This is a genomic window from Bacillus cereus group sp. BfR-BA-01408, from assembly GCF_022663305.1.
In the GTDB taxonomy this organism is placed as follows: Bacteria; Bacillota; Bacilli; order Bacillales; family Bacillaceae_G; genus Bacillus_A; species Bacillus_A pacificus.
In genome coordinates this window covers 1-48,530 of record NZ_JAKUFF010000030.1, presented here as the reverse complement: position 1 = coordinate 48,530, position 48,530 = coordinate 1, and the positions used below count along the sequence as shown (strand labels likewise).

The window sequence follows — 48,530 nt, the reverse complement described above, 5'->3', positions numbered from 1 at the left end:
ATAAGAGCAAGCTCTTAATCCATTCGCTCGACTTGCATGTATTAGGCACGCCGCCAGCGTTCATCCTGAGCCAGGATCAAACTCTCCAATAAAGTTAGTTTGTCTAGCATCATAAAATAAAAATTGACGTTTCACGTTGTTTGTTTCGTTCAGTTTTCAAAGAACTACTTCGTCGCTCAGAAGCGACTTTATTAATATAACATTTCGTTATATTTTCGTCAACAACTTTTTTCAATAAGTTGTTTTTCGTTTGTTTTGCTTGTTACCTTTCGTGGCAACGAATATAAATATACCAGTTTGATTATTAAAATGCAATAGTTTTTCTAATAAAATTTTTAACTTAGTAAAAAAGTATAAAAAAAGCACTTTTCTTCTATATAAATATAATTTCTCCCAACATCGACATCTAATGCCCCACGTTCATACTCAAATAAAAAAAGCTTTGGAGAAATCTCCAAAGCTTAGTCTTGTTTATGACGCATAGCAGGGAATAATAGTACGTCACGAATAGATGGTGCATTCGTTAATAACATAACAAGACGATCAATACCAATTCCTAGTCCACCTGTAGGAGGCATACCATACTCAAGAGCTTCAATATAATCATCATCCATCATGTGAGCTTCATCATTACCTTGTTCGCGTTCTTTTAATTGTGCTTCAAAACGTTCTTTCTGATCGATTGGATCATTTAATTCAGTGAATGCATTTGCATGTTCACGTGCAACAATAAATAATTCGAAACGATCTGTGAATCGTGGATCTTCGTCATTCTTTTTCGCAAGTGGCGAAATTTCTACCGGATGACCGTAAATAAATGTTGGTTGGATTAATTTATCTTCTACTTTTTGTTCGAAGAATTCATTAATAATATGACCAACTTCCATTGTATCCTTAATTTCTACATTATGTTCTTTTGCAAGTTCACGCGCTTCTTCTACACTCATCGGATTCCAGAAATCTGCTCCAGAATGTTCTTTAATTGCATCTACCATATGAAGACGTGTCCATTCTGGTTCTAGATTAATTTCATAGTCACCATACTGGATTGTTGTTGTACCTAGTACTTGCTTCGCGATATGAGCAACCATATTTTCTGTTAGTTTCATAATATCTTTATAATCAGCATACGCTTCATATAATTCAATCATCGTAAACTCGGGATTATGACGAGTTGATACACCCTCGTTACGGAATACACGGCCGATTTCATAAACTTTTTCTAATCCACCCACAATAAGGCGTTTTAAATGAAGTTCAATTGCGATACGCATATATAATTCCATATCTAACGCATTATGGTGCGTGATGAAAGGACGCGCAGAAGCTCCACCTGCAATTGCGTGCATCATAGGTGTTTCCACTTCAAGATAACCATTGTCATCTAAGTATCTTCTCATTTCACGAATGATTTTACTGCGAGTAACAAATGTTTCACGGCTTTCCATACTTGTAATTAAGTCTAAGTAACGTTGACGGTAGCGTTGTTCAACATCTTTTAGTCCATGATATTTATCCGGTAATGGACGAAGAGATTTCGTTAATAGCGTAAAGCCCGTTGCTTTCACCGAAAGTTCTCCAACGTTCGTTTTGAAAACTTTACCTTCAATACCTACTAAGTCACCTAAATCTGCTGTTTTAAATAATTCGTACTCTTCATCTCCAACAGCATCTTTACGAACGTAAATTTGAACTTGTCCATGTAAATCTTGAATATGCGCAAATCCAGCTTTTCCTTTACCGCGTTTTGTCATAATACGACCAGCGATAGAAACAGAGATTTCTTTCTCCTCTAATTCTTCTTTAGAGAACTCTCCATATAGGCTTAATAATTCATTTGTTGCATTTGTACGTTCAAAACGTTTACCGAACGGATCGATCCCTTGCTCACGTAAGTTATGTAGCTTTTCACGACGAACAAGCAATTGGTCGTTTAATTCTTCGTGGTTCATGTTATCCATGGTATTGATATCACTCCAGCTCTATTAATTTTTACAATATATACAGTATAGCATTTTCTACTCAACTAGAAAAACTGCCAGCAACTAACTGGCAGTTCTTCTTTCTTTCACGTAATTATAGGAAGTGTATAGAAGAATGTCAATCTTCCCTTCCTATTATTAACCAACGTGAATTGTTTGTTGTTTCGCTTCTACTTCTTCTACAAATGTACCTAATACATTCGCTAAGTCTTCACGCGTATTACAAGCATTGATACCATTACGTACAGTTGCATTACCACGAATGCCCTTTAAATACCAAGCTGCGTGCTTTCTCATCTCTCTTACAGCGACATTTTCATTCTTTAAATCGATCAGACGATCTAGATGCAACATACATACGTCAATTTTCTCACGTACTGTCGGTTCTGGCATTAATTCACCCGTCTCTAAATACTTTACCGTACGATAAATCATCCATGGATCTCCAAGGGCAGCGCGGCCAATCATAACACCATCTACACCAATTTCATCAAGCATACGCTTTGCATCTTGTGGCGTTGCGACATCACCATTTCCGATAACCGGGATATTTACAGCTTGCTTTACTTGTTTAATAATATCCCAATCCGCTTTTCCTTCATACATTTGTACTCGTGTGCGCCCATGAACCGCTACCGCTTCTCCACCAGCACGCTCAACAGCCTTCGCATTCTCGATTGCGAAAATATGATCCTCATCCCAACCAATACGCATTTTAACTGTAACTGGTTTTTCTACAGCATCTACAACTGCCGCTACCATTTCATATATTTTATTTGGGTCTAAAAGCCACTTTGCTCCTGCATCACACTTAACGATTTTTGGTACTGGGCACCCCATATTAATATCAATGATGTCTGCTGTCGTATATTGATCTACGTATTTCGCAGCATCTACAAGAGTTTCTTTCTCGCCACCAAAAATTTGTAAACTTAATGGCTTTTCTCTCTCATCAATATATAACATATCTAATGTTCTTTTATTGTTCAGTAGTATCGCCTTATCACTTACCATTTCAGCACAAACTAGGCCTGCACCGAATTCTTTTACTGTCAAACGGAATGCAGAGTTACACACTCCCGCCATCGGTGCTAATACAACCGGATTTTTCATCTCAATATTTGCGATTTTTAACACTCGATTTACTCCTTCCTTCATGGTCACTTTGGCATTAGCTCATCTATCGAGACCTTTAATGCTTTAGCAACTTCCACTACAAAGTCTTGGGAAGGCGATCGATTCCCTCGCTCAACTTCACCTAAAACAGATACAGATACCCCTAATTCTTTTGCAAAACCTTCTTGCGTATAACCTTTTAGTTTTCGAAAAGCACGAATGCGTCTTCCCCATTTTTCTGCTTCCATACCGTTACTCCCTCTCGCCTTTTCATTTCTTCTACTTGTGAACGTGAAATGTTTTGTTTTATATCTTGATTAATCTCTAACAACGGAACGATAACAAAAGCTCTTTCGAACATCCGCGGATGCGGAACAATAAGATTCTCTGCTTCAATATTTTCTTGATTATATAGTAAAATGTCAAGGTCGATAGTCCTAGGTCCCCACCTAATTTCCCTTTTTCTTCCTAGATCATTTTCTACTTTTTGCGTTACTTTCAATAATTCTTGCGGTGATAAATTGGTAGAAATTTTTATAACTAAATTCAAAAAGCAACTTTGGTCAGTATAGCCAACCGGTTCCGTCTCATATACAGACGAAACATCCTCAACTTTGATATAAGGATTTTTATTCAGAAACTGAATCGCTTCAGTTAAATACGTATAACGTTCTCCAATATTTGAACCTAATGCAATGTAAGCTATATTATTCATGGACGTTCTCTCGTAATTTCTACCGCTACAGCACGATAATGTCCCGGTATCGGCGGATCTGGTTTAATTACCTTTATCGTACATCTTGAAATACTCTCATATTGTTTCAATATATCTGTAGCAATATTTTCAGCAATGCTCTCTACAAGCTTATATGTTCTATCTTCTACAACTTTCCTACATAACTCGAAAAGCTCTCCATAATTAACAGACTGCTCTAAGTCATCACTTTCTCCTGCTTGTTTCAAATCCAATTCCACCGTTAAGTCCACTTTAAATCTCTGGCCCAATTTATTTTCCTCTGGGAATACACCATGATAACCGTAAAACTCCATATCATGAATATAAATTTTATCCAATTACTTTACCCCCTTACCAATCATCGCATCCATCATCTTAGCCATACGCGCCATTTCCTTCACATCATGAACACGAACAAACTCACAACCCTTTTCAATACCAAGACAAACGGTAGCTCCCGTCCCCTCAAGACGTTCTTCTACCGGTAAATCTAGCACATGCCCAATAAAGGACTTTCTCGAAGTACCTAAGAGAACTGGATAACCTAGTACGTTTAACTGTTCTAAATTACGCATCGCTTCTAAATTTTGTTCAGGCGTTTTAGCAAAACCAATACCTGGGTCTAAAATGATATTCTCATCTCGCACACCAGCATCTTTAGCAATTTTAATACTGTCATATAAGTCAGCAATCATATCAGCCATTAAATTACGATAATTCATATTATCGCGATTATGCATTAAGATAATAGGTACATCGTAATGAGCTGCAACTTCAGCGATTTGTGGTTCCGCCTTCGCTCCCCAAATATCATTAATAATATGAGCACCAGCTTCAATTGCTTGTTTTGCAACTTCAGCTTTATACGTGTCGATAGAAATAGGCAATTTCACCTCTTTTGAAACAGCCTGAATCATTGGAACAACTCGTTTTATTTCTTCTTCCACCGATACTTTAGCAAAGCCCGGACGAGTAGATTCGCCACCAATATCAATAATATGAGCACCTTCTTCTCGCATTTCTTTCGCATGGCGCACTGCAGCATCTACCTCGTTGTAACTCCCACCATCAGAAAACGAATCTGGTGTTACATTTAAAATCCCCATAATTAACGTTTTTTCATTTAAGTTCAATGTATATTCGCCGCAGCGCAAATCATAATCCCACTTCAAACTACACATCTCCTCTTCGTAATTCATTTCTGCTCCACAATTTCTCTCTCTGCATTTCATAAAGATTCATAAATCTTTTTGTAACCACACCTACTTTACCCGGGAAATCTCGCCCCTCTATACAATTAAGCGGAACAATTTCTTGAATCGAGTTTGTTACGAAGACTTCATCGGCTGAAAGTAATTCATCTTTTGTAAAGAGACCTTCCTTTACTTCTATACCCATCTTTTCAGCAACCTTTATAATAAACGCACGAGTGATACCATTTAAAATCCCCGTTTTTAAAGAAGGTGTATATAAAATATCACCTTTTACAAAAAAGAGATTCGAAACAATGCCCTCTGCAACATAACCTGTTTCAGTAAGGAAAATACCTTCCTTATTCACAACATTGCCTATTTCGCGTTTCCCCAAAATGTTATTTAAATAATGGTGAGACTTCAAGCGAGATGCACCCTCTGGTGTATTTCTCACTTGATTTAAGACAACCCCTTCTTTTTCCACTACATCTCCCGGGGCCGCTAAAGGTTTTATAAAAACAATAATAGACGGCTCTTCATACATTTCTGTTTGCAATCCAATTTCATCTATACCCGCCGATACATTAAAACGGACATACGCATGCTCTAATTTGTTCTTAACGAGTAAATTCTTCAAAATAAGCATTACTTCATCTTTCGTCATCGACCATTTAATTTGCAACGTATCCAGCGCATCTATTAAACGGTCATAATGATCATCCAATAAGAAAGGATGACCATTATAAATACGAAACGTCTCGAAAACTCCAAGTCCATATAAATAACCGTGGTCATACGGCGAAATTCTCGCTTCACTCGCTTCTACATACTGACCATTTACGTAAATTAACATGATGTCACACTTGGACTATATTTACGAATGAAATTCTGCAACAACTCTTTTCCGTGAGAAGTCATAATAGATTCCGGATGGAACTGTACACCTTCAATCGGTAATGTTGTATGACGGAGCGCCATAATTTCCCCTTCTTCCGTCCAAGATGTTACCTCTAAGCACTCCGGTAATGTCTCTTTCTTAACAATAAGGGAATGATAGCGCGTCGCAGTAAATGGATTAGGGATATCCGAAAAAATCGTCTTCTCATCATGATGCATAAGCGATGTTTTCCCATGCATTAATCGCTCTGCACGGACAACCTCTCCACCAAACACTTGCGCAATAGATTGATGCCCTAGACAAACCCCAAAAATCGGAATCTTTCCAGCGAAGTATCGAATAACCTCCATACTAATCCCTGCCTCATTCGGACTACATGGACCTGGCGAAATCATTAAAAAGTCTGGTTTCATATTCTCAATATCTGAAATAGTCACTTCATCGTTACGTTTAACAACAAGCTCTTGTCCAAGTTCTCCAAGAAACTGCACTAAATTAAATGTAAAAGAATCATAATTATCAATCATTAATATCATTTCTCTCACCTAACCGTTTCTTCGCTACGTTCTTTTGCACGCCATAAAGCAATCGCCTTTTTTAACGACTCTTTATATTCATTTTCCGGATTTGAATCAATTACAATTCCCGCTCCCGCTTGTACATGTGCTTTTCCATCTTTAGCAAGAAGTGTCCTAATCACAATATTCAATTCTGTATCTCCAGAATAACCAATCCAACCAATTGAACCTGTATAAATCCCTCGGCGAACAGGTTCTAGTTCTTCAATAATTTCCATCGTACGTATTTTCGGGGCACCAGTAATTGTCCCCCCAGGGAATACAGCCTTCACTAAATCAAAAGCATCTTTATCTTCTTCCACCTCACCACGCACATTAGAAACAATATGCATAACGTGTGAGTATTTCTCAATTACCATAAATTCATCTACTTCTACAGTGCCATATTTACAAACACGCCCTAAATCATTTCGCTCTAAATCTACAAGCATGACATGCTCTGCTCGTTCCTTTTCATTCTCAATTAATTCTCTTGCCAACTCTTCATCCTCTTGCTCATTCGCCCCTCTAGATCTCGTTCCAGCAATTGGTCTTGTACTTACTTCAGCTCCTTGTTTCTTAATTAGCAACTCCGGCGATCCACTAACAATTTGAAAATCCCCAAGCTCCAAGTAACCCATATATGGAGATGGATTAATTTCGCGAAGACTTGTATAAATTTCTAGTGGATGTGTTTGTAACGTTCTTTCTTGTCTTGTTGACAAGTTCACTTGGAACACATCACCAGCACCAATATATTCTTGAATACATTCAACTGCCTTCATAAAACCTTCTTCAGTAAAAGCAACTGCTTCACTTTTCTTTTCAGGGCACGCAAACGGCATAGTCACTTCTAGCGCTTCTGTCGTCCAAAGAACCTTCCATTCATTTAATCGTTCTTTTGCCTCTTCATGCTTATCTGCATAATGTGTAATAATCCATAATACTTTTTCTTCTTGATCATACACAAATACATCATCAAATAATAAAAAGAATATGTCAGGTATATTAATATCATCCTCGGCAAGAGAAGGAAGTTTTTCAATATAACGGATGCAATCATAACTAAAGTAGCCAATTGCACCACCTTGAAAAGGCGGGTATTCCGGATTATAATCCGTTTTCCATCGCTCCATATATTCCTGCATTAAATCTAATGGGTTTCCTTGCTTTATTGTTTCCTTACCACTTTCACTTATATGTAATGTTTTACCCTTCCCTCGGATTACCGCTACCGGGTTTAACCCCACAATGTTATAACGACCGCCACGCCCACTCTCTAACAAAATATGTTGCGGTTTATCCTTAGAAAGAAATTTATATTGCTTAAAGAAATCTAACTGATATGGAATAGAAAGCGCTAAAGATTTTCTTCGTTGCATATCAACACCCCGTCTTCTTTTATCCCACCCTCTTATATTAACCACTTCAAACTACATTCGTTATGTATATAGAAGAGTTATACTCGAAGGCTAGTGAAAATAAATTAATTATACTACCTCTTATTTTACATGAAGTTTTCTAGTCATTCACTCTTTTCCTATTTCCAATCCAAAAAGAAAAAGCATCCTTTTTCAAGGATGCTTTTTCAATCACATATATTAAGACTCAAATTGATAAAGTGGTGTACTTAAATAACGTTCACCGTTACTTGGGATAATAACAAGTACCTTTTTCCCTTTGCCTAACTTTTTCGCAATTTCTGTTGCTGCATAAATAACTGCTCCAGAAGAGATACCAACTAGAATACCTTCCTCTTTCGCCACTCTTCTTGCATATTCAAACGCTTGCTCCGTTTTCACTTGAACAATTTCATCATATACTTCTACATCCAATGTCTCTGGGATAAATCCAGCCCCAATTCCTTGGATTTTATGTGGACCTGGTTTCCCACCAGATAATACTGGTGAATCCGCAGGTTCTACTGCATAAATTTTAATATCTTTATACGCTTCCTTCAGCACTTCACCAGCACCAGTAATCGTTCCACCCGTACCAATACCTGCAATAAACGCATCTAATTGGTCGCCCATTTGTTCAACAATTTCTGGACCTGTTGTTAAACGGTGAATTTCTGGATTCGATTGATTTTTGAACTGTTGTGGTATAAAGTAACCATTCTCTTTTGCTAATTCAGTCGCTTTACGAATTGCTCCACCCATTCCTTCAGGACCTGGAGTCAATACTAATTCCGCACCGTAAGCACGTAATAAATTACGACGTTCAATACTCATTGTTTCTGGCATTACTAAAATTGCCTTATATCCTTTAGCAGCTGCTACCATCGCTAAACCAATTCCTGTGTTACCACTTGTCGGTTCAATGATTGTATCGCCTTCTTTTAATAATCCTTTTTTCTCAGCATCTTCAATCATAGCTAATGCGATACGATCTTTAACACTGCTCCCTGGATTCATAAATTCTAATTTTAAGTATATATCTGCGCTGTCTGATTCTACGATGCGGTTCAACTTAACGATCGGCGTTTTCCCGATTAATTCTGAAACTGATTGTGCCACTCGCATTCCTGTCACTCCTAACACCGAGTATTTTTATTGGTTTTATCTATATTTAGATTTTGTCAGAAAATTCCCTGTTTGTCAATGTATTTAGAGGGGGAATTGCCTTATTACAAATTCTCAATTAAATTTGTAATGTCTTCTTTAGAGAACTTGTATCGCTCATTACAGAAATGACAATGAACTTCTGTTTCTTCTTCTTCTTCACGAACTTGCTCTAACTCCGTTTTACCTAAACTAATTAACACACTCTCGATACGTTCGCGAGAGCATGTGCAATTAAATTGAACATCCATCGTTTCTAATACTTTTACCTTATCTTCTCCAAGGACTGCATACAGTAACTCTTCTGGAGAAAGCCCTTGTTCGATCAATGTTGATACAGGAGGAATCTTCTGTAAACGCTCTTCAATGAATGAAATTGTTTCTTCCTGTGCACCTGGCATAATTTGAAGAATAAATCCACCCGCTGCTAATATGCTATCATCTCCATTTACAAGGACACCAACACCTACAGAAGAAGGCGTCTGCTCAGAAACTGCAAAATAATACGTGAAGTCTTCTCCTAATTCTCCTGAAACAATTGGAGATTGACCAATAAACGGCTCACGCATACCAATATCTTTAATTACCGTTACAAATCCTTCAGTACCTACCGCCTGATATACACGTAATTTCCCTTGTTCTGTTCCTTCAAAGTCAACATGTGGATTCGTTACATAACCACGCACATCCCCATTTGCATGAGCATCTACTAAGATCGGACCAATCGGGCCATTACCTTCTACCTTAATCGTTAGCTTTTGGTCACCTTTTAACATTGCACCCATCATTGTACCTGCAGTTAAAGAACGACCAAGTGCTGCTGAAGCTGTTCTCCATGTATCATGACGTCTTTGCGCCTCACTTACCGTATTTGTAGTACGTACACTATACGCACGCACTTCACCATCAAACGCTAACGCTTTTACTAAATAATCTTTCATATTTATTTATTCACCTTTCTCATGCTGTAAATTTGCATTACGCTCATATAACATATACAAACCTTTTAATGTTAAGAATGGATCTACAACATCAATTACATTCGATTCTTCTGAAATTAATTTCGCTAATCCACCTGTTGCAATAACTTTTGGTTCTTGTTTAGCTTCCTCTTTCATGCGCTTAACAATACCTTCCACTTGTCCAACATAACCATAAAGAATACCAGATTGCATCGCACTTACCGTATTCTTCCCAACAACACTGCTTGGTTTTGTAATTTCAATACGAGGAAGTTTTGCCGCTCTACTATATAAAGCCTCTGCTGAAATCATAATTCCCGGTGTAATAACGCCACCCATATAATGCTTTTCTTCGTTAATATAACAATATGTAGTAGCCGTACCAAAATCGACAATAATAAGCGGACTTCCATATAAGTGAATTCCTGCTACTGCATTTACGATTCGATCCGCACCTACTTCACGTGGATTTTCATATTTAATATTTAGCCCCGTTTTTATTCCAGGGCCTACTACAAGCGGCTTAATTTTAAAATACTTTTCACACATGCGCTCTAAAGCAAACATAATTGGTGGTACGACTGAAGACACGATAATACCTTTCACATCTTCAAACGAAAGACCCTCATGCTCAAGCAACTGTTTTACAAGCATTCCATATTCATCTTCTGTCTTATGACGATCTGTTTCCATGCGCCAATGTTGACGAAGTTCCCCCTCTTCAAACACGCCCAGTACAGCATTTGTGTTCCCTACATCCAATACAAAAATCATATTCTCACCACTTATCTTATTTAATCTATATTTGTGCAGTATGTATAAAACTTATAAAAACATCATATCACACATACTTATATAATCAGCTTTTCTGTCCTCATCATTTTACAAAAAGATTACTCCCTATTTCAATTTTTAATACCAGATTTATTTAAATTCTTTTTCTACTTCATTTCGTTACACAAATAAAAAAAAGGAGTGACCACCGTCACTCCTTCATTTCTTACTTATCTTCTGATTCTTCATCATCCTTCTTCATGTTGATGTTTACTTTCACATCAGCTGAAGATGTTGGACGTTCTGGCAATCTGCCATAATCACATAAATGATTGATTTGCTCAGCATCTAACGTTTCTACTTCAAGTAACGTTTTTGCAATAAGATCTAACTTATCACGATTTTCAGTAAGAATGTCTTTTGCACGAGCATAACATTCTTTCATAATCGTTTGCATTTCCACATCGATGTCGTGTGCAATTGCATCACTGTAGTTTTGTTCTGAATGGAAGTCTCTTCCTAAGAACACTTGACCACCTTGTGAGCTACCAAATTGCATTGGTCCAAGCTTATCACTCATACCAAATTCCGTTACCATACGTCTTGCAATGCCAGTCGCACGTTGGAAGTCGTTGTGAGCACCTGTACTCACTTCACCAAATACAATCTCCTCGGCTACTCGACCACCAAGTAAACCAGTAATTTTATCAAGTAACTCTGGCTTTGTCATGAAGTAACGATCTTCTTTCGGAAGCATTACTGCATATCCACCAGCTTGACCACGAGGGACAATTGTTACTTTATGAACGACATCTGCTTCATCAAGAACAACACCAATTACAGTATGGCCTGCTTCATGGAAAGCAACGATATTACGTTCTTTTTCAGAGATAACACGACTTTTCTTAGCCGGACCTGCAATAACACGATCCGTTGCTTCATCAATGTCACTCATATCAATTTTCTTCTTATCTTGACGCGCAGCTACTAACGCAGCTTCGTTTAATAAGTTTTCAAGATCGGCACCAGAGAATCCCGGTGTACGAGTTGCAATTGCTCTTAAGTTGATATTCTCATCAAGCGGTTTATTACGAGCATGTACTTTCAGTACAGCTTCACGGCCATTTACATCTGGACGATCTACTGTAATTTGACGGTCAAAACGACCTGGACGTAATAATGCTGGGTCAAGAATATCAGGACGGTTTGTCGCAGCGATGATAATAATACCTTCGTTTGCACCAAAGCCATCCATTTCAACAAGTAATTGGTTCAACGTTTGCTCGCGCTCATCATGGCCACCACCAAGACCCGCACCACGTTGACGTCCTACTGCATCAATTTCATCAATGAAAATGATACAAGGAGCATTTTTCTTTGCATTTTCGAATAAATCACGTACACGTGATGCACCGACACCGACGAACATCTCTACGAAGTCAGAACCACTGATAGAGAAGAACGGAACGCCTGCCTCACCTGCAACAGCACGTGCTAATAAAGTTTTACCTGTACCTGGAGGTCCAACTAATAGAACACCCTTCGGAATACGGGCACCAACTTCAGCGAACTTACGAGGATCTTTCAAGAATTCAACTACCTCAACAAGCTCTTGTTTCTCTTCATCCGCCCCAGCAACATCTCTGAAACGAACCTTTTTCTTTTCGTCATTATATAACTTCGCCTTACTTTTCCCGAAGTTCATAACACGGCTACCGCCGCCCTGAGCTTGGTTTAACAAGAAGAAGAATAAAATGAAGATAATAACAAACGGAATGATAGAAGTAAAGAATGTTACCCAAGCACTTGTTTCTTCTGCTGGTTGATACTTAACTTCAGCACCTTGCGCTTTGTCATTAATTTTCTTTTGTAATTCCTCAGTATTTGGTGCGTAAGTAACAAATTGTTCTCCTTGGCTAGAGTTGTTAAATTGTCCTTTTACCTCAAACACACCATTTTTCGGTTGAAGTTGCACATTACGAACTTCACCTTTTTCTAGTTTAGTAATGAATTTATCGTAGCTAACTGATGTCGTTTTTTGTGTCGAACCATTAAAATAGCTCACGATTCCAATTACTACTAGGAATATCAGTAAATAAAAGATGGTATTACGGAAGATACGATTCATTCCTAACCTCCTCTCACGGCATAAACACTATAGTAAATCGTAACATAGAAAAACTTTCCTATACAATTGTGACGCCTGTATTTAATTAATTTGAGTAAACGCTTGGTTTTAATACTCCTACATAAGGAAGATTACGGTACTGCTCTTTATAATCTAATCCATACCCTACAACAAATTCATGCGGTACAGTAAATCCAACATAATCCGCTTTCAAATCTACCTTACGGCCTGTTGGTTTATCTAATAACGTAACAATTTTTACAGACTTCGCTTTACGATATTTAAATAGGTCTACTAAGTAGCTTAGCGTAAGACCACTATCAATAATATCTTCAACGATTAAAATATCGCGACCTTCTACAGAAGTATCAAGGTCTTTTAAAATTTTCACTTCGCCTGTTGAAACAGTTGAGTGACCGTAACTAGATACAGCCATAAAATCCATTTCAAGATATGTATCTGTTCTCTTTAATAAATCTGCCATGAATGGCATTGCACCCTTTAGTACACCAATCGCAAGAGGTACTGTATTTTTATAATCCTCTGCAATAATTGCGCCTAATTCGAGCACCTTTTCTTGTATTTGCTCTTCAGAAATTAATACTTTTTCGATATCTTGATTCATCATTTCATTATCCTCCCGGAAGACTCCTTGCTTTTGTAGTGAATAATCATATATTTATCCTTCTTTGCTGTCTCTTTCGAGATAGCAAATGCAGATCGCTTCAACAAGGGTAACCAAATAACATTCCCTCTTGCATCACAAACGACCGGCCATTCTTCTCTTTTTTCTCTTGGTACTTTCGCTTCGATAAAAATAGCTTTTATCTTTTTGGTGCCATTCATACCTTGTATTGACATGCGATCTCCATTTTCTCTAGAACGAATACGAAGTGGATATGATATATCATTATACTTAGCAACAAAAACTGTTTCATTCATGTTACTTGGTATATCTTCGCTCACCTCTGTTACAAGCTTATCCCCGTTCGATAGCGTAATTGTCCCGGGCACTGATAAATCTTGTAAAAAAGGGGAAACAATTTCTTGTTTAAATCCAAAGCTGCACTCCTCGTATGCGCGAACAATTTTTAAATCACCTGGGAAATCAAGTGAACCCGAAGGTTGTGTCCGCTTAAAAAACTCAATCACTTTGTCAATATGTATAGAGGAAAGAGAAGATGGAATCTTATATTCATAAAGATAGTTTAATATTAGTTGAATCCCTCTTCTTTGTAAAGGCATAGACATGGATTCAAAGGCAGGAATTGATAAGCTAATTTGTTTATCACTTTTTTTTGTAATTACTTTATTCATTTTCTCAAAAGCTAATTCCTGCAAATACGCCTCATCCTCTTGCATCTGCATGCTAAATTTTTGGAATTTCTCATGCACTTGTGGATTTTCTTCTTTCAAATGAGGAAGAACATATTTACGTAATCGATTCCTTGTATATACTTCCTTTTTATTACTTGGATCTATACGAGGAATTATTTTTAACTTATGACAGTAATCAACAATCTCTTCCTTCGTTACTCCAAGTAACGGCCTAATTAAATACCCATTATGAAAAGGACGCTTCACTGCAATGCCTGCATATCCTTTCGGAGTACTCCCTCGTACAAGGCGCATTAAAATTGTCTCTACTTGATCATCACCATGATGTCCAAGAGCTACATACCTCGCATCATATTTCTTCATTATTCTTTCCAAAAATGCATATCTGCATTCTCTAGCAGCAACTTGTGCATTCATCCCGTATTGCTGTTGATATTGCGACACATTAATCCTTATCGTTTCGCAAATAACTCCTAGCTCTTTACAAAGGTCTTGCACAAACTGTAGGTCCTCATGAGATTCATCACCTCGAAACATATGATCCACATGCGCCACTACAATCTCAAACTGTTTTGCTGCTCTTTTTTCTAACAAATAATATAGAAGAGCCACAGAGTCAGGACCACCAGAAACACCTACAACAATTGTTGAGCGTTCCTTTAATACATCATGCTGCTTTACAAAGTCATCTACCTTTTCAACAAATGTATCTTTCAACTTCGTAATCACCTTTCATTAAACAAGAACAGCAACGTTAGTTACCTTGTTTATAATGGTACAACTTTTACAAACATTGTGCAAAAAAAAGATATACAAAAATTACATTTTTATCTTACATCATTCGTACATATTCACAAAAATAATAATATTATCTTTTAAAGCAAAAAAACCTAGGCATCCACCTAGGTTTTTAGAAAGAAACATCATATTTCAAGTTTCACTTTATTGCGCTTGCATTCCTACAATTGGAATGGTAGCCCACTTCGGCATATTTTTCTTCACTTTCGCTACTACAATAGTCATATCATCATTTATATAACCATCGCCAGATCGAATCACCTCTTCCATAATGATATCAGCAATTTCTTGCGGGTCTTCAGTTTGTAATTCTTTAATTTTCCGCTTCATCCATAATTCATGATTCTCCACATGCTGCGCGCCCTCAAAAATCCCATCACTCATCATAATAAGAATATCACCTGTTTTTAATTGCTCACCCACTACATCAACTTCAACATCCTCAATAATTCCCATTGGTAAATTACTTGCTTCAATTTTCAAAATATTATTTGCGCGTTTAACAAAACTCGGCGTCGATCCAATCTTTAAAAACTTCGCACTCGCATCCCGCAAATCTACCATAGCTAAGTCTAATGTCGTAAACATCTCTTCTGTTGTTCTTAAAGAAAGAATAGAGTTAATAGATTTAATCGCTATCTCCTCATCAATGCCTGACTGAAGTATTTTTTGTAATAATTTCACTGTTTCTTTACTCTCCATATGAGCTCTTTGCCCATTTCCCATGCCATCACTAATTGCAAGGGCATATTTCCCAACACTTAAATCCATCATTGCATAAGAATCACCCGAAACAAACCCACCGCCTTTCGCGGCTGTGGCCAAGCCGGTATCAAGGGAATACGTTTTTGCTGAACCAAATGATATTAAACTGTGGCCGTTCGGATAAGAAGATTTTTCTTCATGTTTCACAACTATGTTTTCCTTCAGGATATCAGAAAGCATTGGTGCAACTAATTTTTCACACTCTCCATGTTCATTAGATGCAACTGGAATCAACATTTCAATATCAATACTTCCTCTATCTAAACAATAAATATCAACATGCTCTATTTCTACACCAAAATCACGAAATGCTTGCAGAATCTGCTCTTCCTGTACTTGATGATTTTCTCTTTCCCTTTGTATCTCCTTGGCAAAATCCTCCATAACTTTTGATACACCTAACAATTGCTCTGCTACTATTCTACGATTTTCTTTCATTTGTTTTCGTAATTTTTGTCCCTCATAGAAGTGATCTAATTCACCTGCTACTAAATCCGTCACTTTCTTTCCTCTCACACAATGCTTGTCCCATTCACGAACTAACTTCCGATTATGCTGCAGAGTTCCTTCTTCTGTTTCGCTCATTATTTGTTTCATATAATCATACGTTTTATCGAAATTAACTACCCAGCATTGGTCCTTTTTAAAACATGTTTGACATGTTTTTGCAGTAATTGTACTTAAAAACAAATCTGCCTCCGTCTCTTTATCTTCCTCCTCCACATATCCATATACAGAAAAGCTATTAGATAAAGCAGCAAATACATTGGCAAATTGATTGATTTTATTCGCTGTAACATCACGCATCCTTCTTAAATACTGTTGTTGATCTTGCGAATGCTCCTGTGTACCTGGCATAAATTTAGCAATACGATCCATAACAAGTTTCGGTGTTAATAAAAAGAAAGCAATCGCCACACCAGATTCAATTAAAGTTGTCACAATGTTTGTTTGCTTGTCTACATATAGCGTAATCAAGCTTGTCCCAATTAATAAACCTAAACTAACACCTAAGCGTTTCCCTTCTTTTAACAAACCACCAAGCAATCCAGAAAAAGCAAGCAGACTAAGTTGGGACAAACTAGAGACATTTGCTAAGCTTAATATTAACCCAGTGACGACCCCTACTGTAGATCCTGTAGCCGCTCCTGCGATAAACGCAAACACAAGCACTAAATACCTAGTAAAAATATGTTGAATAGAAGCGTCATATATGAACCAATCTGTTGTACCAGTTAAAACAGATGCTAGTAATATAATTAAACAAACAATTTCTTCTGTCTCTAACGCTTGTTGTTTCCCTTTTCTTTCTACTAAAAGCGGGACACTTTGTAAAAATATCATAGTTAATACGAAGCTAAGCCCTGCCTCAATCGTACTAACGAGTAAATCGTACATGGTAACAGTTTGTTGTGCAAAATATACGACAACTAAATGTGCAGTTAATGCGGAGATAAATACTTGGAATGGTACAAGTCCAACAGTTTTACGTGTAAACCGACTAAAGAAGATATTATAAATGAAGAAAGTAAAAATAGATGCAAAGGTAAAGAATAAATTATCTATCGAAACTGAAAGTGCGCCCCCCATTAGAGCCAAGAACGCGAGCGGCATTTTATCCCGCTTCATAACATAAACAGCAGCAAAAAACGGCAGTGCAAACGGTAAAATGTTTGTTAATATATATGCTCGTCCCAAAAGAAAACCAATAACAACAATAATAAATCCCCATCTAAAGAAAACTTGCTCAAACTTCATTCGCAACTTACTCGTCCACTTTACTCCTCCAAGCTGACCTTCATTCATTGCCAATGCACTTGTATTCATAGTATTCCTTCCTGCTTTAGGCATATTTTTAACACCACCTGCATAGTTTAATTACTGTCATTATAAAAGATGATTATTGGGATTTTTGTCAAAACAACAGTTTTCACTTTTATAATCGTTCGACTTTTTATTCGAAATAACTCTACATATATACACAGTATGTATTTTATTTTTAATATTTTAATCGAACATTCAGAAAATATAGGGTGATTTTGTAGAAGTGTTGTATGTCTTAATTTATTTAACAAAAAAAGATCATGCGCATTTGCATGATCTTTTTAGATGACCCGTACGGGATTCGAACCCGTGTTACCGCCGTGAAAGGGCGGTGTCTTAACCACTTGACCAACGGGCCGTTAAATTAAATATAGCGGCGGAGGGGATCGAACCCCCGACCTCACGGGTATGAACCGTACGCTCTAGCCAGCTGAGCTACACCGCCATGTCGTCTTATTTAACGGACAATTAGTATCTTACCTCAGATATAATTTAAAGTCAACACATCTTGAAAACTTTTTTAAAAATATATTTTCACATATAAAAAAGCACCCTGAGCAATCGCCCTGGGCACCTCTCTATATTCTAAGAATTAAACGTTCTTATTATCCGCGACGTGCGCCACGGCCACCACGTTTAGATTCAGTGTTACGCTTTAAAGAAGTTAAACGATCTTCACTGTCCTTTAAGAAACGTGCCATCTTTTGCTCGAATGTTTCTTTTGGAGCGCGGTCGTTACCGCCACCACGGTTATCTCTGTTGAAAGAACGATTACGTTGTGGACGTCCAGAACGTTGTTGATCACCACCGCGTTGGTATTCACCACGTGGACGATCTCCTTCTGTTTTTTCACGCTCTTTCGCTTTTTTAATAGATAGACCGATCTTACCATCTTTTTCAACGTTAATAACTTTTACTTCTACTTGGTCGCCCACTTTTAAGTGATCGTTAATATCTTTCACATAATTATCAGCAACTTCACTAATATGAACAAGACCCGTTAAGCCTTCTGGCAGCTCCACAAAAGCCCCAAAATTTGTAATACCTGTTACTTTACCCTGTAACTTGCTGCCTACCTCGATTGACATAAAAAAAATGCTCCTCCTTAGTGGTTAAAAAGTCAAATTTTACTTTATTATATATAATCCTAAAATATAGTGTCAATAAGACATACTCTACTTAGAAACAGGAAAAATTATCTCCCCTTTTCCAGAGAAGAAATAATCCCTTCTAGCAATCTTTAATACGTACTCTTCATCATTTAACTTTTGAACTTCGTCTTTTAGACTCTTTTCTTTGTTCGTTAATGAATCCAGTTCTTTTTTCATGTCCTTAACTTTTGCTTCTTTTGCTTTAATGGAACTGTTTTGTTGATAAAACGTTACACTAATACTCGCAATAATTGTAAAAGCAAAGACAAGAAAAACCGCTAAACGGCGATAAAGTCGCTTCCTGTTCTCATCCGTTTGTATTATATGCTCTTTAACAGGATTTGGACTCTGTTTTTCGATTGTTCTTTGTCTCAGTTCCCTCATTTCCGAGGTCCCCCTAACTTCTTTTTTATACGCTCCCATAATTGGAAGATATGTCCCTTCAATTTTGCTATATATTGCAGGAACCCTACATGCTTCATTATAAAAAGTTTAACACGATTAGGGAGAAGTTTCCATATGAGCGAAGCAATAAATCGAACAGGCCAGAAAAAAACTTTCCATATGAAAAGTAATATCCAAATCACCATTTTCCATAACACATGTCCAATTGAAAGCAGTATACGAAATAAGAATAATATAAATGCAATAAATAGCTGCGCTATAATAATAACAGGTTTTATCATGAGTAGCTGTATAATTTGAACAAAAAAGTGTGTTGTTTGCACAAAAATATAGATGAGAAAATTTAACAGTCTCATGTATATTGCTTTCAACATGCTTTGATATGCCGCAAAACCACATAATAATGCTAAAAATACATATATACGTAGTTCAGCTTCATTTACAAGAAGCAATACGTAAAAAACGAATAATGCTTGGACAATCCAAAATAGTATATCATGTATAAATACAATCCAACGCTTACGTTCTTGACGTTTTAAAAATCGTTGGTATGTATCTAAAGACGCTCCAATCCAAGCACCCATTCCGATCATTGAGAGCATCGTATACAACTGAATTGTTAGACTCATTTAAACAACTTACTAAAGAAGCCTTTAGTTTTCTCCCCTTGATTCTCATCAATATACAGCATCTCATGAACTTTCCCTTTAATCGATACAACACCTTTTTCTACATCTAAATTTTTCATTTGCAAATTTTGACCACGAATTGTTAAAAAGCCCATTACAGTCTCAAGTAAAAACTCTTCGCTATCAAAACTCTCTACCTGCTTTACACCGGTAATATCAATTACACGTCTGCCACGCATAATAATATCATGCTCTACAGAAACATTTTGTTGATTAGAAGACATAGGTGAGTAACCATTATTCACGTAAATCCCCCCATACATTTATACTAGCTAATAGTAATGTATGAAGGGATAATCGATTTTAGAACAAGCCTTCTTCGGCCTTTACTTTTTCTTCACGAACTAAGCTATACATATTTGCTGCATCTTCTTTTTTAGTCGTTTCTTTCAATTCATTTATTTTTACAGTTACTATTTTTTGACCAAAACGAATTGTTAATTCATCAGCTACTTTCACATCCGAACTCGCTTTTGCCACTTGACCGTTAATGGATATTCTTCCTTGATCAGCTACTTCTTTCGCCAATGTTCTTCTTTTAATTAAACGTGATACTTTTAAAAACTTATCTAGACGCATATTAAATCCCCCTATTAACGCTCTGTTTGTTTTGCCTCTTCCCAGAAAACATCTAACTGCTCTAATGATAAATCTTGCATCTCTTTATTCATTTCAGCTACCTTTGCTTCCATGTATAAAAAACGACTGACGAATTTCTCATTTGTTGAACGTAACGCTTCTTCTGGATCTATTTTATAATGACGAGCTATATTAACAAACGCAAATAGTAAATCGCCAAATTCACTTAACATCTTCGCCTCATCCATGTTTGCGACTTCTTGTTGGAACTCTTGCCATTCTTCTAAGGCTTTCTCTATCATCGGCTGTACATCCACCCAATCGAAACCAACCTTACCAGCTTTTTTCTGGATTTCATAAGCGCGTAGTAACTGCGGCAAACTTTTTGGAACTCCATTTAAAACAGATTCTTTTACAAACCCTTTTTCTTGTTTTTTAATTTCTTCCCAATTGGCAATTACTTCATCGGCATTATTTACATCCGTATTCCCAAATACATGCGGATGACGACGAACCATTTTCTCAGATAAAGTTCGAATAATATCATCTATAGAGAACCAACCTTCGTCCTCTCCGATTTGGGCATGAAGCATAACTTGTAATAATACATCACCCAGTTCTTCTACTAAGTGATCATCATCCTCTTCATCAATTGCTTCTAACACTTCATACGCTTCCTCAATTAAATACTTCTTTAAAGATTGATGTGTTTGCTTTTTATCCCACGGACAACCATTTGGACCACGAAGGTCTGCAATAATTTCTCGAAGTACATCAAACTGTTGATATAAGGACGCACGTTCCTGAACTGGTGGTACATATACACTCGTTAAGTTATTCAACTCCGTTTCATGATCTAACATGTACAACGGCACCTTTTTCACTTGCTCAAATGAAGTCCCCGCAGCTGTTACGATATACACTTCATAATCATCTGGCAGCATCTCCATTAATGTTAATTTCACATCTGATGCAACGAATGCGTCATATACTTGGCAAAAGATTAAGTGTTGACGTAATTCTAATTGTCCTCTTTCAAATGATGTGGCGTCAATTAATTGGAACCCTTCAATCGGATCAATCTTAAGACTTGCAAACATAGGATCAAGGAAACTTTGCCCACCTTCAATTCGCACTTCAACATTCGCTACTTCACTTTTTTCCAATAGTAGCTGAACCGTTCTTTCCGCTACAAGCGGATGCCCTGGAACAGCATAGATGATTTCTGTATCTTCAGCTTGTTCTAACAATGTATTCGCAATTGTTTCATATACAATTTCAAATGTATCATGTGCTTCATATACATTGTCAAAGGCAGTATATTGTATACCTTCTTTCTCCAACTCTTCTATAACGGGATGTTCCTTCGTTCTAACAAACATGTGATCTGCTTCTTTTATTTTTCGATATACACCCATCGTTAACTGATCTAATTCACCAGCACCTAATCCTAAAATAGTAATGATTCCACTCACAACCTGCCACCTCTATCCACTCTTCTTCAATGAACCTTCTTTTTTCTCTTTTTTCATAACGGTTCCTATTTCCGCTTTTGTAAATACACGTAATTTTAAAATGAAAAACATATATGCCAATCCGCCGATGGCTACACCTAACAACGCCTCAAGTGTTGCAACACCTCTATGACTTGTATCCATCACTAATCCAGACATTTGCAATACACGCATAAACATCATTAGTACAAATCCCATACCGATACCACTAATAACTACACCTAACATATTCCGTTTGTCGATAAGCGATTCGGATACAGCTCGCATAAGTAATACACTATTTAGTATAGAAATTACAATTAACGCAACTAGCGTCGCAATTGCAGCTCCCTTCACACTAAAATATGGCATTAATATATAATTTAAAGCTAACTTTAAACAACCGCCAAATATAACGAATATTGCTGGTTTTAATGTTTGTCCTAACCCTTGCAAAATAGAAGCAGTTGTAATCGACAATGAACTAAATAAAATAGATAAAGATAAAATAGATAAAACATCTGACCCATCACTATTTTCAAACAACATAATATTCGTAGGTTGGATAATACAAGTTAATCCAATGGCTGCTGCAAATCCGATAACAAATGTTATTTTCATCGCTAACCTTACCTTTTCTCGAATAAAGGTAAGATCTCCTCTTTCCTTCGCTGCTGTAATAATTGGAATAAGCGACAACGAGAAGGAAGTTGTCACGACAGTACCTAATTGCATAAGCGGGATACTTCTGTCATAAACACCTTTTAACACCTTTGCACTTTCAGCTGGCTCTCCCGCTCCAATAAGTAGAGAATAGAAAGAAATAGAATCAGCCATTTGTATAAAAATAAGCACTAAGTTACTAACACAAATCGCTAACCCCTGCCAAAACAGGATTTTTATAATCTTCTTTTTCCCTTTAATCCTCTTTACACTTTTGAAGAATATAGAACGAAAGTCATGACGCATATAAAGTATAAGTACGATAATCCCAATCAATCCACCTGCGATTGAACCGAGCATAGCACCTGCACCAACTGTATATAAATCAAATTCGTGAGCAATTAGGAATAGAGATAAAAATACAATAATAGAAACACGAATCGTTTGTTCTATCACTTGCGAAACAGCTGTTGGCATCATATTATTGAATCCCTGGAAATATCCTCTTGCTACAGATAAAAACGGCATCAATATGAATGAAAAGGAGATAACGCGTAATAGCTTATCTAAGTGTATATCGCCCATAGCTATCGCAATTGCTTCGGCACCAAAGAACAATGTAAAAAATCCTATGAAACCAATACCTAATAAAAACCAAAAAGATACACAAATAATTTCCTCTGCTTCTTGTTTTTTCCCTCGCTCTAATCGTTCCGCAACCATTTTTGAAATTATAATAGGGAACCCATAAGTAGCTAAAATTAAACAAAATCCATAAAATGGATAAATTTGTTGGTAAATATAAAAACCAACGTCACCCGCTATATTTTGATATGGAATACGGTAAAAGGCGCTTAATACCTTTGTAACAAAACTTGCGATTGTTAATATAATAGCCCCACGCCAAAAGGCTTGATACTTCTTCGATTCCATGCAAGAAAACTCCTTTTTCTATTCTCACCCCTCGTATTATATCATAAAGAAAAGGACAAGCTTCCTTACCTACACAAGTAAGAATACGTTCGTGCAACGCTAGAAATATTCAATGAAAAAAGGTAGCAAAGCGCTACCTTTTTTCAATATACATATATCTCCAAATAATTGATTTCTCAAGAAGAAATATCATAATTAGGAAAGATTGCTACTTCTAAAACCATACACCTTTACTGTTCCATTTGTTTCGCTAAGAAACTGGCAGCAGTATTGACCGCCTTGTGCTCTATTTCGCTTATAATCGCTTCTTTTGAAAAAATAATGACAGCCCCAATTGGGTCTCCATTTGCAACAATCGGCCCAACTGTATAAGAATGAACCTTTTCTGTTACACCATCAATAATGGAAATATCACTTTCGTCCGTCATAATAACAGACTTTCTTTCTTCCATCGTTTTTTCAATTAGATCGCCAACGCTTTTATTTAAGTATTCTTTTTTTGATACACCTGATACTGCGATAATAGAATCTCGATCACATACAAGCACATTATGTCCTAAGCTATCATATAAAGCATCTGCATATTCTTTTGCAAAATCACCTAGCTCGCTAATTGGAGAATATTTCTTTAAAATTACTTCTCCATCGCGATCTACAAATATTTCTAGTGGGTCCCCTTCTCGAATACGTAAAGTTCTACGAATTTCCTTCGGGATTACTACCCTACCTAAATCATCAATTCGACGTACGATTCCAGTTGCTTTCATTCTAATGCTGCCTCACTTTCTACTGATGATCAAAGTGGTGAATTTACCTGTTCATGTAAAAATCACCAACTGTTAGACATAGTATTTTACACATTAGTTCTTCTATGCACGTCGAATTGCATTTTTTTATCTAATATTAGGCATTTATGACTTCTTTTTTTACATCTGGCAAGCCTTTTAATAAATTTTCAGCAATTGTTAACCACTTCGATGTCTCTAAGCCATTTGTTTTCATGACGATTTTCAATTGTGATCCTTCCATTCCTAGACCGATCATTCGTCCAAAACTATTTCCAAGCATGAATAATTTTCCGCCATCAATGTTTTGACTCGCTTGTTCTGAGAACAGAATTGTTACTTCAAATTTATTTTGCTTAATTAATTCAATTTGTTCTTTCATTGCTAGTACTTTAATATTTGCGATTTGTAATAAGTAACCAACTTCTTGCGGGTAATCACCAAATCTATCTATCATCTCTTCCTGCAACTCTTCAATATCCTCAATTGCAGAAACACCTCTAAACTGTTTATACATCATAATTTTTTGTTTACTATCAGAAATATAAGCATCCGGTAAATATGCATCTACTTCTAAATCAATTTCAACATTAACTGTATTTTCAACTCCGTCTGTTCCTCTACGCTGTTCAATTGCATCTTTTAACATTTGAGAATATAAATCAAATCCGACAGAATCAATAAATCCATGTTGTTCGGCTCCTAACAAGTTACCAGCACCACGAATTGATAAATCTCGCATCGCAATTTTGAAACCAGATCCAAGCTCTGTGAACTCCTTAATGGCTTGCAGGCGCTTCTCCGCAACTTCCGATAACACTTTATCCCGTTTGTATGCAAAGTAAGCATATGCAACACGATTAGAACGTCCAACACGCCCACGAAGCTGATACAACTGCGATAATCCCATACGATCTGCATCAAATACAATTAATGTATTTACATTTGGAATATCTACACCCGTCTCAATAATCGTTGTACTTACAAGAACATCATGCTGTCCTTCTAAAAACGATAGCATAACAGACTCTAATTCACTCTCGTTCATTTTCCCATGTGCATAAGTTACACGCGCATCTGGAACTAACATCGAAATTTCATCTGCTTTTCGTTCGATATCCTCTACACGATTATATAGGAAGTAAACTTGACCACCTCTTGCAAGCTCCCGTTCTATCGCTTCTCGCATTAATGCTGGATTATACTCTACTACATATGTTTGAACCGGGAAACGATTTTCCGGCGGCGTCTCAATAACAGATAAATCACGCACACCAAGCATAGACATATGGAGCGTACGCGGAATCGGAGTTGCCGTTAGTGTTAATACGTCAACATTTGCTTTTAATTGTTTAATTTTTTCTTTATGCGTTACACCAAATCTTTGTTCTTCATCAATAATAAGAAGACCTAAATCTTTATAAGTAACATCTTTAGATAAAATACGGTGCGTTCCGATTACAATATCTACTGTGCCATCTTTTAAACCTTTAATTGTTTCATTTTGCTGCTTTCTCGTACGGAATCTACTTAATAATCCTATATTGATTGGATAATCTTGAAAACGCTCTCGAATTGTTTCATAGTGTTGTTGTGCAAGGATCGTTGTCGGCACTAAAATTGCAACTTGTTTTTCATCCATAATTGCTTTAAACGCCGCACGAATAGCTACTTCCGTCTTTCCATATCCTACATCACCACAAAGAAGCCTATCCATCGGACGTCCGCGTTCCATATCCTTTTTAATCTCTTCAATAGAACGTAATTGATCCTCTGTCTCTTGATACGGGAAAGAGGACTCGAATTCTTGTTGTTCTGCCGTATCCGGTGTATATGCATAACCCTTTGAAGCTTCGCGCTCAGCATATAGTTTAATTAGGTCATCCGCAATGTCTTGTACAGATTTTTCAACTTTCGTTTTGACCTTCTTCCAATCATTTCCACCCAATTTATAAACTTTCGGATCCTTACCCTCAGATCCTACATATTTTTGCACTTGGTCAATTTGTTCAATTGGAACGTATAACTTATCATTACCTTGATATTTAATATTCAAATAATCTTTATGAACACCGTTAATCTCTAATGTTTCAATACCTAAGAATTTACCTATACCATGATTTACATGAACTACATAATCCCCAACTTTTAATTCCGAATAACTTTTAATACGTTCAGCATTCGATAACTTTTGCTTACGTTGTGATTTTTTAACTTTCTTATGAAAAAGCTCTTTTTCAGTAATGACAACAAGCTTTTGCATCGGCATTTCAAATCCTGCATGTAAATCACCTACAGCAATTTGTAACCTTCCAGGCAATAATATATCTGTGCCTTCTACAATATCTGCCTCAATATCATAATCACTTAAAATATGTTGTAGTTTTTTCACACGTTCATCATCTGTACCTAACACAACAGTCGTAAAATGCCCTTCGTTCCATCTATCAATTTCAGTTTTCAACAACTGCATCTGCCCATGGAAATCTTGCATTGTTTTACATGTCACATTCACAATGTTTTGCGGATGTGTATGTGCTATATGACGTAAGAATAACGTTAAATATACAAAACTTCTTTTTTTATGATGAAGAAATTCTTCAAACGAATGAGAGAAAGATAAATCTTGAATAATTGTTCCCTCACCGAGAAGGGATATATACCATTCCGCCTCTTCCGTTTCAAGATGTGATGCTGTTTCTTGAATACGTGAAATCTCATCTAAAATAACAACACCATCTTCTGGTAAATAATCTATCAGACTAGCAGGTTCATTATAGAAAATAGATAAATATTTAAACATCTGTTCTATACTTTGCCCGTTTTTTAACATCTCAATTTCATGACTTACCGTCTCAAGCACTGTAGTCTTCAACTTATCATCAGAAAGTTTTTGCATCGTCTTAGTCAGACCTTCTTCAAGATGCTTAATTCCTGATTTCAATTCTTCCTGCGAAAATAAAAACTCTGTTGCTGGACCAAATCTAACACTTTCTTTTTTATCTTGAGAGCGCTGTTCATCCACATCAAATAATCGAATAGAATCGACTTCTGTATCGAAAAATTCAATACGAAATGGTAACTCTTCAGTTAGTGGATATATATCTAATATTCCCCCACGCAAACTAAATTCTCCAGGAGCTTCTACCATAGACTTACGCTCATAGCCGATATGATGTAAAGTATGCAAAAATGTATCTAAATCAATCTCTTGCCCTAGACTGATTTCGATTTGCCTTTGCTTCCACAACTCTTTCATTGGTAAAAATCTGCGTAGTCCTGCAACTGGTGCTACAATAATCCCGTGCTCTCCTGCAGCTAAGCGATTTAACACTTCAATACGTTGCGCCTTCAATTCTGGGCTTGCAACACCAAGTTCTGATGCTATCAATTCATTTACTGGATATAGCCATACATCTTTTTCACCAAGTAACGCCACTAAATCTTCATGTACTTTTTGTGCTTGATATAAATTATGCGTCACAATAAGTTGTGATTTTTTTGTTTTTTTATATAAGGCCGCCATTAATAACGAACGAGAAGAGGTTGCCATACCTGATACAAGTTGCTCTTTTAAACCATCTTCTAATCCATTAATGACCGATTGGATCTCTTCATTTTTATAAAATTGCTCTAATAAACCTATCATTTTCAAAACCCCTCTCAACATAAAAGAGCAAGCCACTATATTTTATGCAAATATTTCGGAAAAAGAAAACAGAAAAATGCTTTGGACATGCCAAAGCGACAACATTTTATTGCAGAAATTTTTCATATTCATAATACTCAGGATAAGATGCGAGCGTTTCTTGACACAATTCACAAATCGTTTTTATATATATATTTCCATTCTCATGAAAATGAATCATTTCTACTACTTCTTGCTCTGTTAGTTGAAATAAAACGTCGCTATATACTTTTTCTGCGGTAACGGAGCCTACATTACTCCCGCAATGTCTGCAATAATAATACCCTTCCATACTAGCCTCCTAAAAATCCAATTACTGCTAGTATGGGTAAAAATAAAACAAAATATTCCCAATCGTACCCTTAACTATTGAAAGTATTCATAATTTGAAGAAAAGGTTTATTTAACCATTCTTCACATGCATCTGCTGCTTTTTCAATAGAATGATTTACACCAGGAATCTCTTCTGATGTAAAACGTCCTAATACGTAATCTACTACCTTCATTCCATTTTTCGGACGATCGATTCCCATGCGGATACGTTGAAACTCTTGTGTTCCTAAATGTGAAATTGTTGATTTCACACCATTATGTCCACCCGCACTGCCTTTCATACGAAGGCGTAATTTACCTACAGGGATGTCTAAATCATCGTACAGAACAACGAAGTCCTCTACATCAATTTTATAGTAATCCATTAACGGACGAATACTTTCCCCAGATAAATTCATATATGTAAGTGGCTTTAATAAGATTACTTTTTCTCCATTAACAAATCCTGCACCAAATACTCCTTTAAACTTTTGTTCGTTCAAAGAAATATTCCAACGCTTTGCAAGTTCATCAATCGCCATAAATCCAATATTATGCCTTGTTAATTCATATTCTCTACCTGGGTTCCCAAGTCCTACTATCAATTTCATTCTTGTACCACTACTTTCTTTTTTCGATACGAAAAGACGTAACCAATCTTGGTTACGTCTCATTCTATCCAATTAATTGAATAATACACTTACAGATTCTTCTTCGTATACACGAATGATTGCTTCTCCGATTAGTGGAGCAACTGAAAGTTCATGTACTTTGTCGATTTTCTTCTCTTCTGGTAATACGATAGAGTTCGTTACAACTAACTCTTTAATATTTGAGTTTTGGATACGCTCAATTGCTGGACCAGATAATACTGGGTGTGTACAGCAAGCATATACTTCAGAAGCACCGTTCTCAACAAGAGCGTTTGCTGCTAATGTAATTGTACCAGCTGTATCAATGATGTCATCAATTAAAATTGCTGTTTTACCTTCAATATTACCGATAATGTTCATTACCTCAGATACGTTCGGACGAGGACGACGCTTATCAATAATAGCGATTGGTGCTTTTAGGCGATCTGCCATTTTTCTAGCACGAGTTACTCCACCGTGGTCAGGTGACACGATTACGATATCTTTAAGACCTTTTGTTTCAAAGTAATCTGAAAGAATCGGTACACCCATTAGGTGGTCGATTGGGATATCAAAGAACCCTTGAATTTGTGGAGCATGTAAATCTAGAGTGATTACACGAGTTGCACCTGCTGTTTCAAGCAAGTTTGCTACAAGTTTCGATGTAATTGGTTCACGAGAACGCGCTTTACGGTCTTGACGCGCATAACCATAGTAAGGAATAACAATATTAATTGTTTTTGCAGATGCACGCTTTAATGCATCGATCATAATAAGTAATTCCATGATATGTTCGTTTACTGGGAAGCTTGTAGATTGAATAATGAATACATCGCAACCACGGATACTTTCTTCAATGTTAATTTGAACTTCTCCATCACTAAAACGATCAACAGAACATTTTCCTAGTCCTACTCCAATGTGCTTTGCAATTTGCTCAGCAAGTTCCTTATTAGAGTTTAAAGAGAATACTTTCAAATTAGAATTTAGATATTGAGTCGACATCTAGATTAACCCTCCACATTATGATTTTTTCTTATTCAGCAATTGATCAACATAGTCTTCTTTGTTAACTTGACGTGCACGTGCTACAGACAATGCTTTTGATGGAACATTCTCTGTAATTGTAGAGCCTGCTGCCACATAAGCACCGTCTTCAACTGTTACAGGAGCAACAAGGTTTGAATTACATCCAATAAATACCCCGTTACCAATCACAGTTTTGAATTTATTCTTACCGTCATAGTTCACCGTAATTGAACCACAACCAAGATTCACGTCTTCTCCAACTTGTGCATCCCCGATATAACTTAAGTGTGAAGCTTTACTTCTATTACCAAAAACAGTTTTTTTGATTTCCACGAAGTTTCCAACGCGTACTTCATCTCCAATAACTGAATCTGGGCGAATATGTGCAAATGGGCCAACCGATACTTCTGTACCAAGCTTGCTATCATGTACAGTAGATTGACGAATTGTCGTACGATCTCCAATTTCACTATCGCGAATTACTGTATGCGGCCCAATCTCACAATCAGAACCAATTACAGTGTTCCCCTCAATAATTGTTCCTGGATGAAGAACTGTATCACTACCGATAATTGCATCAGCAGAAATATACGTGTTACTTGGATCAATAATAGTAACACCATTTACCATGTTCTTTCGGTTGATACGGTTTTTCATAATAATTTCCGCTTGCGATAGAGCGACTCTGTCGTTAACACCTAACGTTTCATCGAAGTGCTCTGTTTGATAAGCTGATACAATATGACCTTCATTTTTTAAAATTTCAATAACATCTGGCAGGTAATATTCACCTTGTACGTTATCATTTGAAACTTTAGAAAGTGAAGCGAATAAAGCTTTATTATCAAAACAATACGTACCTGTATTGATTTCTTTAATAGCTAATTCTTTCTCATTTGCATCCTTATGCTCAACAATCTTTTCAACGTGACCATTCTCATTACGAACGATACGACCATATCCAGCAGGTTCTTCTATGTAAGCTGTTAATACCGTTGCCATTGCCCCTGCTTCTTTATGTTGCTGAAGTAATGCTTCCATCGTTTCAGCAGTTATTAGCGGTGTATCACCACAAATAACTAAAGTTGTTCCTTCTTCGTTTGCAAGTACACTTGCAGCTTGATCTACAGCATGTGCTGTACCAAGTTGTTCTGCTTGTAATGCAAACTCACTTACGTTTCCTAGCTGTTCTTGTACCATTTCAGCACCATGTCCTACGACTGTTACAAGTTTCTGCAATCCTAATTGAGATACTTGATCGACAACATGTTGTACCATAGGTTTTCCACATACAGGATGAAGCACCTTGTATAGCTTAGACTTCATACGTGTGCCTTTACCTGCCGCTAGAATCACTGCAAATCTGTTTGACATATAGACCCTCCATCGCAACCTATTTATCCATTAACGATATTATCCTAAATCATCATATATTTCAAGAAACACATTTTAACTATTAAATTTTACCATAATTCTTATAAGATGTTTTACTCTTTAGTATCTTTTTTAAGAAATAAGCTATACTATTTAAAATGATTTTGAAAAAATTAGAAGTTCCCCACCTTTCTTTTTCTTAATTTAGAATTTTCCGAATAAAATATATGTATAAACACAAAAAAACAAACCCCTGTAAATGCTTACAGGAGTTTGTTGCAAAATTATAGGGCTTCTCTAAAAAGCCCTTTTCATTCGAATTTTACGAAGCACCCGCTTCTTCAAACTCAACCTCTTCTAACTCGCCTAAACGATGATACTCTGTTAAAACCGCATCTTGAATTTTAGAGCGTGTACCAGAATTAATTGGATGTGCAATGTCACGGAATTCTCCATCTGGAGTACGTTTACTTGGCATTGCTACAAATAATCCATTATTACCATCAATTACACGAATATCATGAACAACAAATTCATGGTCTAGAGTAATAGAGGCAATTGCTCTCATGCGGCCTTCTGTGTTTACGCGGCGTAATCTTACGTCAGTCACTTCCATCTTGTGTTCACCACCCTTTTCTAAATAAGCGATATATTTGTATAAATTCCACAAAATTTCTATTTTCCCTTTAATTTTTTAAAAATTTTTAAGATAAAAATTTTTAATGTAATTGAATATAGAGATTAGTAGAGGTTATCGCTTACAAAGAATTACTTAACTAGGGCAATTACTTCGATTTCAACTGAAACATCTTTCGGTAATTTTGCTACTTGTACACAAGAACGAGCTGGCTTATGAGCAGAGAAATAAGATCCATATACTTCATTAACAGCATTAAAATCATCCATATCTTTTAAGAATACTGTTGTTTTTACTACCGTATCAAATGAAGCACCTGCTTCTTCTAATACTGCTTGTAAATTTTGAAATACTTGCTCTGTTTGTACTGTTACGTCTCCTACTACAAGCTCTCCACTTGCAGTTAACGGAATTTGTCCTGAACTGTAAAACATATTATTTACAATAATCCCTTGTGAATATGGTCCAATTGCTTGTGGTGCATTTTTTGTTTGAACAACTTTCATACTTTTCACCCTTTTATTATTTATTTTTACTCTTTAAAAATAGTGCACGAAAAGCAGTTTGTCCATCTATTTTGTAACTTATAAATAGAATAAAAAAAGATAAAGCTATTTGCTTTACCTTTTTACTCAGCCTCTACAAGCCCTTCATCAAATGGTGCCAGTGAATAATTTCCCTTTTCCACTTGAATCGCTTTTTCTTTCACATCAACTTCCGATAGACGAATCAATGATACATAGTTATTAATTAGTCTTTCTTCAATATCCGTGGATTCTACTAATACACCAATACCAACAACATTAGCCTTAAACTCTTCTAACATACTCATCATACCTTGAATTGTCCCGCCAGCTTTCATGAAGTCATCAATAATTAAAACATTTGATCCTTCCGGAAGACTACGCTTTGCTAACGTCATTGTTTGAATTCGCTTAGAAGAACCTGATACATAGTTAATACTAACAGTGGGTCCTTCTGTTACCTTATTATCTTTTCTTGCAATCACTACCGGTACATCTAAGTAGTTCGCCACTGCATATGCAAGTGGAATCCCCTTCGTTGCCACTGTCATAACTGCATCAATTGGTTGCCTAGCAAAAACAGAAGCAAACAAACGACCTGCGCCATTAATATGACGAGGATTACTTAAAAGATCTGTCATATATAAGTAACCACCAGGCAAAATACGATCTGGATTTTCGAATAAGCTACAAAGCTCACCAATAATTAGATCTGCCTCTTCTTCACTTATATATGGTATATATTTCACTCCTCCTGCTGCTCCTGGTATCGTTTGCAATGTGCCGACCCCTTGTTGTTCAAACGTTTGCTTAATAATAACTAAATCTTCACTAATAGAAGACTTAGCTGATTGATACCTTTCAGCAAAAAAAGTGAGAGAAACTAGCTGACGAGGGTTTTGTAACAAGTAATAAGTCATATCGACTAATCTTGTACTTCGTCTAATTTTCATACTCTCACCTCAAATCACGAATATTCTAAACAAATCATAACGTATTATACGTCTTTATTCAAGCGTTTCTCGCTCTCCTAATAAACGTACTGCGTATACTTGTTCACAAAATCCTTTTAATCCGTTATATATACGATGCATTCGCGAATCATGGTGCACAAGACCGAATACAGTTGGACCACTACCACTCATTAATACAGCATCTGCCCCAAATCGCTTCATCTGTGCCTTAATACGTGCAACTTCAGGATGCATCGCAAACGTTACATCTTCTAAAACGTTACCGACAGTATCACAAATCCCTTTGTAGTCTCCAGCATTTATGACATCCACCATTTTATCTACATTTGGATGTGTAACTCGATTTAACTTTAAATTTCCATACACATCAGCAGTAGATACACCAATATGGGGTTTTGCTAAAATAACCCAACAAGAAGGTGGAGTTTTTATGTGCTCAATCTGCTCTCCTCTTCCAGTGGCAATTGCTGTCCCACCATATACGCAAAACGATACGTCTGACCCAATTTCTGCGCCAAGCTCTGCTAACTGATCAATTGTAAGCCCTAAATTCCATAATTTATTAAGACCACGTAATGTTGCTGCTGCATCACTACTTCCACCCGCTAATCCAGCTGCTACTGGAATCGTTTTTTCAATAGTAATAGATACACCTTTTTTTACATTAAACTTCTCTTTTAATAATTTCGCTGCTTGATAAGCCAGATTTCTTTGGTCGTCTGGGACATACCGATTATGGGATAAAATTTCAATACGGTCTTCTGCTAATTCCATTAGTTCTAAACGATCCGCTAAATCAATTGTTGTCATAATCATTTTCACTTCATGATATCCGTCTTGTCTTTTTCCCAGTACATCTAACGACAGATTAATCTTTGCTGGTGCTTTCACTAGTAGCTTCAATCTATTCACCCACTCTATGTACTCAATCTTTTATCGTTTATTTTACCATAAATTTATAGTAAGACGATGACACTTCCCTAATTATAACGAAAAGCATTCAGAATGAAACTACTTATGTAAAATGATGGCACCTTTTATAGTACAAAAAGCCGAGGAATCACTCCTCGGCTACCGTAGCATAGAAAGTATCTTACAACTACTGGTTTTGTTTCATTAATTGCTGTTCTGCAATTTCTATAGCACGTTTCACCATGTTACCAGCATCTTTCGCACGAATTCCGCCCCATCCTTCTTTCTGAACAACATCATAAAAGCCCAACTCTTTTGCAAGCTCTTCTTTAAATTGATTTGACATGACACCTCTTCGTCTACTCAATGCAGAGTCCCTCCTTATTTTGCTACGGTATCATTAGTATGCAAAATAATATAGCTTTTCATTTGTGGGAATATATGTAACGATACATGAATTATAAAATCACTTCATTATGAGGTTCACCATAAAATGTTAACTCTACTGTCTCTGTTAAAACATCCGCATAGCTATACGATACACGTTGTAACGCATCTTCTTGTTGATCCAGTTGTACAATAAAAACAGAACGGTACGTTTCTGCAAGTACACCTGATTGTTCTACAGTTTTTCTTCTCCCACTGTTCGCCTTTAACATCAGTCTCTGTCCAAGATGGTGATCTAATTCGCTTTTAATTTCATCTAAACGTTTTGACATATACTTCGTTACACCTCGCTGTAATTTAGATTGAACACTTAAAACACGATATATCTATCCCAATTATTAACCGCAACTCACAGACAATATCATTATAAAAGCATCATGCGTTCGAATAGATAGAAGAAATACTATATTGTAAAAGTATCATTATGTAGTCTGTGCGTTCTTGTCTCTTTTTATCCAAACTGATTTAAATCCTTTCCATACAAAAAAGCAAGATACATATGTACCTTGCTTATTCTTCATAATGTTGAAAAGGTAATCCAGTTCGTAAAATCCCCCTTGTTTCAATCCCGCCAAGTCCCTTTTCACCAGTAATCGTATTACGTACAACATCCCATACATTAACCCTTTCCATAAATGACGTAAAACTAATTTTACCAACCACATATACAGGGTCTAGTGCGTGAATATTAATTCTAGATGGGGAACTAGCAAAATTAGCGCCTGCTCGAATTAATGCTTCAAAGTGTGATTGACATGCCCCAGCAAAAATAACGAGTTGATCCAACGATGGATATTTTTTTCGCACTTCTCGAACAGCCTGTACAAAATGCCTTGAATGCCTATATGCTGCTAAATCTCCCTTTACTCCTTTTGATTTTGTATACGCATCGTGCCCTGTAATAACTAAAATGTCCGGACGAAAATGATCTATTAAATCTACTACCTTTTCATGCATCTCTGTTTCTTTACAATGAATACCTTGTACAGGAACACCAATTTTATTATATAAATCTAGGCACTTGCGCAAATATAACGGGTCTCCATCTATGTGCAAGACACGCCCTGGCATTTGAAAATAATTCACTTCACTTGTATATCCACCAGTTGAAGTGTGTTCATGCCTTTGTTTCATTAATACGTAATCTTGTTGAAACAAACGATACGTCCGCTCCATCGTTTCTTTCTCACGCTTCGCTCTCTTTTTATGTTCTCGTTGATCTATACTAATTAAATCTTCAAGTGGCGCATCTGCCACCAATCTAATTTCCTCTCCAAACAATATAGCTATCTCGCCTTTTATTTCTATAATACGAAAAAGAATATCCCTATTATGAGAGTATCGTTCCACTAATTCTCCAACATGTAAAGCCATTCTCCTACCTCCAAACTCATTAGGCCATCTTACCTGTTTTTAAAGTATGAATGTAAGAGGGGAAAGGTGACAAAAGGGACAGTTCAAGTTGAACTGTCCCTTTTATATTCTTATGATAACTTATGAAGAACTAATGCATTACTTAATGTTGCAAACTCCTCGATAGATAGCGTCTCGCCTCTTCGTTTCGGATCAATTCCTACTTCTGTTAAAATTCGATCCAACAGCTCTTTATCTTTCGGGAAACCATTTAAATTATTTGATAAATTATTCATTAAAGTTTTACGACGCTGTGCAAAACTTGCTCGTACTACTTCAAAGAAGAATGTCTCATCTGTTACCTCTACCACTGGTTTCGGACGCTTTAGGAGGCGGATAATTGCAGAATCAACATTTGGTTGTGGTACAAACACCGTACGCGGTACAGTCATAACTGTTTCTACCTCTGTATAATACTGAATAGCAATGGATAAAGAACCATACTCTTTCGTTCCAGGTTTAGCCGCTAAACGATCCCCAACTTCTTTTTGCATCATAACAACGAATCCACGAACCGGTAATTTCTCTTCCAGCAATTTAAATAAAATTGGCGTCGTAATATAGTATGGTAAGTTAGCTACTACCATTACATCTTGCCCTTCTTCAAATTGCTCACTAAACACCTCATGTACATCTGCCTTTAGTACATCTTTATTGATAACAGTAACGTTGCCATATGGAGCTAACGTCTCATCTAAAATCGGTAATAACCTTTGATCAATTTCAAAAGCCACTACTTTTTTAGCACGCTTCGCTAATTGTTCTGTTAATGCACCGATACCTGGTCCAATTTCAATTGCACCACTTTCTGAACCAATTTCAGCGTGATCAACGATACGATTTAATACATTCGTATCAATTAAAAAATTTTGTCCTAAACTTTTTTTGAATGAAAATCCATACTTTTCAACAATGTCTTTCGTACGATTTGGCGTTGCGATATCCTTCATTTTCTTTCCTCCTGTATGACTTGCTTATACGCTTCTGCAAATGATTCTTTTGAAACTTGAAACATTTGTAAACGTTTATGTAACTGTTTTGCGTTTGTATAACCAATCTTTAATAGCTTACCCATTCTTTCTCTGCGACTCTTTGCCATTTCTCCGCCCACTAAACCTGCATCGACTAAATCGCTCCAACTGATTTCACTTGTGTAAGCTTCCATTTCTTCATGTATATTCTCTAAAGCACGGCGAATTGATTCATTAGAAGCATGTTCAATTCCGACACCTTTTTTCCTCTTAGCAAGTGCTTCTTCCTTCGGTAAAAACGCATGTTTACATCCAGGCACCTTATCAGAAATAATTTTTCGAATACGCTCTCCAGGATAATCCGGATCTGTGAAAATAATAACGCCTCGTTTTTGCAGCGCTAATTTAACTTGTTCAATAACATGATCACCGATTGCTGAACCGTTCGTTTCAATTGTATCCGCATCAACAGCACGCTTAATCGCAACTGTATCATCTTTACCTTCTACAACGATAATCTCTTTAATTTTCATGCTTGCCTCCACACTCGTTTCGTCTCTACTTAGTAAAACAAAAAAATGACGACTTTTCCATTATTATTTTCCCCATTGTTACATTTTAAAAAGTAGAATGTCCAAAACTTTGTTCTCTCTCCTTATTGTACCACTTACTCATTCGCCCTTATCTTCTCTGTCACGCCTGCTATTTTTTCACAAAAATAAAAAAGAATGGGTTCTCCCACTCTTTTATTCAACGCCAAATAAAGCTTTTGCATTTTTCGTTGTCATTTCTGCTACTTCCTCATAAGAAATTCCTTTTAAGTTCGCAATTTCTTCTGCTACGAGTTTTACATAACTTGGTTCATTTCGTTTCCCGCGAAATGGATGCGGTGTTAAATACGGACAATCCGTCTCTATTAATAATTTCTCTAATGGAATCTCCGTAGCAACTTCTTTCGGTTTCTTAGCGTTTTTAAATGTAACTGGTCCACCTAACGAAATTAAAAAGTTCATATCAACACATCGCTCCGCTACCTCTACGCTACCGCTAAAGCAATGCATAATGCCTCCTACTTCAGCTGCATTCTCTTCTTCTAGAATATCCATAATATCTTGAGTTGCATCGCGGTTATGTATAATAATCGGCAATTTTACTTTTTTCGCTAATGCAATTTGTTTACGGAATACTTCTTTCTGTATTTCTTTTGGAGACTTATCCCAGTGATAATCTAAGCCCATCTCTCCAAGTGCAACGACCTTAGGATGAGAAGCAAGTTCTTCTAACCAAGCTAAATGCTCTTCTGTCATGTCGATTGCATCAACAGGGTGCCATCCAACCGCAGCATAAATAAAATCATAGGCTTCAGCTAATTCAATCGCCTTTTTTATCGTTACTTCATCAAAACCAACAACAACTGTATAAGTAACACCCGCTTCTTTCATTCGGGCAATCACTTCTTGCAAGTCTTCTTCAAATTGCTCTGCATTCAAATGTGAATGTGTATCAAACAACATAATACATAACTCCTTTTATATTGAAATCAAATTTATTCTACGCAAATAAGCTCTTTTATAACTTAACGATAACAATACTACAATCTTAATGCAAAAATTGAGGTGTAAAAAGAAAAAAGACGCTTCACACATGTTACACGTGAAACATCTCTTTTCTTGTCTTAATTACTTAATCTTTGTACCGTTTGGTAGATTTTGGTCGATTGATGCTAATGACAATACGCCATTCTCTTCACCTGCTAAAATCATACCTTGTGATAATTCACCGCGTAATTTTACAGGTTTTAAGTTTGTTACACAAATAACTTTTTTACCTTTTAAATCTTCCGGCGAATAGAACTTTGCAATGCCAGAAACCACTTGACGTTTTTCTGTGCCTAAGTCTAGTTGAATTTTTAACAACTTGTCTGCTTTTTTCACAGGTTCCGCAGATAGAACTTCAGCTACGCGTAATTCTACTTTAAAGAAATCATCAATTGTAATTTCTTCTGCCTTCGGTTCTTCTTCTTTTTTCTCTTCTACTTTAGGAGCAGAGGCTTTCATTTGTTCTTTAATGTACGCTACCTCTACTTCCATTTCTAAACGAGGGAAAATCGGGTTTCCTTTTTCTACTTTTGTTCCAGCTGGAATGCATCCAATTGTAGACAGGCTTTCCCAAGATGTATGTGCTTCTTCAGTAAGGCCAAGCTGAGCAAACATCTTGCTTGGTGCTACTGTTAAGAATGGCATAAGCATAATACCTGTTTGACGAAGTACTTCTGCTAAGTGAGCCATTACAGAGGCTAACTTTTCACGATCATTCTCATCTTTCGCTAATACCCACGGTTGTGTTTCGTCAATATATTTATTCGTACGGCTAATCAATTGCCAAATTGAGCTTAGAGCTACAGAGAATTCCATGTTCTCCATTGCTTCTTCCACTTTTTTCAATGTATCCTGTGCAAACGTTACTAATGTTTCATCAAATTCCGTTACATTTGCTTTAAATGCAGGAATTTCTCCGTTAAAGTACTTATCAATCATAGCTACTGTACGATTTAATAGGTTACCTAAGTCATTTGCTAAATCGAAATTAATACGCTCCACAAATCCTTCTGGTGTGAATACGCCATCAGATCCAAATGGAACTTCACGAAGTAAGTAATAACGTAATGCATCTAATCCGTAACGATCGATTAATGTAACTGGATCTACTACGTTTCCTTTTGACTTACTCATCTTTCCATCCTTCATTAGAATCCAACCGTGAGCAAAGACTTTTTTCGGAAGAGGTAAATCTAATGCCATTAAAATGATTGGCCAATAAATCGTATGGAAACGAACGATTTCTTTTCCAACTAAATGCACATCTGCTGGCCAGAACTTCTTATACATCTCTTCATTTTCTGTTCCATAACCTAATGCTGTAATGTAGTTAGATAATGCGTCAACCCATACGTAAATAACGTGTTTCGGATTACCTGGAACACGAACTCCCCAGTCAAATGAAGTACGAGAAACTGCTAAATCTTCTAAGCCTGGTTTAATAAAGTTATTAATCATTTCATTCTTACGAGACTCTGGCTGAATGAAATGTGGATTCTCTTCATAGAACTTTAATAGTCTGTCAACATATTTACCCATTCTAAAGAAATATGATTCTTCACGAACAAGTTCTACATCATGACCACTGTCTGGACTTTTCCCCCCAACTACTTTGTCACCTTCCATAATTGGATCTACTAATTGATGCTCTGTATAGAATGTCTCATCTTGTACAGAATACCAACCTTCATATTCATCAAGATAAATATCACCTTGATCTACTAGTTGCTTGAAGATTTTTTCGACAACATCTTTATGACGATCTTCCGTTGTACGAATAAAATCATCATAGGAGATATCCATCTTCTCCCAAAGTTCTTTAATTCCTGCAACGATGTTATCCACATATGCTTGTGGTGTAACATTTAATTCTTCTGCTTTCTTTTGGATCTTCTGTCCATGCTCATCAGTTCCTGTTAAATAATGAACATTATATCCTTGCATACGCTTATATCGTGCCATAGCATCCCCTGCTACTGTTGTATAAGCATGTCCAATGTGTAATTTTCCACTTGGATAATAAATTGGGGTAGTAATATAAAAGGATTTGTTTTCCTTTGTCATTGTTTTGGACCTCCCGGATAACCTCATATGTATTTATAAATAGTATATCAAAAACTTATATATAAAGTGAAACTTTAATCTGTGAGGATCTTGTTCATTCCCACGGATTATCAACCCACACCAATCGGACTTTTACGAGCAATCCGACTTCCACTTAACTTCTTTGACCCAGCCGAATTTAAAATTTAGAATCTTACTACTCGTTAATGCAGGATAAAAACAACTTCATATTTTTATATTTATCATCTATTACTCATATTTCAAGAAAATATACAGTCATTACCTATAATTTCTGGACTTTTCTGAAAATAAAGTGAAATAATAGTAGAAATTACTCAAATTCTATTATATATAAGAAGTAAGAAATCTATAAATCTTTTTAAAAAATATAGAATTAAAGAATTGACGGAAATGTAAATGATTGGTATCATATGTCCATAGGGTATTTTGTCGAAAAATGACGAATCTAAAAATAGACTCGAAACTTATAAACTATTTCTTTAGGAGGAAAAGAATTATGAAATCTACTGGTATCGTTCGTAAAGTTGATGAATTAGGTCGTGTAGTAATTCCGATTGAATTACGCCGTACTTTAGGTATTGCAGAAAAGGATGCTCTTGAAATCTATGTTGATGACGAGAAAATCATCTTAAAAAAATATAAGCCAAACATGACTTGCCAAGTAACTGGTGAAGTATCTGATGGTAACCTATCTTTAGCTGAAGGTAAAATTATCTTAAGCAAAGAAGGCGCTGAGCAAATCTTAAATGAGCTTCAAGATTATATCGAAACAGCAAAATAAGCTTCTCAATTATGAGAAGCTTATTTTTTATCGACATGATAGATTTGATATACATCGCGTTTCGACAAATCTCGATCTTTAGCAACTGTTTTTATCGCCTCTTTTGAATTCATACCTTTTTCGTTTATATAATGTTCAATATGGTCATATACCGAAATAGTTTCCCACCATTGTTCCTCTGGAGCAGGTTCTTCCGTTGAACCAGCTACTAAAATACAAAACTCACCACGAACTTCATTTTGTTTCGTCCACTCAATTGCTTCTTCAACTGTTCCACGAATAAATTCCTCGAATTTTTTTGTTAACTCTCGGCACAATACAATTTCTCTATTTCCCAATACTTCTTGCATCGAGATTAAAGTATCATCCAAACGGTGAGGTGCTTCATAAAACATCATTGTAGTTTGTATATAACGAAGCTTCTCTAACTCCATTTTTCTTTCTTTTTTATTTCTTTGTAAAAATCCATAGAAATAAAACTGTTTTGTTTCAAGGCCTGATGCAATTAATGCTGTAAGGGCTGCATTTGCCCCAGGAAGCGGGATAACATGATACTGTTCCGCTACAGCCTCTACAACAATATCGTAACCTGGATCGGAAATACACGGCATACCAGCATCACTAACAAGTGCTACTGTCTTTCCTTCGTCTAACTTATCTAATATTTTCTTCCCACTTACTTCCTTATTATGCTCATGGTAACTCATAACAGGCGTTTCAATTTCGAAGTAATTACAAAGTTTTTTCGTTTGTCTCGTATCTTCAGCAGCAATTAAATCCGCTTCTTTTAAAATTCGGATTGCACGAAATGTCATATCTTCTAAATTCCCAATAGGGGTTGGTACTAAATATAAAACGCCCTTTTCATTTTGTTGAAAACTTTTTTGTTGCCACATAAGGTTCTCCTTTTTGCATATATTCTTCTTTTTGTTTTCTATTTAATTGCTTAAAATAGTACTCTGCTTGCATAGCTGTACGCTTATCTTCATGAAACTCTACGTATTTTAAAGCAACAGGAAGTCTAGCACGCGTATACTTAGCCCCTTTTCCGCTATTATGGGTCTCAATCCGCTTCTCTATATGATTTGTATATCCAGCATAGTAACTTCCATCAGAGCACTCCACTACATAAAAACAATGCTTATTCTTCTCCATATAAAATAGAACGAATCTCCTTTGTATATTCATTATTTTCTCCATATACAAAAAGAGGTGGCAATATTTTTAAATCTGCGTTTCCGTCCTTAATTCCTTCAATTAACAATGTATTCGCTTCTTTTCCTGCCTTAGGATAAACAAATCGTACACGCTTCGGTTCAATTTTATACTTACGCATTAATGTAACAATGTCTAGTAAACGACCTGGACGATGTACAAATGCTACTTTCCCGCCTTGCTTTACTAGCTGACTACTTGCAGATACAACATCCTCTAGTGTACACATAATTTCATGACGAGCTATTGCTAAATGTTCATTCATATTTTTTTCAGAAGTTGCAGGTGTTTGGAAATAAGGCGGATTACATGTGACAACATCATATTGATGACGTCCAAGTTTCTCCGGCATATCTTTCAAATCCCCGTGTATTAAGTGAATTCTTTCTTCCAACTTATTGTATTGAACACTTCTTATTCCCATATCATATAAGCGTTCTTGAATTTCTACACCAGTAATATTCCCTTTCGTCCTTGTACTTAATAGAAGGGGCACAACGGCATTACCTGTACACAAATCAAGTAAATTACCTTTTTGAATTGGCACCCAAGCAAAGTCTGCAAGTAAAACAGCATCTAACGAGAAATTAAATACTGATGGGCTTTGTATAATCTTCAAATCTTGTGCTAATAAGTAATCTAAACGTTCATCTTCATATAAATTCATATGTTGCTCCTTTTCTTACACTTAACCTACCCTATTTCATCTTCTACTAATAAAAAACATATTCGATTCTACTCTCATGTATAAAAAATTACCTTTCCAATTATTATTGGAAAGGTAATTTCACTTTTTATTTAAAAATGACAGGCAGAATAAACAATCTCCCTCTTTACGTACACTTCCATAATGCAGATTACAAATATGAAAACCTTCTTGATATAGTCTTGCTAAATTATCGTAGCCTTCACCAATATCTGTCTTCGGCTTCACTTCTTTACGTTTTTGAGTTTTTTGTTTTTCTTTAATCTGCACTTCTTCAAAGCGGTGTCGCAAATTTTCATTTTCCATTTTTATATGTTGGTTTTCTTCCAGTAACTCTGCAAGATGTTGTTTTAATTCTCCCAACTGTTTGTATAAATGTCCAATTTGCTCTTCCATACTAGAAACCGATGCAAAAATATCTTTTTTCTCCACAAGCACCCACCTCATTAATCTGTGGTTTGACTCGAAACGACCCCTTTATTCACTAACTCATCTAACGTATATTCTACTATCCGTTCCTTGTCTACTAGTTCCACTTGAATTAATCTTTCTAAAATATTTAATCCGATAACACGGCCAGTACCATGCGGGGTTTGTATACGTTGATCTAAATCAGGAAGTTGTTCCTTTGCTGCCTCATATTCATCGTTCTCATATTTTAAGCAACACATTAAGCGACCACATAAACCAGAGATTTTTGCAGGATTTAATGATAAATTTTGATCCTTTGCCATCTTAATGGATACAGGTTCAAAATCCCCTAAAAAAGTAGAACAACAAAGCATACGACCACATGGACCAATACCACCAAGCATTTTCGCTTCATCACGAACACCAATTTGTCTTAGTTCAATTCTTGTCCTAAAAATTGCTGCTAAGTCCTTCACTAGTTCGCGAAAATCAATCCGACCATCCGCAGTAAAGTAGAAAATAATTTTATTGCGATCGAACGTATACTCTACATCTACAAGTTTCATATCAAGATTATGTTCTACTACCTTTTGCTGACAAACTTGATATGCTTCTTTTGCAGCATGTTTGTTCTCTTCAACAATGGTACGATCGTTTTCATTTGCAATGCGAATAACCTTTTTTAGCGGTAATACAACGTCGTTTTCATCAACTTGCTTTTTGGTAATAACTACTTTTCCGTATTCAATACCTCTTACCGTTTCTACAATTACAAACTCATTTTCAGAGATATCGAACTGATTCGGATCAAAGTAATACACCTTTCCGGCCTTCTTAAAGCGAACACCTACTACATCATACAAAACGGTCATCCCTCCTGCAACCGCAACACTAACTGTTCGAACACAAGCTGCGCATTTACATTAGCGTTGATTCTATTTTTTGCCTCTAATATATTAAAGAGAGCTGATACAATGCGCTTCTGAGCGTAGGAGAAAGATTCAAACATCTCTTTCTGCTCATGAAAAACAAGACGATCTTCTTCTCCAAGTTGAACATATAATAAATCCTTATAAATAAGGAGTAACATATCTAAACCTTGCTGTAATTGTTCTTTCTCTCCAAAGTGTTTTCCCCATTTTTCTTGTACAAAAAAAATAGAGGCTTTATCTTTTTCGAGCGCTTCACATAATTTTATCACTAAAGCTCGTGCTTGTGCAAACCATTCATCACTACATAAAGCTAAAGCTTCATCAAAACTATTTGTGAGTTGTGCAGCAAGTGTCGATAAAGATGTCGTAACACCTTCATCCTGTAATCTTCTAATTAAAGATTCCGTAGGTAACGGTCTAAATGTAACAACTTGACAACGAGATAAAATCGTATTTAAAATTTGATGACTTTGTTCAGTAAGTAAAATAGCTGTTGTATCACTACTTGGTTCTTCTAAAAATTTTAACAGTGTATTCGCCGCATTTGCTGTCATACGGTCTGCGTGCTCAATAACATATACTTTTTTATTTGCTTCTAATCCTGTTTTTGAAAACTCTTCTTGTAAATCATGAATTTGCTGCTTCTTAATAGATAATCCGTCTGGTTTTACAATATGTAAGTTTGGGTGGTTACCTGAATCAATTCGCTTACAATTTGTACATACATGACAAGGCTCTACCCCATTCCGCTGAGAACAGAGGAAACTCTTTGCCATTTGAATTGCTGTCGCAAACTTTCCTGTCCCTTTCCCTCCCTCTAACAAGTAAGCGTGGGATATACGCTCTTTTGCGATGCTATTCATCAACATTTTTACACCGATGGGTTGTATAGCAGAAAGCTGCTCCCACGTCTTCGTCATAATGCATACCTCACTTATTTCATTCTTTCCTTCTATTATAACAATTTATCTTCTATAACTTGAATAACTTCTTCTATAAGTTTTTCCATTGGTTGATCAGCATTTACTAATACAATACGATCCGAGAAACGTTCTACAACTTGTAAATACCCTTCACGCACACGTTTATGGAAAGTGATATCTTCCATATCTAACCGATTCACTTCACGTCCTGCATCTTTTGCAATTCGAGCTAAACCAACCTCTGGTTCAATGTCTAGGTAAATTGTTAAACTAGGCATGCAATCTTCTGTTGCGAAACGATTGATTTCAAATACTTTATCCATACCTAACCCTCTTGCATAGCCTTGATACGCTAAAGAGCTATCTATAAAACGATCACATAATACAAGGTAATCCTCATTAAGTGCCGGCATAACTTTTTCCACTAAATGTTGTCTACGTGCAGCGGCATATAGAAGTGCCTCTGTACGTGCTTCCATCATCGTATATTCTTGCTTATGTAAAATCGTTCTAATATCCTCAGAAATTGCAATACCACCTGGTTCTCTCGTCGCCATTACCTTTTGTTCCTTTTGTTCAAAGTATGGCAATAAACCTTGAATTAACGTTGTTTTACCCGAACCTTCTGGCCCCTCAATTGTTACAAATAATCCCTTCATCCTAAAACCTACTTTCTATATCATACACTTTCATATATTTCGTGCTACCTTGAAAACGGGCGCCTGCTCTCTCTAAATGCATAATTTGCTCTTTATGTTCTGAAGTAATTCTTTCCCCATACATAATCAATGGAATACCAGGTGGATATGGAATTACCATTTCCGCCGCTATCATCCCAACTGCTTCTTCTACAGATACTACTTTTGTTTCATATCCTTCCAGTTGTTTATATGTATACGGTAAAGGAGAAATTTCTCCTTTATAAGTATAACGAATAGATTCTGTCTTGTCTTTCACCTCATAAGATTGCAATGCCGCCCGGATCATCTCTATAGCCTTCATATACTTCTTATTTACTTGCAAAGGCAAAATAAATAAGACATTATATGGATCTGCCATTTCGGTATATATACCAACCTTTTCTAATACAGATTGTAATTCGTATCCTGATAACTGACAACGTGTCTGTACGGTAACTTTTAGCTCGTCTTGTAATGGATATTGTAAAATAGCTATTTGTGGGATAGAAGACAATTCTTCTTTAAACCCCCGTAAAAACTCGACAATTTCATCATGTCCCTTTTCTTTTATACGCGCTATCGTAAAGCGTGCAATATCAAGAGAAGCCATAATTGGATACGATGGACTACTAGATTGTAGCATACTTAAATAAGTAGAAACTCTTTCTTCTTTCACTAAGCGGCTATTTATATGTAAATAGGATCCCATCGTCATCGCAGGTAATGTTTTATGTGCGGAATGAACTACAATATCTGCACCATATGCTAAAGCTGACTTTGGAAATGCCCCGCCTAAACAAAAATGAGCTCCATGCGCTTCATCTACTAACACAGGAATTTTATGTGCATGTGCATAAGCAATGCTTGCCTCTAAATCCATCCCCATACCATAATAATTAGGATGTGTTAAAATAAGTGCTTTCGCATTTGGATATTTTTCAATTGCTTCCTTAATAATCTCATCATGAATTCCCACGGGTACGTTATAAGCTTCATCAATCCATGGATCTAAAAAAATTGGATTTGCTCCTGCTAATTTTAAACCATTAATAATTGATTTATGACAATTTCTTTGTACAAGAACAATATCATGTTCCCTACAGCAAGACAAAATCATTGCTAAGTTCCCGACTGTTGAACCATTAATTAAAAAATAACTTTTTTCCACTTCATATACATCAGCTAATAATTGTTGTGCCTCATCTATACATTCAAACGGACTATGTAAATCATCTAACCCTGATAACTCAGTTACATCGATAGATAGTATATCTTTAAACTCCTCTACTGCCCCTTGAGGGAAGTTTAAACCATTTTTATGACCTGGAACATGAAAAGATAACGGCCTTCTTTCTTTAAACTCTATTAATGCTTCATATAAAGGTATGCGATTTTGATTCATCTATATCTCTTCCTTATTATTTCATTCTTTATCTATTATACAGAACAAAAAAAATAATAGGCATATGCCTATTTAAAAATATGATACTTCTAATTTCCGAAGCTGTTTTAAATAATATATATACTTCGGATCATTTGTTTCTGTATTCACCATGTCCTTTTCACATTCATAACATATTAAATTATTATAAACATATATCCCTTCTTTTCTTTCTGTCTCACAAACAATACAAACTTCGTTTTGTGATTTCATATCTTTCCCTCCCTATTTAATTTAAATGGACATATTTTATACTTCTATTCCTTAACAATTTACAGAAAAATATACATCGATTTCTTATATAATATGATTCATCCTTGGGCAACGTGTTTGTATTACCATTACTTCTTTTTGCATACTGTTTGAAAACACAAAAAAACACAAGTCAAAAGACTTGTGTTTTTAGTTGCTTGGCGACGTCCTACTCTCACAGGGACAAGGTCCCAACTACCATCGGCGCTAGAGAGCTTAACTTCCGTGTTCGGTATGGGAACGGGTGTGACCTCTCTGCC

Annotated in this window: 50 protein-coding genes, 2 tRNA genes and 2 rRNA genes; 1 reads left to right on the top strand and 53 read right to left on the bottom strand. The window is 36.3% G+C overall.

Features of this window, described 5'->3' with window-relative positions:
• The 43 genes from MR083_RS14485 to metG all read right to left on the bottom strand — a co-directional run.
• Window positions 1-92: ribosomal RNA gene (locus tag MR083_RS14485) — 16S ribosomal RNA — on the bottom strand; the annotation flags it as partial.
• A 369-nt stretch (window positions 93-461) separates the two neighbouring features.
• Window positions 462-1,961, bottom strand: a complete 1,500-nt coding sequence (gene lysS, locus MR083_RS14480; protein ID WP_000369678.1) for a lysine--tRNA ligase — start codon at window positions 1,959-1,961, stop codon at window positions 462-464.
• A gap of 159 nt (window positions 1,962-2,120) precedes the next feature.
• On the bottom strand, window positions 2,121-3,119 hold the full coding sequence (gene dusB, locus MR083_RS14475) for a tRNA dihydrouridine synthase DusB (protein WP_242269490.1): 999 nt from the start codon (window positions 3,117-3,119) through the stop codon (window positions 2,121-2,123).
• A 23-nt stretch (window positions 3,120-3,142) separates the two neighbouring features.
• Entirely contained in the window at window positions 3,143-3,346 is a 204-nt protein-coding gene (locus tag MR083_RS14470) for a helix-turn-helix domain-containing protein (RefSeq protein ID WP_000387027.1), read from the bottom strand.
• Entirely contained in the window at window positions 3,298-3,813 is a 516-nt protein-coding gene (gene folK / locus MR083_RS14465; protein WP_001059445.1) for a 2-amino-4-hydroxy-6-hydroxymethyldihydropteridine diphosphokinase, read from the bottom strand. The genes MR083_RS14470 and folK overlap by 49 nt, the downstream gene beginning before the upstream one ends.
• Window positions 3,810-4,172 carry a dihydroneopterin aldolase gene (folB, locus tag MR083_RS14460; RefSeq protein WP_000358060.1) on the bottom strand — a complete coding sequence of 121 codons (363 nt, stop codon included), beginning with the start codon at window positions 4,170-4,172 and terminating at the stop codon, window positions 3,810-3,812. The genes folK and folB overlap by 4 nt, the downstream gene beginning before the upstream one ends.
• Window positions 4,173-5,033, bottom strand: coding sequence for a dihydropteroate synthase (gene folP / locus MR083_RS14455; RefSeq protein ID WP_242269489.1), 861 nt, complete (start codon window positions 5,031-5,033; stop codon window positions 4,173-4,175).
• On the bottom strand, window positions 5,008-5,880 hold the full coding sequence (gene pabC / locus MR083_RS14450; protein ID WP_000909880.1) for an aminodeoxychorismate lyase: 873 nt from the start codon (window positions 5,878-5,880) through the stop codon (window positions 5,008-5,010). Before pabC ends, folP begins: the two co-directional genes overlap by 26 nt.
• Window positions 5,874-6,461: an aminodeoxychorismate/anthranilate synthase component II gene (pabA, locus tag MR083_RS14445; RefSeq protein ID WP_000602301.1), complete on the bottom strand. Its 588-nt coding sequence runs from the start codon at window positions 6,459-6,461 to the stop codon at window positions 5,874-5,876. The genes pabC and pabA overlap by 7 nt, the downstream gene beginning before the upstream one ends.
• Before the next feature lie 5 nt (window positions 6,462-6,466).
• Complete coding sequence (gene pabB / locus MR083_RS14440; protein ID WP_242269488.1) at window positions 6,467-7,864, bottom strand: aminodeoxychorismate synthase component I; 1,398 nt, start codon at window positions 7,862-7,864, stop codon at window positions 6,467-6,469.
• Between the two features lie 219 nt (window positions 7,865-8,083).
• On the bottom strand, window positions 8,084-9,007 hold the full coding sequence (gene cysK / locus MR083_RS14435) for a cysteine synthase A (RefSeq protein ID WP_001261701.1): 924 nt from the start codon (window positions 9,005-9,007) through the stop codon (window positions 8,084-8,086).
• Window positions 9,008-9,111: 104 nt separating this feature from the next.
• Window positions 9,112-9,987 carry a redox-regulated molecular chaperone HslO gene (gene hslO, locus MR083_RS14430; RefSeq protein WP_000656366.1) on the bottom strand — a complete coding sequence of 292 codons (876 nt, stop codon included), beginning with the start codon at window positions 9,985-9,987 and terminating at the stop codon, window positions 9,112-9,114.
• Between the two features lie 6 nt (window positions 9,988-9,993).
• A complete protein-coding gene (locus tag MR083_RS14425; protein ID WP_000578367.1) occupies window positions 9,994-10,782 on the bottom strand; it encodes a type III pantothenate kinase in 789 nt (262 codons plus the stop codon).
• A 226-nt stretch (window positions 10,783-11,008) separates the two neighbouring features.
• Entirely contained in the window at window positions 11,009-12,910 is a 1,902-nt protein-coding gene (ftsH, locus tag MR083_RS14420; RefSeq protein WP_001079658.1) for an ATP-dependent zinc metalloprotease FtsH, read from the bottom strand.
• Window positions 12,911-12,995: 85 nt separating this feature from the next.
• The gene (gene hpt / locus MR083_RS14415; protein WP_000981838.1) at window positions 12,996-13,538 is read right to left on the bottom strand and encodes a hypoxanthine phosphoribosyltransferase; all 543 of its coding nucleotides are present in this window, start codon (window positions 13,536-13,538) and stop codon (window positions 12,996-12,998) included.
• Window positions 13,535-14,965, bottom strand: coding sequence for a tRNA lysidine(34) synthetase TilS (tilS, locus tag MR083_RS14410; protein WP_000655454.1), 1,431 nt, complete (start codon window positions 14,963-14,965; stop codon window positions 13,535-13,537). Before tilS ends, hpt begins: the two co-directional genes overlap by 4 nt.
• 225 nt (window positions 14,966-15,190) lie before the next feature.
• Window positions 15,191-17,662: a stage II sporulation protein E gene (spoIIE, locus tag MR083_RS14405; RefSeq protein ID WP_001123528.1), complete on the bottom strand. Its 2,472-nt coding sequence runs from the start codon at window positions 17,660-17,662 to the stop codon at window positions 15,191-15,193.
• A 259-nt stretch (window positions 17,663-17,921) separates the two neighbouring features.
• Window positions 17,922-17,993: transfer RNA gene (locus MR083_RS14400), tRNA-Glu, on the bottom strand.
• 13 nt (window positions 17,994-18,006) lie between these two features.
• Window positions 18,007-18,080: transfer RNA gene (locus MR083_RS14395), tRNA-Met, on the bottom strand.
• Between the two features lie 160 nt (window positions 18,081-18,240).
• Entirely contained in the window at window positions 18,241-18,723 is a 483-nt protein-coding gene (locus tag MR083_RS14390) for a S1 domain-containing RNA-binding protein (RefSeq protein WP_000021452.1), read from the bottom strand.
• An 87-nt stretch (window positions 18,724-18,810) separates the two neighbouring features.
• Window positions 18,811-19,170, bottom strand: coding sequence for a cell division protein DivIC (gene divIC / locus MR083_RS14385; RefSeq protein ID WP_001208736.1), 360 nt, complete (start codon window positions 19,168-19,170; stop codon window positions 18,811-18,813).
• Window positions 19,167-19,820: a spore cortex biosynthesis protein YabQ gene (yabQ, locus tag MR083_RS14380; protein ID WP_000059762.1), complete on the bottom strand. Its 654-nt coding sequence runs from the start codon at window positions 19,818-19,820 to the stop codon at window positions 19,167-19,169. The genes divIC and yabQ overlap by 4 nt, the downstream gene beginning before the upstream one ends.
• A complete protein-coding gene (gene yabP / locus MR083_RS14375; protein WP_001059101.1) occupies window positions 19,817-20,125 on the bottom strand; it encodes a sporulation protein YabP in 309 nt (102 codons plus the stop codon). The genes yabQ and yabP overlap by 4 nt, the downstream gene beginning before the upstream one ends.
• Before the next feature lie 58 nt (window positions 20,126-20,183).
• A complete protein-coding gene (locus MR083_RS14370; protein ID WP_001234876.1) occupies window positions 20,184-20,459 on the bottom strand; it encodes an RNA-binding S4 domain-containing protein in 276 nt (91 codons plus the stop codon).
• 14 nt (window positions 20,460-20,473) lie between these two features.
• Window positions 20,474-21,934, bottom strand: coding sequence for a bifunctional methyltransferase/pyrophosphohydrolase YabN (gene yabN / locus MR083_RS14365; RefSeq protein WP_000014256.1), 1,461 nt, complete (start codon window positions 21,932-21,934; stop codon window positions 20,474-20,476).
• Window positions 21,935-21,946: 12 nt separating this feature from the next.
• Window positions 21,947-23,548 (bottom strand): putative polysaccharide biosynthesis protein, encoded by a 1,602-nt coding sequence (locus tag MR083_RS14360; RefSeq protein WP_000444153.1) that lies wholly within the window; start codon window positions 23,546-23,548, stop codon window positions 21,947-21,949.
• 230 nt (window positions 23,549-23,778) lie between these two features.
• Entirely contained in the window at window positions 23,779-24,315 is a 537-nt protein-coding gene (spoVT, locus tag MR083_RS14355) for a stage V sporulation protein T (protein ID WP_000648302.1), read from the bottom strand.
• A 136-nt stretch (window positions 24,316-24,451) separates the two neighbouring features.
• The gene (mfd, locus tag MR083_RS14350; RefSeq protein ID WP_000579716.1) at window positions 24,452-27,982 is read right to left on the bottom strand and encodes a transcription-repair coupling factor; all 3,531 of its coding nucleotides are present in this window, start codon (window positions 27,980-27,982) and stop codon (window positions 24,452-24,454) included.
• Window positions 27,983-28,088: 106 nt separating this feature from the next.
• Complete coding sequence (locus tag MR083_RS14345; protein WP_000399440.1) at window positions 28,089-28,313, bottom strand: anti-sigma-F factor Fin; 225 nt, start codon at window positions 28,311-28,313, stop codon at window positions 28,089-28,091.
• Window positions 28,314-28,383: 70 nt separating this feature from the next.
• Window positions 28,384-28,944: an aminoacyl-tRNA hydrolase gene (pth, locus tag MR083_RS14340; protein ID WP_073569349.1), complete on the bottom strand. Its 561-nt coding sequence runs from the start codon at window positions 28,942-28,944 to the stop codon at window positions 28,384-28,386.
• Window positions 28,945-29,016: 72 nt separating this feature from the next.
• Window positions 29,017-29,970, bottom strand: coding sequence for a ribose-phosphate diphosphokinase (locus tag MR083_RS14335; protein WP_000107420.1), 954 nt, complete (start codon window positions 29,968-29,970; stop codon window positions 29,017-29,019).
• 18 nt (window positions 29,971-29,988) lie between these two features.
• Entirely contained in the window at window positions 29,989-31,368 is a 1,380-nt protein-coding gene (gene glmU, locus MR083_RS14330; protein WP_000071036.1) for a bifunctional UDP-N-acetylglucosamine diphosphorylase/glucosamine-1-phosphate N-acetyltransferase GlmU, read from the bottom strand.
• 322 nt (window positions 31,369-31,690) lie between these two features.
• Window positions 31,691-31,984, bottom strand: a complete 294-nt coding sequence (gene spoVG / locus MR083_RS14325) for a septation regulator SpoVG (protein WP_000454041.1) — start codon at window positions 31,982-31,984, stop codon at window positions 31,691-31,693.
• A 152-nt stretch (window positions 31,985-32,136) separates the two neighbouring features.
• The gene (locus tag MR083_RS14320; protein ID WP_000869805.1) at window positions 32,137-32,511 is read right to left on the bottom strand and encodes a RidA family protein; all 375 of its coding nucleotides are present in this window, start codon (window positions 32,509-32,511) and stop codon (window positions 32,137-32,139) included.
• A gap of 122 nt (window positions 32,512-32,633) precedes the next feature.
• Entirely contained in the window at window positions 32,634-33,482 is an 849-nt protein-coding gene (purR, locus tag MR083_RS14315) for a pur operon repressor (RefSeq protein ID WP_000702474.1), read from the bottom strand.
• Between the two features lie 54 nt (window positions 33,483-33,536).
• A complete protein-coding gene (gene ispE, locus MR083_RS14310; protein ID WP_000772094.1) occupies window positions 33,537-34,406 on the bottom strand; it encodes a 4-(cytidine 5'-diphospho)-2-C-methyl-D-erythritol kinase in 870 nt (289 codons plus the stop codon).
• Window positions 34,407-34,602: 196 nt separating this feature from the next.
• Window positions 34,603-34,782, bottom strand: a complete 180-nt coding sequence (gene sspF, locus MR083_RS14305; protein WP_001985066.1) for an acid-soluble spore protein SspF — start codon at window positions 34,780-34,782, stop codon at window positions 34,603-34,605.
• 91 nt (window positions 34,783-34,873) lie between these two features.
• Complete coding sequence (veg, locus tag MR083_RS14300; protein WP_242269487.1) at window positions 34,874-35,134, bottom strand: biofilm formation stimulator Veg; 261 nt, start codon at window positions 35,132-35,134, stop codon at window positions 34,874-34,876.
• A gap of 238 nt (window positions 35,135-35,372) precedes the next feature.
• Entirely contained in the window at window positions 35,373-36,236 is an 864-nt protein-coding gene (gene yabG / locus MR083_RS14295; RefSeq protein WP_001173738.1) for a sporulation peptidase YabG, read from the bottom strand.
• A 110-nt stretch (window positions 36,237-36,346) separates the two neighbouring features.
• Window positions 36,347-37,225, bottom strand: a complete 879-nt coding sequence (gene rsmA, locus MR083_RS14290; RefSeq protein WP_000651552.1) for a 16S rRNA (adenine(1518)-N(6)/adenine(1519)-N(6))-dimethyltransferase RsmA — start codon at window positions 37,223-37,225, stop codon at window positions 36,347-36,349.
• Window positions 37,222-37,779 carry a ribonuclease M5 gene (gene rnmV, locus MR083_RS14285; RefSeq protein ID WP_000692830.1) on the bottom strand — a complete coding sequence of 186 codons (558 nt, stop codon included), beginning with the start codon at window positions 37,777-37,779 and terminating at the stop codon, window positions 37,222-37,224. The genes rsmA and rnmV overlap by 4 nt, the downstream gene beginning before the upstream one ends.
• Before the next feature lie 213 nt (window positions 37,780-37,992).
• Window positions 37,993-38,760, bottom strand: a complete 768-nt coding sequence (locus MR083_RS14280; protein ID WP_242269486.1) for a TatD family hydrolase — start codon at window positions 38,758-38,760, stop codon at window positions 37,993-37,995.
• Window positions 38,761-38,925: 165 nt separating this feature from the next.
• Complete coding sequence (gene metG / locus MR083_RS14275) at window positions 38,926-40,908, bottom strand: methionine--tRNA ligase (RefSeq protein WP_000159677.1); 1,983 nt, start codon at window positions 40,906-40,908, stop codon at window positions 38,926-38,928.
• Between the two features lie 517 nt (window positions 40,909-41,425).
• Between metG and MR083_RS14270 the strand changes: the two genes are divergently transcribed.
• A complete protein-coding gene (locus tag MR083_RS14270) occupies window positions 41,426-41,710 on the top strand; it encodes an AbrB/MazE/SpoVT family DNA-binding domain-containing protein (RefSeq protein ID WP_000843036.1) in 285 nt (94 codons plus the stop codon).
• A 20-nt stretch (window positions 41,711-41,730) separates the two neighbouring features.
• Here MR083_RS14270 and rsmI read toward each other — a convergent pair whose 3' ends face one another.
• The 10 genes from rsmI to rrf form a co-directional block, all read right to left on the bottom strand.
• Window positions 41,731-42,606, bottom strand: coding sequence for a 16S rRNA (cytidine(1402)-2'-O)-methyltransferase (rsmI, locus tag MR083_RS14265; RefSeq protein WP_000267806.1), 876 nt, complete (start codon window positions 42,604-42,606; stop codon window positions 41,731-41,733).
• Window positions 42,575-42,865, bottom strand: a complete 291-nt coding sequence (locus MR083_RS14260; protein WP_000414339.1) for a GIY-YIG nuclease family protein — start codon at window positions 42,863-42,865, stop codon at window positions 42,575-42,577. The genes rsmI and MR083_RS14260 overlap by 32 nt, the downstream gene beginning before the upstream one ends.
• Window positions 42,852-43,592 (bottom strand): tRNA1(Val) (adenine(37)-N6)-methyltransferase, encoded by a 741-nt coding sequence (locus MR083_RS14255; RefSeq protein ID WP_014893383.1) that lies wholly within the window; start codon window positions 43,590-43,592, stop codon window positions 42,852-42,854. The genes MR083_RS14260 and MR083_RS14255 overlap by 14 nt, the downstream gene beginning before the upstream one ends.
• A gap of 120 nt (window positions 43,593-43,712) precedes the next feature.
• Window positions 43,713-44,063: a DNA replication initiation control protein YabA gene (gene yabA, locus MR083_RS14250; protein WP_000412056.1), complete on the bottom strand. Its 351-nt coding sequence runs from the start codon at window positions 44,061-44,063 to the stop codon at window positions 43,713-43,715.
• 14 nt (window positions 44,064-44,077) lie between these two features.
• Window positions 44,078-44,905, bottom strand: coding sequence for a PSP1 domain-containing protein (locus MR083_RS14245; RefSeq protein WP_000272429.1), 828 nt, complete (start codon window positions 44,903-44,905; stop codon window positions 44,078-44,080).
• A gap of 5 nt (window positions 44,906-44,910) precedes the next feature.
• A complete protein-coding gene (gene holB / locus MR083_RS14240; protein WP_000169574.1) occupies window positions 44,911-45,894 on the bottom strand; it encodes a DNA polymerase III subunit delta' in 984 nt (327 codons plus the stop codon).
• A 35-nt stretch (window positions 45,895-45,929) separates the two neighbouring features.
• Window positions 45,930-46,556: a dTMP kinase gene (tmk, locus tag MR083_RS14235; RefSeq protein ID WP_000677230.1), complete on the bottom strand. Its 627-nt coding sequence runs from the start codon at window positions 46,554-46,556 to the stop codon at window positions 45,930-45,932.
• A gap of 1 nt (window position 46,557) precedes the next feature.
• A complete protein-coding gene (locus MR083_RS14230) occupies window positions 46,558-47,979 on the bottom strand; it encodes an aminotransferase class I/II-fold pyridoxal phosphate-dependent enzyme (RefSeq protein ID WP_242269485.1) in 1,422 nt (473 codons plus the stop codon).
• A gap of 72 nt (window positions 47,980-48,051) precedes the next feature.
• A complete protein-coding gene (locus tag MR083_RS14225; RefSeq protein WP_000842028.1) occupies window positions 48,052-48,231 on the bottom strand; it encodes a sigma factor G inhibitor Gin in 180 nt (59 codons plus the stop codon).
• 195 nt (window positions 48,232-48,426) lie between these two features.
• Window positions 48,427-48,530 (bottom strand): 5S ribosomal RNA (gene rrf, locus MR083_RS14220); the annotation flags it as partial.

What these genes read in the sequence shown, in the direction of transcription:
- lysS (WP_000369678.1), bottom strand. Translation starts at nt 1,961, where the DNA reads ATGGATAACATGAACCACGAAGAATTAAACGACCAATTGCTTGTTCGT.
- MR083_RS14470 (WP_000387027.1), bottom strand. Translation starts at nt 3,346, where the DNA reads ATGGAAGCAGAAAAATGGGGAAGACGCATTCGTGCTTTTCGAAAACTA.
- folK (WP_001059445.1), bottom strand. Translation starts at nt 3,813, where the DNA reads ATGAATAATATAGCTTACATTGCATTAGGTTCAAATATTGGAGAACGT.
- folP (WP_242269489.1), bottom strand. Translation starts at nt 5,033, where the DNA reads ATGAATTACGAAGAGGAGATGTGTAGTTTGAAGTGGGATTATGATTTG.
- pabC (WP_000909880.1), bottom strand. Translation starts at nt 5,880, where the DNA reads ATGTTAATTTACGTAAATGGTCAGTATGTAGAAGCGAGTGAAGCGAGA.
- pabA (WP_000602301.1), bottom strand. Translation starts at nt 6,461, where the DNA reads ATGATATTAATGATTGATAATTATGATTCTTTTACATTTAATTTAGTG.
- pabB (WP_242269488.1), bottom strand. Translation starts at nt 7,864, where the DNA reads ATGCAACGAAGAAAATCTTTAGCGCTTTCTATTCCATATCAGTTAGAT.
- cysK (WP_001261701.1), bottom strand. Translation starts at nt 9,007, where the DNA reads ATGCGAGTGGCACAATCAGTTTCAGAATTAATCGGGAAAACGCCGATC.
- hslO (WP_000656366.1), bottom strand. Translation starts at nt 9,987, where the DNA reads ATGAAAGATTATTTAGTAAAAGCGTTAGCGTTTGATGGTGAAGTGCGT.
- MR083_RS14425 (WP_000578367.1), bottom strand. Translation starts at nt 10,782, where the DNA reads ATGATTTTTGTATTGGATGTAGGGAACACAAATGCTGTACTGGGCGTG.
- ftsH (WP_001079658.1), bottom strand. Translation starts at nt 12,910, where the DNA reads ATGAATCGTATCTTCCGTAATACCATCTTTTATTTACTGATATTCCTA.
- hpt (WP_000981838.1), bottom strand. Translation starts at nt 13,538, where the DNA reads ATGATGAATCAAGATATCGAAAAAGTATTAATTTCTGAAGAGCAAATA.
- spoIIE (WP_001123528.1), bottom strand. Translation starts at nt 17,662, where the DNA reads ATGCCTAAAGCAGGAAGGAATACTATGAATACAAGTGCATTGGCAATG.
- MR083_RS14390 (WP_000021452.1), bottom strand. Translation starts at nt 18,723, where the DNA reads ATGTCAATCGAGGTAGGCAGCAAGTTACAGGGTAAAGTAACAGGTATT.
- divIC (WP_001208736.1), bottom strand. Translation starts at nt 19,170, where the DNA reads ATGAGGGAACTGAGACAAAGAACAATCGAAAAACAGAGTCCAAATCCT.
- yabQ (WP_000059762.1), bottom strand. Translation starts at nt 19,820, where the DNA reads ATGAGTCTAACAATTCAGTTGTATACGATGCTCTCAATGATCGGAATG.
- MR083_RS14370 (WP_001234876.1), bottom strand. Translation starts at nt 20,459, where the DNA reads ATGCGTCTAGATAAGTTTTTAAAAGTATCACGTTTAATTAAAAGAAGA.
- MR083_RS14360 (WP_000444153.1), bottom strand. Translation starts at nt 23,548, where the DNA reads ATGGAATCGAAGAAGTATCAAGCCTTTTGGCGTGGGGCTATTATATTA.
- spoVT (WP_000648302.1), bottom strand. Translation starts at nt 24,315, where the DNA reads ATGAAAGCAACTGGAATCGTACGTCGAATTGATGATTTAGGTAGGGTA.
- mfd (WP_000579716.1), bottom strand. Translation starts at nt 27,982, where the DNA reads ATGATAGGTTTATTAGAGCAATTTTATAAAAATGAAGAGATCCAATCG.
- MR083_RS14345 (WP_000399440.1), bottom strand. Translation starts at nt 28,313, where the DNA reads ATGGAAGGGTATTATTATTGCAGACATTGCGGGAGTAATGTAGGCTCC.
- pth (WP_073569349.1), bottom strand. Translation starts at nt 28,944, where the DNA reads ATGAAATTGATAGTAGGACTTGGGAACCCAGGTAGAGAATATGAATTA.
- MR083_RS14335 (WP_000107420.1), bottom strand. Translation starts at nt 29,970, where the DNA reads ATGTCGACTCAATATCTAAATTCTAATTTGAAAGTATTCTCTTTAAAC.
- glmU (WP_000071036.1), bottom strand. Translation starts at nt 31,368, where the DNA reads ATGTCAAACAGATTTGCAGTGATTCTAGCGGCAGGTAAAGGCACACGT.
- spoVG (WP_000454041.1), bottom strand. Translation starts at nt 31,984, where the DNA reads ATGGAAGTGACTGACGTAAGATTACGCCGCGTAAACACAGAAGGCCGC.
- MR083_RS14320 (WP_000869805.1), bottom strand. Translation starts at nt 32,511, where the DNA reads ATGAAAGTTGTTCAAACAAAAAATGCACCACAAGCAATTGGACCATAT.
- purR (WP_000702474.1), bottom strand. Translation starts at nt 33,482, where the DNA reads ATGAAAATTAGACGAAGTACAAGATTAGTCGATATGACTTATTACTTG.
- veg (WP_242269487.1), bottom strand. Translation starts at nt 35,134, where the DNA reads ATGTCAAAACGTTTAGATGAAATTAAAAGCGAATTAGATCACCATCTT.
- yabG (WP_001173738.1), bottom strand. Translation starts at nt 36,236, where the DNA reads ATGGCTTTACATGTTGGAGAATTAGTGGAACGATACTCTCATAATAGG.
- rsmA (WP_000651552.1), bottom strand. Translation starts at nt 37,225, where the DNA reads ATGAAGGATATCGCAACGCCAAATCGTACGAAAGACATTGTTGAAAAG.
- rnmV (WP_000692830.1), bottom strand. Translation starts at nt 37,779, where the DNA reads ATGAAAATTAAAGAGATTATCGTTGTAGAAGGTAAAGATGATACAGTT.
- MR083_RS14280 (WP_242269486.1), bottom strand. Translation starts at nt 38,760, where the DNA reads ATGTTGTTTGATACACATTCACATTTGAATGCAGAGCAATTTGAAGAA.
- metG (WP_000159677.1), bottom strand. Translation starts at nt 40,908, where the DNA reads ATGACAAAGGAAAACAAATCCTTTTATATTACTACCCCAATTTATTAT.
- MR083_RS14270 (WP_000843036.1), top strand. Translation starts at nt 41,426, where the DNA reads ATGAAATCTACTGGTATCGTTCGTAAAGTTGATGAATTAGGTCGTGTA.
- rsmI (WP_000267806.1), bottom strand. Translation starts at nt 42,606, where the DNA reads ATGTGGCAACAAAAAAGTTTTCAACAAAATGAAAAGGGCGTTTTATAT.
- MR083_RS14260 (WP_000414339.1), bottom strand. Translation starts at nt 42,865, where the DNA reads ATGGAGAAGAATAAGCATTGTTTTTATGTAGTGGAGTGCTCTGATGGA.
- MR083_RS14255 (WP_014893383.1), bottom strand. Translation starts at nt 43,592, where the DNA reads ATGAATTTATATGAAGATGAACGTTTAGATTACTTATTAGCACAAGAT.
- holB (WP_000169574.1), bottom strand. Translation starts at nt 45,894, where the DNA reads ATGACGAAGACGTGGGAGCAGCTTTCTGCTATACAACCCATCGGTGTA.
- tmk (WP_000677230.1), bottom strand. Translation starts at nt 46,556, where the DNA reads ATGAAGGGATTATTTGTAACAATTGAGGGGCCAGAAGGTTCGGGTAAA.
- MR083_RS14230 (WP_242269485.1), bottom strand. Translation starts at nt 47,979, where the DNA reads ATGAATCAAAATCGCATACCTTTATATGAAGCATTAATAGAGTTTAAA.
- MR083_RS14225 (WP_000842028.1), bottom strand. Translation starts at nt 48,231, where the DNA reads ATGAAATCACAAAACGAAGTTTGTATTGTTTGTGAGACAGAAAGAAAA.